Origin of the sequence: Chryseobacterium sp. Tr-659 (assembly GCF_011752975.1) — a bacterium.
In the GTDB taxonomy this organism is placed as follows: domain Bacteria; phylum Bacteroidota; class Bacteroidia; order Flavobacteriales; family Weeksellaceae; genus Chryseobacterium.
The window spans coordinates 1-57,671 of sequence record NZ_VWWP01000014.1; the positions used below are offsets into that span (position 1 = coordinate 1).

General features: G+C 36.6%; 44 protein-coding genes and 3 pseudogenes (1 of these 47 running past the window's edge). 13 read left to right on the forward strand and 34 right to left on the reverse strand.

Annotation, left to right across the window (positions count from 1 at the left end):
• Positions 1-900: 900 nt before the first annotated feature.
• From F3J23_RS20710 to F3J23_RS20720, 3 genes are all read right to left on the reverse strand, one after another.
• Positions 901-1,563, reverse strand: a complete 663-nt coding sequence (locus F3J23_RS20710) for a copper homeostasis protein CutC (protein WP_167033328.1) — start codon at positions 1,561-1,563, stop codon at positions 901-903.
• Positions 1,564-1,578: 15 nt separating this feature from the next.
• A complete protein-coding gene (locus F3J23_RS20715) occupies positions 1,579-2,139 on the reverse strand; it encodes a hypothetical protein (RefSeq protein WP_167033330.1) in 561 nt (186 codons plus the stop codon).
• A gap of 124 nt (positions 2,140-2,263) precedes the next feature.
• Positions 2,264-3,265, reverse strand: coding sequence for an isoaspartyl peptidase/L-asparaginase family protein (locus tag F3J23_RS20720; protein ID WP_167033332.1), 1,002 nt, complete (start codon positions 3,263-3,265; stop codon positions 2,264-2,266).
• A 45-nt stretch (positions 3,266-3,310) separates the two neighbouring features.
• Here F3J23_RS20720 and F3J23_RS20725 point away from each other — a divergent pair, with 45 nt between their 5' ends.
• The 4 genes from F3J23_RS20725 to F3J23_RS20740 all read left to right on the forward strand — a co-directional run bounded on the left by F3J23_RS20725 (position 3,311) and on the right by F3J23_RS20740 (position 7,134).
• The gene (locus F3J23_RS20725) at positions 3,311-3,979 is read left to right on the forward strand and encodes a Crp/Fnr family transcriptional regulator (RefSeq protein WP_167033334.1); all 669 of its coding nucleotides are present in this window, start codon (positions 3,311-3,313) and stop codon (positions 3,977-3,979) included.
• A 230-nt stretch (positions 3,980-4,209) separates the two neighbouring features.
• The gene (locus F3J23_RS20730; protein ID WP_167033336.1) at positions 4,210-4,569 is read left to right on the forward strand and encodes a DUF3302 domain-containing protein; all 360 of its coding nucleotides are present in this window, start codon (positions 4,210-4,212) and stop codon (positions 4,567-4,569) included.
• A gap of 5 nt (positions 4,570-4,574) precedes the next feature.
• The gene (locus F3J23_RS20735; RefSeq protein ID WP_167033338.1) at positions 4,575-5,732 is read left to right on the forward strand and encodes an HlyD family secretion protein; all 1,158 of its coding nucleotides are present in this window, start codon (positions 4,575-4,577) and stop codon (positions 5,730-5,732) included.
• Position 5,733: 1 nt separating this feature from the next.
• Positions 5,734-7,134 (forward strand): TolC family protein, encoded by a 1,401-nt coding sequence (locus F3J23_RS20740; protein ID WP_167033340.1) that lies wholly within the window; start codon positions 5,734-5,736, stop codon positions 7,132-7,134.
• A 140-nt stretch (positions 7,135-7,274) separates the two neighbouring features.
• On the opposite strand, the gene F3J23_RS20745 is transcribed toward F3J23_RS20740, so the two are convergent.
• Positions 7,275-7,760, reverse strand: coding sequence for a DUF6691 family protein (locus tag F3J23_RS20745; RefSeq protein ID WP_167033342.1), 486 nt, complete (start codon positions 7,758-7,760; stop codon positions 7,275-7,277).
• Between the two features lie 27 nt (positions 7,761-7,787).
• Positions 7,788-8,351, reverse strand: coding sequence for a YeeE/YedE family protein (locus tag F3J23_RS20750; protein WP_167033344.1), 564 nt, complete (start codon positions 8,349-8,351; stop codon positions 7,788-7,790).
• Positions 8,352-8,655: 304 nt separating this feature from the next.
• On the opposite strand from F3J23_RS20750, the gene F3J23_RS20755 reads away from it, so the two are divergent.
• Positions 8,656-9,675 (forward strand): serine hydrolase domain-containing protein, encoded by a 1,020-nt coding sequence (locus tag F3J23_RS20755; RefSeq protein ID WP_167033346.1) that lies wholly within the window; start codon positions 8,656-8,658, stop codon positions 9,673-9,675.
• Positions 9,676-9,792: 117 nt separating this feature from the next.
• On the opposite strand, the gene F3J23_RS20760 is transcribed toward F3J23_RS20755, so the two are convergent.
• Both F3J23_RS20760 and F3J23_RS20765 read right to left on the reverse strand, forming a co-directional pair.
• Positions 9,793-10,431, reverse strand: coding sequence for a Crp/Fnr family transcriptional regulator (locus F3J23_RS20760; protein WP_167033348.1), 639 nt, complete (start codon positions 10,429-10,431; stop codon positions 9,793-9,795).
• Positions 10,432-10,450: 19 nt separating this feature from the next.
• Positions 10,451-12,700, reverse strand: coding sequence for a family 20 glycosylhydrolase (locus F3J23_RS20765; protein ID WP_167033350.1), 2,250 nt, complete (start codon positions 12,698-12,700; stop codon positions 10,451-10,453).
• Between the two features lie 232 nt (positions 12,701-12,932).
• Here F3J23_RS20765 and F3J23_RS20770 point away from each other — a divergent pair, with 232 nt between their 5' ends.
• The gene (locus tag F3J23_RS20770) at positions 12,933-13,754 is read left to right on the forward strand and encodes a DUF4197 domain-containing protein (protein WP_167033352.1); all 822 of its coding nucleotides are present in this window, start codon (positions 12,933-12,935) and stop codon (positions 13,752-13,754) included.
• Between the two features lie 105 nt (positions 13,755-13,859).
• Here F3J23_RS20770 and F3J23_RS20775 read toward each other — a convergent pair whose 3' ends face one another.
• Positions 13,860-14,513, reverse strand: a complete 654-nt coding sequence (locus tag F3J23_RS20775; protein WP_002980639.1) for a CoA transferase subunit B — start codon at positions 14,511-14,513, stop codon at positions 13,860-13,862.
• A gap of 122 nt (positions 14,514-14,635) precedes the next feature.
• On the opposite strand from F3J23_RS20775, the gene F3J23_RS20780 reads away from it, so the two are divergent.
• A complete protein-coding gene (locus F3J23_RS20780; RefSeq protein ID WP_167033354.1) occupies positions 14,636-16,438 on the forward strand; it encodes an ABC transporter ATP-binding protein in 1,803 nt (600 codons plus the stop codon).
• A gap of 49 nt (positions 16,439-16,487) precedes the next feature.
• Here the strand turns inward: F3J23_RS20780 and F3J23_RS20785 are convergent, their stop codons facing one another.
• Positions 16,488-17,189, reverse strand: coding sequence for a CoA transferase subunit A (locus F3J23_RS20785; protein ID WP_167033356.1), 702 nt, complete (start codon positions 17,187-17,189; stop codon positions 16,488-16,490).
• 345 nt (positions 17,190-17,534) lie between these two features.
• Positions 17,535-20,273 carry a fibronectin type III domain-containing protein gene (locus F3J23_RS20790; RefSeq protein WP_167033358.1) on the reverse strand — a complete coding sequence of 913 codons (2,739 nt, stop codon included), beginning with the start codon at positions 20,271-20,273 and terminating at the stop codon, positions 17,535-17,537.
• Positions 20,274-20,567: 294 nt separating this feature from the next.
• Here F3J23_RS20790 and rplS point away from each other — a divergent pair, with 294 nt between their 5' ends.
• On the forward strand, positions 20,568-20,924 hold the full coding sequence (gene rplS / locus F3J23_RS20795) for a 50S ribosomal protein L19 (protein WP_167033360.1): 357 nt from the start codon (positions 20,568-20,570) through the stop codon (positions 20,922-20,924).
• 93 nt (positions 20,925-21,017) lie between these two features.
• On the opposite strand, the gene F3J23_RS20800 is transcribed toward rplS, so the two are convergent.
• The gene (locus F3J23_RS20800) at positions 21,018-21,476 is read right to left on the reverse strand and encodes an SRPBCC family protein (protein WP_167033362.1); all 459 of its coding nucleotides are present in this window, start codon (positions 21,474-21,476) and stop codon (positions 21,018-21,020) included.
• Between the two features lie 260 nt (positions 21,477-21,736).
• A complete protein-coding gene (locus F3J23_RS20805; protein WP_167033364.1) occupies positions 21,737-22,519 on the reverse strand; it encodes an AraC family transcriptional regulator in 783 nt (260 codons plus the stop codon).
• Positions 22,520-22,595: 76 nt separating this feature from the next.
• On the opposite strand from F3J23_RS20805, the gene F3J23_RS20810 reads away from it, so the two are divergent.
• Positions 22,596-23,738 carry an MFS transporter gene (locus F3J23_RS20810; protein ID WP_167033366.1) on the forward strand — a complete coding sequence of 381 codons (1,143 nt, stop codon included), beginning with the start codon at positions 22,596-22,598 and terminating at the stop codon, positions 23,736-23,738.
• 43 nt (positions 23,739-23,781) lie between these two features.
• On the opposite strand, the gene F3J23_RS20815 is transcribed toward F3J23_RS20810, so the two are convergent.
• From F3J23_RS20815 to rpsA, 4 genes are all read right to left on the reverse strand, one after another.
• Positions 23,782-24,777: an alpha/beta fold hydrolase gene (locus F3J23_RS20815; RefSeq protein WP_167033368.1), complete on the reverse strand. Its 996-nt coding sequence runs from the start codon at positions 24,775-24,777 to the stop codon at positions 23,782-23,784.
• Positions 24,778-24,861: 84 nt separating this feature from the next.
• Complete coding sequence (locus F3J23_RS20820) at positions 24,862-25,848, reverse strand: EamA family transporter (protein ID WP_167033370.1); 987 nt, start codon at positions 25,846-25,848, stop codon at positions 24,862-24,864.
• Between the two features lie 127 nt (positions 25,849-25,975).
• A complete protein-coding gene (locus F3J23_RS20825; RefSeq protein ID WP_228455395.1) occupies positions 25,976-28,600 on the reverse strand; it encodes a T9SS-dependent M36 family metallopeptidase in 2,625 nt (874 codons plus the stop codon).
• A gap of 412 nt (positions 28,601-29,012) precedes the next feature.
• Positions 29,013-30,803, reverse strand: a complete 1,791-nt coding sequence (gene rpsA / locus F3J23_RS20830) for a 30S ribosomal protein S1 (protein ID WP_167033374.1) — start codon at positions 30,801-30,803, stop codon at positions 29,013-29,015.
• Positions 30,804-31,360: 557 nt separating this feature from the next.
• Between rpsA and F3J23_RS20835 the strand changes: the two genes are divergently transcribed.
• Entirely contained in the window at positions 31,361-32,668 is a 1,308-nt protein-coding gene (locus tag F3J23_RS20835; protein WP_167033376.1) for a DEAD/DEAH box helicase, read from the forward strand.
• Positions 32,669-32,786: 118 nt separating this feature from the next.
• On the opposite strand, the gene F3J23_RS20840 is transcribed toward F3J23_RS20835, so the two are convergent.
• Positions 32,787-33,680, reverse strand: a complete 894-nt coding sequence (locus F3J23_RS20840; RefSeq protein ID WP_167033378.1) for an SMP-30/gluconolactonase/LRE family protein — start codon at positions 33,678-33,680, stop codon at positions 32,787-32,789.
• A gap of 256 nt (positions 33,681-33,936) precedes the next feature.
• Here F3J23_RS20840 and ccoG point away from each other — a divergent pair, with 256 nt between their 5' ends.
• The gene (ccoG, locus tag F3J23_RS20845; RefSeq protein WP_167033380.1) at positions 33,937-35,379 is read left to right on the forward strand and encodes a cytochrome c oxidase accessory protein CcoG; all 1,443 of its coding nucleotides are present in this window, start codon (positions 33,937-33,939) and stop codon (positions 35,377-35,379) included.
• 175 nt (positions 35,380-35,554) lie between these two features.
• Here ccoG and F3J23_RS20850 read toward each other — a convergent pair whose 3' ends face one another.
• A complete protein-coding gene (locus F3J23_RS20850; protein ID WP_167033382.1) occupies positions 35,555-36,436 on the reverse strand; it encodes an AraC family transcriptional regulator in 882 nt (293 codons plus the stop codon).
• A gap of 93 nt (positions 36,437-36,529) precedes the next feature.
• Complete coding sequence (locus F3J23_RS20855) at positions 36,530-39,205, reverse strand: reprolysin-like metallopeptidase (RefSeq protein ID WP_167033384.1); 2,676 nt, start codon at positions 39,203-39,205, stop codon at positions 36,530-36,532.
• Positions 39,206-39,530: 325 nt separating this feature from the next.
• Between F3J23_RS20855 and F3J23_RS20860 the strand changes: the two genes are divergently transcribed.
• Positions 39,531-39,875, forward strand: a complete 345-nt coding sequence (locus F3J23_RS20860) for a MerR family transcriptional regulator (protein ID WP_002980674.1) — start codon at positions 39,531-39,533, stop codon at positions 39,873-39,875.
• Between the two features lie 267 nt (positions 39,876-40,142).
• Here F3J23_RS20860 and F3J23_RS20865 read toward each other — a convergent pair whose 3' ends face one another.
• From F3J23_RS20865 to F3J23_RS20925, 13 genes and pseudogenes are all read right to left on the reverse strand, one after another.
• Complete coding sequence (locus tag F3J23_RS20865; protein WP_167033386.1) at positions 40,143-40,568, reverse strand: hypothetical protein; 426 nt, start codon at positions 40,566-40,568, stop codon at positions 40,143-40,145.
• Between the two features lie 165 nt (positions 40,569-40,733).
• Positions 40,734-41,546, reverse strand: a pseudogene (locus F3J23_RS20870) (RHS repeat-associated core domain-containing protein); the annotation flags it as partial.
• Between the two features lie 454 nt (positions 41,547-42,000).
• Complete coding sequence (locus tag F3J23_RS20875) at positions 42,001-42,288, reverse strand: hypothetical protein (RefSeq protein WP_167033390.1); 288 nt, start codon at positions 42,286-42,288, stop codon at positions 42,001-42,003.
• 8 nt (positions 42,289-42,296) lie between these two features.
• Positions 42,297-42,836, reverse strand: a complete 540-nt coding sequence (locus F3J23_RS20880) for a hypothetical protein (RefSeq protein ID WP_167033392.1) — start codon at positions 42,834-42,836, stop codon at positions 42,297-42,299.
• A 102-nt stretch (positions 42,837-42,938) separates the two neighbouring features.
• Positions 42,939-43,286, reverse strand: a complete 348-nt coding sequence (locus F3J23_RS20885) for an enoyl-CoA hydratase (protein WP_167033394.1) — start codon at positions 43,284-43,286, stop codon at positions 42,939-42,941.
• A gap of 2 nt (positions 43,287-43,288) precedes the next feature.
• Positions 43,289-44,323: pseudogene (locus tag F3J23_RS20890) on the reverse strand (RHS repeat-associated core domain-containing protein); the annotation flags it as partial.
• Between the two features lie 328 nt (positions 44,324-44,651).
• Entirely contained in the window at positions 44,652-44,840 is a 189-nt protein-coding gene (locus F3J23_RS21575) for a hypothetical protein (protein ID WP_185156488.1), read from the reverse strand.
• Between the two features lie 209 nt (positions 44,841-45,049).
• Entirely contained in the window at positions 45,050-45,277 is a 228-nt protein-coding gene (locus tag F3J23_RS20900) for a hypothetical protein (protein WP_167033397.1), read from the reverse strand.
• Positions 45,278-45,280: 3 nt separating this feature from the next.
• Positions 45,281-46,174, reverse strand: a pseudogene (locus tag F3J23_RS20905) (RHS repeat-associated core domain-containing protein); the annotation flags it as partial.
• A gap of 155 nt (positions 46,175-46,329) precedes the next feature.
• Complete coding sequence (locus tag F3J23_RS20910; RefSeq protein WP_167033401.1) at positions 46,330-46,872, reverse strand: hypothetical protein; 543 nt, start codon at positions 46,870-46,872, stop codon at positions 46,330-46,332.
• 7 nt (positions 46,873-46,879) lie between these two features.
• A complete protein-coding gene (locus F3J23_RS20915) occupies positions 46,880-50,575 on the reverse strand; it encodes a DUF6443 domain-containing protein (RefSeq protein WP_167033403.1) in 3,696 nt (1,231 codons plus the stop codon).
• A 9-nt stretch (positions 50,576-50,584) separates the two neighbouring features.
• On the reverse strand, positions 50,585-53,467 hold the full coding sequence (locus F3J23_RS20920; RefSeq protein WP_167033405.1) for a hypothetical protein: 2,883 nt from the start codon (positions 53,465-53,467) through the stop codon (positions 50,585-50,587).
• A gap of 4 nt (positions 53,468-53,471) precedes the next feature.
• Positions 53,472-55,076 carry a T9SS type A sorting domain-containing protein gene (locus F3J23_RS20925; protein ID WP_167033407.1) on the reverse strand — a complete coding sequence of 535 codons (1,605 nt, stop codon included), beginning with the start codon at positions 55,074-55,076 and terminating at the stop codon, positions 53,472-53,474.
• A 401-nt stretch (positions 55,077-55,477) separates the two neighbouring features.
• Here F3J23_RS20925 and F3J23_RS20930 point away from each other — a divergent pair, with 401 nt between their 5' ends.
• Complete coding sequence (locus F3J23_RS20930) at positions 55,478-56,725, forward strand: helix-hairpin-helix domain-containing protein (RefSeq protein ID WP_228455396.1); 1,248 nt, start codon at positions 55,478-55,480, stop codon at positions 56,723-56,725.
• Between the two features lie 61 nt (positions 56,726-56,786).
• Here F3J23_RS20930 and rluF read toward each other — a convergent pair whose 3' ends face one another.
• Complete coding sequence (rluF, locus tag F3J23_RS20935) at positions 56,787-57,509, reverse strand: 23S rRNA pseudouridine(2604) synthase RluF (protein ID WP_167033411.1); 723 nt, start codon at positions 57,507-57,509, stop codon at positions 56,787-56,789.
• Positions 57,509-57,671: the 3' portion of a hypothetical protein gene (locus F3J23_RS20940; RefSeq protein WP_167033413.1), read on the reverse strand. It continues 44 nt past the right edge of the window; 163 of the gene's 207 nt are visible here — the last part of the coding sequence; its start codon lies beyond the right edge, outside the window; the stop codon is at positions 57,509-57,511. Before F3J23_RS20940 ends, rluF begins: the two co-directional genes overlap by 1 nt.

The window sequence follows — 57,671 nt, forward strand, 5'->3', positions numbered from 1 at the left end:
TTATTTACCACACTTCATCAGCGACAGAGTCGCTTTTCTTTGCAACCTTAAAATAAAACGATCAATTAAGAAAGCTTTGCGTTTATTTTTCAATTTTAAAAGCCATAATCCTATGCATTTTTACTGCAACTTTTATTTTTGTTAAATGTAAAGCATTTTATTTTTGGAACGCAAAGCTTTATTTTTACAATAATATATTTTGAGGCAGCTAAGAATGAATCGATTTTCAATCGATTAGATAAAGCTCTTGTTTTATTTACCACACTTCATCAGCGACAGAGTCGCTTTTCTTTGCAACCTTAAAATAAAACGATCAATTAAGAAAGCTTTGCGTTTATTTTTCAATTTTAAACGCCATAATCCTATGCATTTTTACTGCAACTTTTATTTTTGTTAAATGTAAAGTACTTTATTTCTGGAACGCAAACCTTTATTTTTATAATAATATATTTTGAGGCAGCTAAGAATGAATCGATTTTCAATCAATTAGATAAAGCTCTTGCTTTATTTACCACACTTCATCAGCGACAGAGTCGCTTTTCTTTGCAACCTTAAAATAAAACGATCAATTAAGAAAGCTTTGCGTTTATTTTTCAATTTTAAAAGCCATAATCCTATGCATTTTTACTGCAACTTTTATTTTTGTTAAATGTAAAGCACTTTATTTCTGGAACGCAAAGCTTTATTTTTATAATAATATATTTTGAGACAGCTAAGAATGAATCGATTTTCAATCGATTAGATAAAGCTCTTGCCTTATTTACCACACTTCATCAGCGACAGAGTCGCCTTTCTTTGCAACCTTAAAATAAAACGATCAATTAAGAAAGCTTTGCGTTTATTTTTCAATTTTAAAAGCTATACTCCAGCAGCTTACAGTTCCTCGAAATGACAAATTCGTTATGTATTCTTCAATGCAAGTACCTCAGCCGGATTTGCAAAAGCTCCCCCATCTGTAATTGCTGAAGAATGAAAATAATTCGCTTTTGTAAATGCTCTTAATGCTTCAATATTCGAGGAACGAAGTCCGCCCCCTACAAGAATTTCTATTCTTCCGTCAGAAAGCTCAACTAAAGTTTTCAGATTTTCTTTTCCTTCTGATACATTAGGTTTCTGGCCGGAAGTGAGAATAGTTTTAAAACCGCATTCTATTACGTTTTCCAAAGAATCTTCCAGGTTTTTTGCTCTATCGAAAGCACGGTGAAAAGTACATTGAAGTGGTGCAGCCAATTCTACCAAAGCTTTATTCTGCTCTATATTCACTTCATCATTTTCATCCAGAATTCCAAATACGAAACCATCTACATTCAATGATTTCAATTGAATAAGATCATTTTTCATCTGTTCAAATTCTTTTTCCGAGTAGGTAAAGTCTCCTCCTCTCGGACGAATCATTACAACAATAGGAATATTGATTTGTTCTCGAAGTTCCTTTGTTATTTCAAAACCGGGAGTCGTTCCTCCTTCACTTAATCCATCACATAATTCAATTCTATCTGCTCCGTTTTCAAAAGCTATCATTGCCGATTCCGGATTAAAACACGCTATCTCTATTTTTGACATTTTTATTGTATATGCTTAATTCAACTTGGGTTCTTCCTGCAAAACATCTGCAATTAAAAAAGATCCGTTTTCTTTTATTACTTTAATTTTTACAGGATATTCAGCTTTAACCTTCTGGTCCGTAAGAATGACATTAAAAAGAAGATTATTTCCTTCCTCAGAAATTAACTGGCATTTTGTTACTTTTACTTCATACCAATCTTGTCCGGTGATTAGAAATCCTACACCAATTCCTGCTTTATTTGTATCAAATTTACCTTTCCATTTATCCCGGAACTCTTGTTCAGTAAGGCTCCCATCTACATCAAGATCAACATTCATAGCATCTGTTTTATAATCAAAATACTCTTTTGTAGTCATTTTCTTCATATTCTCCCCTTCACTTCCAAGATCATCTTTAAAATACTTCTCAATATTTTTTTCCAGCCATTTTTTGGCTTCTTCAGAAGTATTTGATGTAGTATTCAAAACTATTTTTTCTTTTGACTGTAGTGGCTCTACAGTAGTTTTAGTCTCCTTCTTCTCTTCCTTGCATGCTATAATCATGAATAAGGAAGCGATAATCGTTCTTTTCATATCTTGTTTTGGTGTATAGTTTTTTCCTAAAGCCAATAAGGCTAAGGTTTCCTGTAAAATGGGCTTTCTTCTAAAGCTCAGAAAATTAGCCCGTTTCTATTGATTGATTTGGATTACAATCCACTTATTTTAAAGCAAATTCAGGTGTTTCAAGGCGGTTGCCCTTCTGATCGTGTACTGCAAAATTGAATCCGTCCTGAATACAGTAAGAGCCATACTCTCCTTTTTTATTAATTGCAATAAACCCAACCTGAATATCTTTCAGATTTTTGTTTCTTCTCTGATTGATCTTTACAATCCTGTCCACAGCTTCCTTACAGGCTTCCTGCGGATTTCGGCCTTGCCTCATGAGCTCAACCACTAAATGTGTTCCTACGGTTCGGATCACTTCTTCCCCATGTCCTGTTGCTGTAGCGGCACCTACTTCATTGTCTACGAATAAACCGGCTCCGATAATCGGGGAATCTCCCACCCTTCCATGCATTTTAAATGCCATTCCGCTTGTGGTACATGCTCCGGAGAGATTTCCCTGTGCATCTAAAGCGATCATTCCTATGGTATCGTGATTTTCAATATTCGCGACAGGTTTATACTGGCTGGTTTTCAGCCATTCTTTCCATTCTTTTTCTGATTCCGGGGTAAGAAGATTTTCTTTTTTAAAGCCTTGTGAAAGGGCAAACTGCAGTGCGCCATCTCCCACCAGCATTACGTGAGGTGTTTTTTCCATTACAGCTCTGGCAACAGAAATCGGATTTTTGATATGCTCCAGACAGGCTACTGAACCGATATTATAATTATCATCCATGATACAGGCATCCAGAGTTACTCTACCATCTCGATCCGGCCGGCCGCCATATCCCACACTTCTTTCCTTAGGATCTAATTCTACGATACGAACACCTTTTTCAACTGCATCTAAAGCTTTTCCTCCTTTTCCGAGAATAGTCCACGCTTCTTCGTTCGCTTTCAATCCGAAATTCCAGGTAGAAAGGACTATCGGTTTGTTGATGGCTTTAACGGGAGTATTTTCCGGTAATTCTGCAGCCATCAGATCCAACGGGTTTACGGCAAGCGCAGCTGTTGCTATTCCCAGCTTTTTTATAAAACTTCTTCGGTTATTGTTCATGGTATCTCAAATTATTAATACTTAACAAATCTAAAAAAAACTTCCATGAAATCCTTAGCACAGCACAAGGAAATCCGTGTATTATTTTTATTTATCTTTACCGCTGTAATGGATTCATTTAAAACATTCAGGAATATTGCTTTTTTTCAGGAATTATCTGATGAAGAAATCAATATTCTTGTCAGCATCAGTACTCCAAGACTTCTTCGTAAAAAAGAGAAGCTGGCAGAGCCTGGTCAGTCTTTTAATCATCTATTCATCATGTCTCATGGATTACTGAGATTTTTCTTTGACGATGAAAACGGAACTGAAAGCAACCTTTTTTTACCTTCAGAAAAAGAAGCCTCCATTATGGAAACTCCGGAATCCTACTCTGAAGAAACGGAAAGAAAATATACTATAGAAGCGGTTATTGAGAGTCATATTTTTCTGTTCAATAAAAGTGAGTTTGAAGAACTTGCATTTCAACATAGGGGTATTTATAATGTATACCTGAAATCTCTGAAGATGATCATCAATATCGCAAAAACACGCATAGAGCAATTTTGTTCTACGTCTCCGCATTCGCGCTATGAAGAGTTTCTGGAGAAAAGGCCATTCACTTCCCAGAACGCAAACAGAAAATATATTGCCAATTTTCTGGGTATTACTCCTAATTCACTTTCCAGGATGACCGCCCGTATTCATAAAAAAAGGAACGACAGAAAAAAATAACTTAGGAATACTTTTTCTCACTTTATTCATTCTATTTTTGCTTACTCAAAATACGATTACACAAACAATTAAAAAAGCAAAATGAGAAAATATCACCTAAAAAAAACAACTGTTATTGAGTAAGCTTTAATCTTCCCTTAAGATTCAAAGTAATCGGCCGTAGGATTTTTAATCATCCGGTTATCCCCCTTGTTTTACATTTAACATCATTTTACCCTATACAATTATTTATGCAAAGAATATCAATACTTCTCTGCCTGTTATTATCATGCAATTTTGTTCAAGCATCCACAGGCAATTTAGAAGATACTATAGCAAATGCTGCATCCTGGTTAATTTTACTTGTTTTACCGATTGCAGGAATTTACCTTTTCTGGAAAGTTCACATTTATCCGGAAAAAGTAGCTGAGAAAAAGAATCATCCTCAGCTGAAAGCCATAAAAAGTATGTGCCTCCTTTCCCTTGTTTTTGGAGGCCTTTTATGGCCAATTGCCTTAATCTGGGCCAACTATGATTATGGCAATGAAAACGATCAGAAAAAAGACACAAACCTTATTGAAGAAAAAGAAATTATAACGCCCGAAAATTAACAGAAATGCTGGAATTACTTATCGCAATATATGCCGGAATATGCTGGCTTCTCATTAAAAAATTAAAATTGATCCCCTGGACTTTTACCACACAGGTTGTAGTGTATTCACTGCCAATCTTTGGATCTATTGCTTTAATATTAAGTTTAAATTTTTATTGTCCTATTACTTCAGACGTAAAAGTAGGAAACAGAAGTGTGGATATTACCACACAGGTTTTAGGAAAGGTAAAAAAGGTATATGTAAGTACTAATCAGGAAGTAAAGAAGGGAGATACTTTATTCGTGTTAGACAGAGAGCCTTATCTTCAGGAGATCAAATCTCTGGAAGCTAAACTCAGCAATATGAAGGCTACTGTAAGTTCTTATAATACGGATATTTCCGCATCCAGAAAAAATATTGCAGGTTTACAGTCTCAGCTGGATCTTGCCAATAAAAGAGTGGCACAGTATCAGGAGCTGGTGGAGGCTGGTGCTGCCAATAAATTTGATCTTGAACAAGCAATCACTAATGTTCGTGATCTGCAGTCCCGAATCAGCGCAGCACAATCACAGCAGCAATCATTGGAAACTAAATCCAATGCATCTTATGGTGGTGAAAATTCATCTGTATCTGAGATTCAGGCTAAATTAGAACAGGCTAAATGGAACCTTTCACAAACTGTTGTTCTTGCACCTACAGATGGAGTTATCCCAAACGTACAACTCAATGAAGGTGCTATCATGGCTCCTTTTAAATCTGCGTTTGTTTTGATTCAAAAACAACAATCTGTTATCGGCTTTTTTGCTCAGAATGAACTGGAAACGGTAAAGAATGGTGATGAGGTAGAACTTGCCCTTAAGACAGAACCTGGAAAAGTGGTTAAAGCCAGACTTGAATATGTTATTGATGCTACCAGCCAGGGAATTATGAATAACGCAGGAGGAATGCTTGGAGGGAACGGATCTGTTGCCGGACTTCCCGATACCGCGAGACAGCTTCCGGAAACGGATGGAAAACTTATTGCCAAATTCGTGTTGGAAGATGGCCAGAAACAGCTGACCGTTGGAGCAAGGGGAACTGCTGTTATTTATTCGGATCACATCAAACCATTACATCTTATCCGAAAAGTGATGGTCCGTATTAATAGTAAAATCAATTATCTGATCCTTAAACTTCATTAAAATGTATAAAAAATTAATTGTACTGGGAGTGCTTTCTGTGAGCTTAAGTTCATGTATCGGATATAAAGAGCCTACTCAAGAAAATATGGATCAGCTCAAGAAAAAAAGTGAAATTGCAGCTCATATTGAAATTCCAGACGACTGGATATTCGACAGAAAAGCAAATTCAAGATCTCTTTCCTATGACTGGATTACGGATCTTAAAACACCTCAGCTGGATACACTGATTGATGAAGGGATGTTATATAATGCGGATCTCATCATTGCTAAAGAGAAACTTAATCAGATTGAATTGGCTATGGAGATTGCAGGAACTCATCTTTACCCAAGTGTAAGTGCAGTTGCCAACACTTCAAATAATCTGATAAGTGATGCTCAAATCCGACGTCTTGCTTTAAAAGCGAGTTGGGAAATAGATCTTTGGGGCAAAAATAAATCGGCACAAATGGCTGCTACAAGTAATTATTTTTCGGCCAAGCACCAGAATACGTTGCTGCATCAGTCTATTGCAGGGATGATTGCAAAAGCTTATTTCCTGAATATTGCGGGAAACATTCAGGAGGATATGATTCAAAATTATATTCAGAAATCCAAGGATCTTGAAAAACTATATATCGTTCAGAAAAAAGTGGGAACTGCTAATGCTTTAGATATTTCCAATATATCTGCGGAAATCATTTCACTGGAAGGATATCTGGAAAAGGTTAGAAATGCCAATGTACAATCGAGAAGATCATTAGAGCTCCTTACGGGAAAATATCCGGAAGGGAAACTGGCTACACAGAATTTTTTTGTTCCGGTAAAAAATGATATTCCTGAATCTTTTCCTCTTCAGCTTCTGGAGAACAGATCAGATATACAGGCTGGTCAGTTTCAGATAGAAAAAGCATTTTATGAGGTACAGCAGGCGAAAGCCTCCAGACTTCCTTCATTGAATATAAGTTCTTCATTTGGAACTGCCGGAAGTAACGTAGAGTCTATCAATTCTCTGTTTTCTAATCCTTTATTAAGAGTAGGAAGCGGATTGGTTTCTCCGATATTCAACAACGGAAAACTAAAAAAGAATGTGGAAATAAAAAACTCTGAGCAAAAACAGGTGGTTGAAGAGTATTCGAAAGCCGTTTTGAATGCCCTGAATGAGGTAGAATCATCGTTAGCAAATCTTCATTCGATTGAAAAGCAGCTGACGTATAACATTAAAGCTGTTAATGAACTTAAAAATAATATTAATCTTACCCAAAAGCAAATCAAAGTAGGTACAAATAACAGTTTTGTGCTTATCCGAAAGCAAAGGGATCTTCTTAAAAATGAAATGAACCTCATCAATCTGGAGCTTCAGTACAGAATAGAACGAATCAATCTGTATATGGCTCTGGGAGCGGAGAATTTCATTTACTCATAATTATACTTCGAAAGACTGCAGAGATCATCTGTAGTCTTTTTTTATAACCACTCTGTCCAAAATTCTCTGAATCTTTACCACATCAGGCACAAGAGAATATGAGTTCCTTTGATGGAATATTCGGAATAATTATTAATTTTTTAATGGGGTAATTTATCCCTGAAATAGCCATATACCCATGTTCCGGCAACAGCACTCAAAAGGGTTATGGATACGGCTAAAGCTCCTGTTCCTATTTGTGCAAAAAGCGGTCCCGGGCAGGCTCCTGTTATGGCCCAGCCAAAACCAAATATCAATCCGCCGTAGATTTGCCCCTTATTAAACTTTTTAGGGATGAATGTAATAGATTCACCATAAATTGTTTTGATGTTGAATTTTTTAATCAATCCAACAGAGATCATTCCTACCAAAACAGCACTTCCGATGATTCCATACATATGAAAAGACTGGAACCGGAACATTTCCTGTATCCTAAACCAGCTTATTACCTCAGCTTTGACGAAAATAATTCCAAAAATAATTCCTGCTGCAAGGTATTTAAGGTTATGATACCATGGATGATCAAGGCTGCTTTCATTGATACAAACGGAATCCTGATGACGGATATCTTCTTTTTCTTTTATCATTTTTTCAAATTCATTTTAAAGTTTTACTTACAGCGAAAGAATGATGGGTAAAATAAGGTTAGCCATTAAAAAGCCGCCTATCATAAAACACATGGTTGCCACTAAAGATGGCCACTGCAGATTGGAAAGCCCCATGATGGCATGTCCGCTTGTACATCCTCCTGCATATCTTGTTCCGAAGCCCACTAAAAAACCACCTACAACCATCACTATAAATCCTCTCAGTGTAAATAAGCTTTCAAAATTCATCAACTGTATTGGGACGAGGTTGCTATAGTCTGTAATCCCGTATCCGGCCAGTTCGGTTTTCAGATTGGAATTAACTTCAATTTCCGCAGGATTAAGCAGAAAATGGGCAGCAATTATTCCTCCCAAAAAAATTCCCAGTACGAAAAATAAATTCCAGGCTTCTTTTTTCCAGTTGTATTTGAAAAAATTTACATTTGCCGGTAAGCAGGCAGCACAGATGTGCCTTAATGAGGAACTTATTCCAAAGGATTTATTTCCCATGATCAACAGAGCGGGAACGGTAAGCCCGATCAATGGACCTGCAACATACCATGGCCACGGTTGCTTTATTATCTCCAACATATCTTCTTTTTTATTTTGAATTATCTAAGATCAATGATTCCTGATTCTCCGGCTGAGGTGATATAATAAGCTCCCCGCACCAGGCAGCCTGTATAAATCTGTTCTATTTTCATATTACTTATTTTTTCCCTTTTGGGGTATATTAAAAGAGTAAATTGTTTTCTGATGCAAATCTCCCGCTTTCTTTTTTCCTCTACTGCTACTTTTGTTACATAAGGCATATTGAAAAGATTTAACATGAAATGATTCTCTTGTAACTTTTTCATCTATACCTCTGACCTATTAAATATTAAGCTTTACAGCCATGATCAGAATAGTATTTATTTTCAGTTGTACTCTGTTAACCTTATTTTCCTGTAAGAAATCGGAAAAGGATATTGTGATCGATTATTATAATAAAGGAAGGTTTAACGGAGTTCTTCTTATTGTAAAAGAAGGAAAAGTGGTTTGTGATACGGCATTGGGCTTTAAAAATTTTGAAAAGAAAATCCCTTTAACGAAAAATACGCCCTTCTGTATTGCTTCTATTTCCAAACCTTTTACTGCTTTAGGAATTATGCTTCTCCAGCAAGAGCATCTGCTTTCATATGATGATAGAGCAAGCCGTTATGTTCCGGATCTCCCGGCCTATGCGCAACATATTACTGTACGGCAGCTGCTTACCCATACTTCCGGTCTGGCAGATTATGAAAACGTCCTGATTCAGAACCGTAAGATTACCAATGATGATGTTCTCAACTTCCTGAAAAAGCAATCGGGATTAAGATTTCCTTCCGGAAACCGATTTGAATACAGTAACAGCGGTTACACGATATTGGGACGTATTATAGAAACTTTATCCGGACAATCATATGGCAAATTCATGCAAAGCAGAGTCTTCATCCCTTTAAAAATGGAACATTCCTTTGTGTACGATTCCGAAACTGTTCCTCCTTCCGATAGGGCTGAAGGTTATGATATGAATAAAAAGCCGGATGATTATTATCTGCTGACTATTGGTGACGGCAGTATTTATTCTACGACATGGGATCTCTACAAATTTGATCAGGCATTAAAAAAACATCAATTATTGAATGAGGAGAATTCTAAAATAATGTATGAATTGCCCATTTTAAAAGATGGTAAAAGAAGTGAATATGCTTTCGGATGGTATGTTTCTGAGGGTACAACAATGCATACGGGAGGAATTGACGGTTTCAGATGTGTTATGTGGCGGGATCTGAGGGATAACAGCTGTATTATTGCATTAACAAACCAGGGAGATGCTTTTCCAGTATATCAATTTCTGAACGCGGAAAAAAAGGCATTATTGAGGAATAAATAGATTGCTTCATCTTTAGTTCGCGATGATTATCTTAACCACACGTAAAAATTCTTTGAGTTTTCGCCACCTCTCCAAAGAGCGGAATGTGAGTGTTTATTATTTACGTGTAGGAAAATACTACTTATCTGTAGTTTTCAGGAGAACGATCTTATTTCTGCCGAGTTTCAGTCTTCCTTCTTCTTCTAGTTGTTTGAGAAGTCTGGACACTACAACCCTGGCAGTTCCTAATTCATTGGCAAGTTGTTCATGAGTAGTATTGATGGTATCGGAGTGCGTAAACTCCGATTTTTTTTGAAGAAGATTCAGGAGTCTTTCATCCACTTTTTTGAAAGCAATAGCATTAATGATATCCAGTAGTTCTTCAAACCGTTTATGATAAAGCCGGAAAATATAATCCAGCCACTCGGGATGTTCTTTGATAAATAAAGAGACTTTATCTACCGGAAGAAAAAGGATTTCCGCATCTTCTTCTACTTCGGCTTTTACGATACTTTTCTCATTATGCATTCCGCCCAGAAAGGACATGATGCAGCTTTCTCCTGCTTTGATGTAATACAACAGTATTTCTCTTCCGTCTTCTTCGGTTCTGATCACTCTGATCATTCCTTTCATCACAATAGGAATGGAACGGATAGAGGCGTTTTCATCCAGGATAATATCACCTTCACTGTAATTTTTCGTTATTCCATTTTGGTATAGCTTTTCTACAAGGTCCGGTGAGAAAGCAAATTCTGAAGCAAGGATGGTATTCTGCATGTTGTAAAGTTCTGCATTGCTAATTTACGCCAATTTCATCAACAAATAGCCATGCTTTTGAGTCTGCTCCGGGATTTCCTGCCGGAATGATTCCTGCATTTTCAATTATCACTTTAAGGTATTTTGTGTTTTGGGATCCTACATTCACTGTAATTTTTCCTTTCGCATTCTGGATATCCTCTTTTCCAAGCTCTTTAATCAACTTAAAATTTTTGTTATCATCTGAAACGAAAATCTTTGCTGATTTTGCAAGATGAATCCAACTTCCCTTATTTTCCAGCGTATTGAAATAAACCTCTGAGAAACCTGTTTTGTTTCCGAAATCTATCACAGCTACTACATCTTTTCCCTGAAATCCTAACCAGGTTTTTCCCAATTGTCTTGAGTTTCCGATAATCCCGTCCACTAGTGTAAAAGCTCCCCCGAAAGAATAGTTTTCACTTGGCTGCTGCTCCAGGCTGATCTTTTTCCCTGTTGTTTTTGAAACGGTGAATTCCTGTGTAGAGACTGCACTTTTCAGCTGCCCATCTTCAAAATAAGCAGATTTAATTGTTAAAGAATTTGGAATTGAAACCGGATTCTGATAGGTTTTAGAATTTATGGTAGGGACTGTTCCGTCTAATGTATATCTGATTCCGTTTGAGTTTTGAGAGGTTGAAAGTTCGTAGGCAATTCCGTTGTTCGCTGGAATTACTTTTCCGGAAATATTATAAATACTTTTCGCGTAGTTTACATTCATTTGATCCAAAACTTTGAATTGACTGATCACCCTGTTTTCAAATTCTTTATAATTTTTAGGGTCTGATGTTCCCCACCCCACTTCAGAAAGAGCCATCAGTCTTGGGAAAATCATATATTGTACATGTTTAAAATCCAGAATATATTCAGTCCATAAATTGGCCTGAACTCCCATGATATATTTTGCCTGTTCTGCATTCAGTTCGGAAGGAATAGGATTATAAGAGTATACTTTATCCAGCGGTGTAAATCCTCCGAAAGCATTCGGCTCCGACTGAGGGTCACCCTGATAATGATCGAAATAGCAATATGCTCCTGGAGTCATGACAGCAAAATGTTTTGACTTTGCCGCCTCAATCCCTCCGTTTACGCCTGTCCAGCTCATTACAGCTGCATTGGGAGCCAACCCTCCTTCGAGGATCTCGTCCCAGCCGATGATTTTGCGTCCTTTACTGTTCACATATTTTTCAATTCTATGGATAAAATAGCTCTGCAGACCGTGTTCATCTTTTAAATTATTCTTTTTAATCAATTCCTGACAATGTGCACATTCTTTCCATCTGGTTTTCGGGCATTCATCACCGCCGATATGGATATATTGGGACGGAAACAACTTTATTACCTCATCCAGAACATTTTCCAGAAATTTGAATGTTTCATCTTTCGGGCAGAAAACATCATCGAAAACACCCCATTTCGTTGCTGCTTCAAAAGGTCCTTTTGTACAGGCAAGTTCAGGATAAGCGGACAATGCTGCTAATGCATGCCCCGGCATTTCTATCTCCGGAACAACCGTAATATGTCTGTCCTGAGCGTACTTTACCACCTCCTTAATTTGCTCCTGCGTATAAAAGTAAGGTCCATAAGGCTTTCCGTCGAAAGTATTGTCAACATAAGCCCCAATCATAGATTCTTTACGTTTTGAACCGATTTGTGTCAGTTTCGGATATTTTTTAATTTCTATTCTCCATCCCTGGTCATCGGTCAAATGCCAATGAAATGTATTCAATTTATACATTGCGAGATAATCGATATACTGCTTAACTTCTTCTACTGTAAAGAAATGACGGCAAACATCCAAATGCATTCCTCGCCATGCAAATTTTGGCTGATCTTCAATTTTCATCGCCGGAATGTTCTTGCTGTCTTTATATTGTTCAATGATTTGAATTAATGTCTGAAGTGCAAGAAAATACCCTTGTCTGGTATACGACTGAATGTGAATTTGTTTCGGAGAAATTTCAAGGATATAAGATTCTTCTTTTCCCTCCGAAATTTTTGGCAGCTGTGAATAGATCAGCTGGGCATCTATTTTTTTTGAGGTCTTAAACTTTGTAATTGATGGCAAACGCTTTTTGAAATATTCTGTTTCCTGTTTAGGAAGGCTCTCGTCCAATTTAAAGTTTTCAGGGATTATAAACTCCCCTGTTAAGGCTTCAACTTTTTGAGGATAAGGAATCAAATTCAATTTATTCTGAGCTAAAATTATATTTGAAAGTAATACTAAAAATACAAAAAAGGTTCGTACCATTGGATGCGGTTAAGGTTTTAGCTAAGATAATTATTTTTCAAAAACTGATGACTTATTTTAAGCATAAAGTTACATTAGTTATATTTTCGCAAAGTTTAGGAGTAATTCTCTTTCGCGGTAAGATAACCATATTCCTCGAAGTATTTCTATATTCATTTTAAAACTATGGTTTGCTTTTTGATAAGTATAGACGACTTAAAAAAAATAACGTTTAAATTTGTAAAAAAATACGATGAAAAAAAATATTTTTCTGGCAGCCGGACTTTTCTTTTCTATTTCAACCCAGGCACAGCTTCTGGATATGATAAAATCTACTGTTAAAGATAAAACAGGAGTAGATCTGAACGTTCCGGTGAAAACTAATGGTACTGCAGCACCAAAGACAACAACTACAACCGCTCCTTCAACTGCTGCCAATAGCTCGCCGGTAAATCTTGGAAATCTTACATCAACACAAATTTCTTCAGGACTAAAGGAGGCATTAAATATCGGAGTTACGGATGGTGTAAAAAAACTGGCTGTTACAGATGGATTTTTCAGGAATGAGGCAGTGAAAATCCTGATGCCCGAAAAGCTAAGAAAAATTGATACTACATTACGCTCCATCGGAATGGGAAGCCTTGCTGATGAAGGAGTAAAACTTTTGAACAGAGCTGCTGAAGATGCCGTAACCGAAGCTGCTCCTATTTTCACTAAAGCTATTACTTCTATGACCATCACTGATGCTAAAAATATTTTATTAGGCAGTGATAATGCAGCAACAAGCTATCTTCAGACCAAAACCCAAAGCCAGTTATTCAGTGCTTTTCAGCCTAAAGTAAAGGCTTCATTAGGAAAAGTAGGTGCTGATGCGGTATGGAAAAACCTGATCTCAAAGTATAATACATTTACAGGCCAGGCTGTCACAACAGATCTTAATGAATATGTAACCACAGAAACCATCAACGGTGTTTTCAAAATGGTTGCAGATAAAGAGAGCGGGATCAGAAACACTCCGGCTATGAGGACTACCAATATTCTGCAGAAGGTTTTCGGAGCACAGGATAATAAATAAGAGTTATATATCAGCTTACAAACCAGCTGTTAAATATATCACCTATACAAGTTTCGGCCTCACTTTGTGAGGCCGAAACTTGTATATTGTAATCAGATTAAAATCTTAGAATTGCATTTCAGGAATTTCTCCTTCTATAATGAGATCAGCTTCTGTAGCTTTGATGATATCTTCTACTGAAACTCCCGGTGCTCTTTCCACCAGTTTGAATCCTGCCGGAGTTACATCCAGAACAGCTAATTCAGTAACCACTTTTTTCACACAATTTACACCTGTTAAAGGAAGTGTACATTTTTTAAGGATTTTGCTTTCCCCTGCTTTGTTTACATGCATCATGGCTACGATAATATTTTCGGCAGAAGCTACCAAGTCCATGGCTCCTCCCATTCCTTTTACCATTTTTCCGGGAATTTTCCAGTTGGCGATATCTCCGTTTTCTGAAACTTCCATAGCCCCCAGGATAGTAAGGTCTACTTTCTGACCACGGATCATTCCGAAGCTGAAAGCAGAATCGAAGAATGAACCTCCTTCTAAAATAGTAATGGTTTGTTTTCCGGCATTGATGATATCGGCATCTTCTTCACCTTCAAAAGGGAAAGGTCCCATCCCCAAAACTCCGTTCTCACTCTGGAATTCTACGGAAATACCTTCCGGAACATAGTTGGCAACCAAAGTAGGAATCCCAATTCCCAGGTTTACATAATAACGATCTTTCAGTTCTTTTGAAATTCTTTTGGCAATTTGTTCTTTTGTAAGCATAATAAAAACTTAGACTGCAATTTAATTATTTTCAGTTGAATACAAAAGGGCTTTGTTCTGCTTAATAATTAACACTGTTAGTTAAAATAATATCTGTAATTTAGCTTAATTATTTTAACAGAATGAAAATACTTTTTAGATATCTTAAACCTTATCAGTGGTTAATTGTTATTTCTTTACTTTTAGCGACTATTAATCAGGTTTTTTCTTTATTTGCACCGGCTATTACAGGAAATATACTGGACCAGCTGGTAACTCATCCTAATTTCTTTGACAAGGAAAAACTCTTACCCAGAAATCTGCATGAATATTTATACGGAAGCCCGGTTTATCATGGTGCTTTTTATTTTTTAGGATTGCTAATCGGAACAGCAATGGTAAGCAGAATAGCCAAAGCTTTTCAGGATTATGTAGTAAGTGTGATTACGCAGAAGTTCGGAGCCAAAATATTTACAGATGGTCTGAAACATTCAATGGCACTCCCTTATCAGGAATTTGAAGATCAAAGAAGTGGTGAAACCTTATCCATCTTAACGAAAGTAAGGGAAGACACAGTTAAATTCATCACGAATTTCATCAATATTTTCTTTGGAATTTTAGTCAGTATTATATTTGTTTCCGTGTACGCAATCCGCCTGCACTGGTCGATTATGCCGGTATATATCTGCGGGATATTTCTGATTGCGTTTGTCACCAATTTATTGAGCAAGAGAATCAAAACCATTCAGAAGAACATCGTTTCTGAAACAACGGCTTTAGCAGGAAGCACAACTGAAAGTTTAAGAAATATAGAAATTGTAAAAAGTTTAGGATTAACCAACCAGGAAGTTATCCGTCTCAATAATAATACGTATAAGATCTTAGGACTGGAGCTCAGAAAGGTTAAAAGTATCCGTTCATTAAGTTTCATTCAGGGAACTATGGTTAATTTTCTTCAACAGATGATTACTCTTACCCTTTTATATTTAATCTTTAAGAATATTGTAACTCCGGGGCAATATCTGTCTCTTATGTTTTACGGGTTTTTTATTTTCGGGCCCATGCAGGAGATCGGGAATATTATTATTTCTTACCGTGAAGCAGAAGCATCTCTCCTTAATTTCGATCGCTTAATGAAAAAAGAAGTGGAAGAAAAGCCGCTTCATCCGAAACAGATCGGGGCTATTGAAGAGCTGGAGTTTAAACATGTTTCTTTTAAACATCAATCAGCTCAGTATAAGGCTTTGAACAATATTTCTTTTGATCTTAAAAATGGAGAAACCATTGCTTTTGTGGGACCGAGCGGTTCTGGAAAAAGTACATTGGTAAAATTACTGGTAGGGCTTTACAGACCTCAGGAAGGTAATATTTTTTATAATGGTATCAATGGAAAAGAATTTGATTTTGATGAACTGAGGAACCAGATTGGCTTTGTAACTCAGGATACTCAGCTTTTTGCCGGAACCATCAAAGAAAATCTTCTTTTTGTAAACCCTCATGCCACGGAACAGGAATTAGCTCTTGCTTTACAGAAATCGAGCTGTACAGCATTGCTTGAAAGAGCTGAAAAAGGAATAGAAACCGTAATCGGTGAAGGAGGATTAAAACTGAGTGGTGGTGAAAAGCAGAGAATTGCCATTGCGCGGGCACTTTTAAGAAAACCTCACCTGCTTATTTTTGATGAAGCTACCTCTGCGCTGGACAGTATTACTGAGGAAGAGATCACTTCCACCATCAAAGACATTTCTAAAGAAAGAGAACAGATTACGGTTCTGATTGCCCACCGTTTAAGCACAATCATGCATGCGGATAAAATATACGTCCTTGAACGCGGACAAGTTATAGAAACAGGATCCCACGATAATTTAATTTCTGAAAAAGGATTATACTATGCGATGTGGCGGCAACAGATCGGGGAAAGAAAAACACTTACTCCCCAAACATAAAAATAAAGCGCTGAATGTATTTTCAGCGCTTTTATTTTATTATTTGAACTTATTCTTTAGTTCTTACTGTTCTCTGCTCAATTCTCTTTTCGAATTTGTCTCCCTGGAAAATTCTCTGGATCATGATTCCCGGAATATGGATCTCATTTGGATCTAACTGCCCCGGTTCAACCAATTCTTCTACTTCGGCAATCGTGATTTTTGCTGCACCTGCCATGGGATGGTTAAAATTTCTTGCAGATCCTTTAAAAATAAGATTCCCTGCATGATCACCTTTCCAGGCTTTTACAATAGAAAAATCTGCATCATAAGCATGTTCAAGAATATGTGGTTTTCCTTTGAATTCTTTTACTTCTTTTCCTTCTGCTATTTCAGTTCCGTATCCTGCCGGAGTATAAAAAGCAGGAATTCCAGCCTGTGCCGCCCTGCATTTTTCAGCTAAAGTCCCTTGTGGTGTAAGCTCTACGTCTAATTCGCCTGAAAGCATTTGTCTTTCAAATTCTGCATTTTCTCCTACATAAGAAGAGATCATCTTTTTGATCTGTCTTTTATGAAGCAGTAAACCCAATCCGAAATCATCTACTCCCGCATTGTTAGAAATACAGGTAAGATCTTTCACATCGCTTTCTACTAAAGCATTAATTGAATTTTCAGGAATACCGCAAAGTCCAAATCCGCCAAGCATCAGTGTCATTCCATCTTTAATTCCTTCGATGGCTTCCTTTGCATTTTTTACTCTTTTATCTATCATGAAATATTAGATTTTTCTGTTGGCTAAATTTAATAAATTTTCTCAAATATCCGATGCCCGGAAATAATCTGAAAAATTCTGTTATTTCTTATTGTGACTATTTTTAATATTTAAATCGATAACATCAAACATATATTAAAAAAACAAACGATCCGGTTCATTTTTTACTATACTTCTCATCTTTTACATTCAGAAATATGAATTAGTAACACGAGCTTCCACAGATCAGCATGCAAATCTGAGAGAATTTTATACCACGCTGATTTTGCGGATTATGTAGGTTAATTATACTAAAGCAGGCTGCCATTTCTGACAGCCTGCTTATTCTTATTAGGTATTTACTTCTTACTGGATGATCAGTTTTAGAGTAAATAATTTTCTACCGTGTACTTTTACAAAGTATACTCCTTTCGGAAGGTTTTCGTTAACCAGAGAGAAACGCTGATTATTGATATTTTTTGATACATAAAGTAATTCTCCGGAAGCCGAGATCAATTCTATCTTCTCAATCGGATAATCACTCTTAATAAATGTAGGCTGCCCTGGTTTCGTAGGGTTGGGATACAGAACTACATTTTTCTCTGTACTTCTTGTTTCCTCGGTTCCTAGAGTTGGCGCAGCCACCTGGAATTGTACTCTGTTTGAAACTTCCGTATAAGAGTCGTTCGTAAACATTACCATGTAATAATTTCCTGGTGTGGCAGGTACTGCAGTTCCCTGTATTGTTTTTGTCCCCTGAGTTACTCCGTCAAAGTATGTATAGGAAACAAAGTTATCATCCGGTGTCTGAACATTTTGCGGATAAATTCCCAGCCAGTCTTTGATAATTCCCGGAGAATCCGTCCATGAAGCTGTGATATTTTCACCTAAAGTGTATACCGGTTTGTTGATCCACAGATCTGTAACGATATCTCCTACTTTAAAGAACACCTTCTCTCCTATTCCATTATATCCGTCTTCAAGCAGATACTGGGCATAATAGTATCCTTTCGGAAGTCCTGTGAAATTAAGTGTTCCTGAAGCAGCGGTTACATAGCTCCATTTTATAGAAGCGGTAGTTCCCGGGGTCTGCCCCATTTTATAGATTCCGATCCAGTCTTTCTGTAAATTAGGTCCGTCTGTAAAATTGATCACAACCGTTCCTCCTACCGGATAGGTATCAGCAGTAGCCTGCAACTGTACTTTTGGTCCTACATAGAAATTTTTCCTTGGAGTAATTTCCGTATATCCTCCATTAGCAAAAAATCCTGCAAAATATTGTCCTTTATTCGCTAAACCGCTGTTGAAAGTAACCGTTCCTGCTACCTGTCCATTTGTGTAAATATACCCTTGGGATGTTGCAGTAGAAGGAGTCTGGCCTTTTTTATAGATCCCAACCCAATCCTGTTGATTTCCAGGACCTCCTGTGAAAGTTGCAGTGATAGGCTCATTTAAGGTATATTCAGTTTTATCTAAAGTAAATGTAGGGTTCGAAACCACACTTCCTGTAATTTCAAACTGTTTTACATCACTCCAGTCGCTCCATTCCAGGTTTCTGTCTCTATATCTTGTTTTCACGTAATAGATCCCGTTTGGAATTGAGTTTGATGCTAAAGTAGCTTTTGTAATATCTACTCCATCATTCAGGTTCTTTGTCTTATCCGGTGTTCCGTTTCCGTCTTTTCCGAACCAGTTTTCAAAATCTCGGTAAAATTCTTTTTCAATAACTGAGAAGTTGGATGTTTTACTGATAAGAAACTGTGTAGTATTTAAAAGCTCTCCGTTTGAAGAGGAAAATGCGCTTCCATCTAATGTTAAAGGCAGTGTAATTGGCCCTGAGAATGTGTTTGTGATAGATGGTTTTGCCGGCTTAGGCTGATTTTTATATTTGTGGAAAGAATCTACCAATACGTTATTTTTCTTATTGTACACACCTCCAATGGAATAGCATTCAATATCTACTTTTCCAGTTGGCACATCTACTTCCACAATCTGGTAAGTCCAGTCTGTAAGTGTTTTCTGAACATCATCAAAGTCCTGTTCATTAGACATTCCCCAATACTGGTCCCAAGCTGTTCCTCCAGAGATAATCTGATATGTTGGTGAATTTTTTAACTGACCTCTGTGATACAAGTGATGGTGTGCACCCACATGCATTAAATATTTATCAGAAGTTACAAGAAGCGGAACCGCATTGTCTCTCACCCATGTAGAAATATCCCCTACATACTGCTCAGCCTGATAAGGTCTGTGGCTTAAAGAAATGATCCAGTCTACCGTAGAATCATTATTGGCTTCATTCAAAATCTGAGACAGCCAGGTCTGCTGTGCTGTTCCTGTATGTTCTGAACTCAAACTTATAAACAAAACGTTACCGGCCTGCTGGGCATAATAATTTTCATTTCCAGAAGTGATATTTTTATATTTAATTTCATCAATATAAAAATGGGCATAGTAAGAGTTCATTCCCAGAGTTCCGTATGTCTCATGGTTTCCTACCGTCGTTTGGATGGGCAGATATGGAGATAATTTAATATTCTTTTTAAAATGAACATTCTCATAATGATCCAGTGTTCCAACATCTACCTGATCTCCGACCATAAATGTAAGAGCAATATTATCTGACGGATCTGTACTGGCTCCGAACTTTTCTTTTAATTTCTTATAAGCATTTAAAGTAAGAGTGTCATATCTGGGCTCTGCCTTAATCTGGTTGTCTCCCATGATCAGGAAACGGATCTTACCATTTGCCGTTACCGCCTGCCCTGGCAAAGGAAGTGTTCTGAAGTTGTAAACAGCAGACTCATTTGCACCGGTTTTTATTTTATAATAATATTTGGTGTTAGGCTGCAGATTGGTAATCTTAGCTGTGTGATAATAATAATTGTTGTTGTAGCCTGTATCCGAAAAGATATTGGTAGTTCCGGTTACAGTAACATTCAGATTCGTTGGTGAATCTCCATAGATTACGGTTGTTTCATTATCGGAAGCAGTCTTCCAATTGACGATCATGGAATTCGGAGTCGGGTTTTGCAGATATGGAAACAAAACCTGCCCGAAAGCCATCTGGACCGCGAAACAAAAAAAGAAGAAATAATGTTTCATAATAGTTAAACTTTAAAGTGGTGTAAAGGGTTTTAATTTGTAAATCAGGAATTTAAAAATTTGTTGTTTTCATTTTTATTTCGGGCAAAAGTATGCTTCCCATATAAACTCTGCCTGATGGAATTTTAAAGAAACTGTTAATTTTTTAACAAAACCGGAATGAAAAAATTATAGTTTTTACTACATTAATTATTTGGTATATTCAAAAAGTATTTTGTACATTTGCAACCTGTTATTCAACCTCTGACGAAAAACGTGTAAGTTGCTTAGCTTTAACATTTTATTTTATTAATAATGGATTTATTAAAGTACGTACAAGACAAGTACATTGCTAAAAAAGAATTCCCTGAATTCAAAGCAGGTGATACAATTACTGTGTATTACGAAATTAAAGAAGGACAAAAGACAAGAACTCAGTTCTTCAAAGGAACAGTTATCCAATTGAGAGGTGCTGGTTCTACAAAAACTTTCACTATCAGAAAAATGAGTGGTGATGTAGGTGTAGAAAGAGTATTCCCTATCAACATGCCTGCACTTCAAAAAATCGAGGTTGACAGAAGAGGTAGAGTTAGAAGAGCTAGAATCTATTACTTCAGAGACCTTAGAGGTAAAAAAGCGAGAATCAAAGACGCTGCTTACAAGAAGAAATAATTCAGACAACAATAAATGCAAAAAGAGGCTGTTTACATGTAAACAGCTTCTTTTTTTGTGATATGCAGCCAAGCTACAATATCATTATCAATACTATTTTTTGTATGGGCTTCCTTTTCCTGTTTCCAGAAACAGTTTCAGACTATTCATAAATTGCAGCCAGCCATCAGAACAAATATCATAACATTCAACATCCGGAGATAAACCAATATGGGTAACCTGTAACTGCGTAAGGTTTTCTTTCTGCTCTATATTCCAGATTATAGTTGTACCAATCCATTCCGTCTGGTTATTTAATTCCGGCAAGGCAATCAACGAATCTTCAACGTCCCAGATCACTTTTGAGTGGTCTACCAGTTCCTTCACTCGCATAGTTTTGTAGATATTATCTCCAAATCTAATTGTAAATACAGCTCCTACCTTTGCTGCTGTTCCCTCAAACATTTCAGTCCACCAAAGAGGAATCTGCTGAGTAACCGCATTGTATGCTTTATCTGCTGCTGTGCTCACTTCAATGGCATGAGTATAATGATCTGCATTCGTTTTATTCATGGTTTTCATAAAATGATTGTATTAGGTACTACAATTTTAGGAAAACTTCCAGGCAATAGACTTTGCATAAGATAAGAAATACTTATGGAAATTTGAGAGCTTGCAGGATTTGATAGAAATATAAGATTTCGGAAGTAAAAATCGTCTTAAGTTTTGCTGTTTACTCCTTGTCAAGGTTTAAAACCTTGACAAGGAGTAAATTATCTACATAGGAAAGGAAATATTCACTTTATCAGAATATGTATTAATTGTAGAAAATACTACTCCTGTTTCATCAGATACTGTAAAGGTGTAGATGCGGTATGTTTTTTAAAAAACTCAATGAAAGCACTATCCGAGGAGAATTCTAATCTATGAGATACCTCTCCGATTGAATTCCCTTCCACCAAAAGTTCTATGGATCTCTGAAGACGCCATTGCTGCCGCCATTCCTGATAAGACAGCCCGGTTTCTTTTTTAAAAATACGGCTGATTGTTTTCTCAACAGCTCCCGTTTCTTTAGCCAGATCTTTTAGCATGGGAGGCATTGATAATCGTTGAGTCCAATCTTCTACTACCTTTTTAAAGCGTCTGTCTTTCGGCATTCTCAGTTCCAGTTTTTCTTTCGGAGCTTTACTTATTTCATCCCAGAATACCTTTAAAAGATTCTCCTGATCATTTTCAGGAACAGCCCATTCCCAAAAGCATATCCGTTCTACAATTTCTTTTAATAAGGGATTTACATGTAAAACTTTAAGACTCGACCTGATGAATTTTTCCGCATAAGCTGCATCAAAATAGATGGATCTGTATGCTACCATATTCCGGAAATTCACCCGATGGATTTCATGAGCCGGAATCCAGAGCATTCTGAATGGCGGAAGAACAAATTGTCTGTCCGAAGTCGTTACAGTCATACATCCTGAGGGCGCATACAGTAGCTGGGCCTTCGTTTTATGTTCATGAAATCCCGAATCATGCATTATCATATCAGAGGCAATTCCAATTACTTTTTTTTTCAAAGAATCTGCATCAAATTCTTCATTTTGTCTGAGCACAGCCATGTCCTATTTCTGATATTTTTTGTTTTTATATCATTATAAATATACATTGAATTTTTCGAAACTTTGCAGAAAAAAAATGATAAAGACAAACCCGCTCTGGCTGCTCATTCTGCTTATCATGCTTCCACAATTCGTAGAAACCATTTACAGTCCTGTTTTGCCAATGGTACAGGAACAGTTCGGAGTGAAAGAAGAATCAGCTACATTGACGATCAGTTTATATTTTATAGCCTTTGCTTTAGGAGTAGCATTTTGGGGGGTGCAATGCGACAGGATCGGAAGAAAAAAATCATTGGAATATGGGCTCATCACTTATGGAATTGGAACTTTAACAGCTATTTTTGCACCCAATTTTACAGTACTCCTTACCGCCAGAATTATTTCTGCATTTGGAATTGCCGTGGGATCAATTGTTACTCAAACGATTCTAAGAGATATGTATGACAAAGACAATATCAGCAAGGCATTTTCATGGATAGGTATCGGTTTATCCATTAGCCCTGTAATAGGAATGATTACAGGTTCTTTATTAGCTACTTCTACAAGACACCAGGGAGTGTTCATCATTTTGTGTTTACTATCGGTTTTGTTTTTTGTGCTTTCAGGAAAAAAAATAACTGAAACTCATCATTCAAAAAAAGAAATTACCCTTCATACTCTGGCGGCTCTGTTAAAAAGAATGGTCAGAGATCCTCAGATTATCAAATCATGTTTGTTAATTATGAGCTTTAATGTTTTGCTGTTTTCCTATTACTCGCTGGCACCGTTTATTTTTAAAGAGTATCATTATTCTTCATATGCTTTTGGGTATAGCAGTATTATACTCGCCACCGGAACTTTTATGGGAGCAAAGCTTAACAGATATCTTTTAATAAAAAATATACCATCTGAAAATTTAGTTCAGACAGGAATAGTAACTGCATGTATAGCAGCTGTCTTTGTATGGATTTTAACCGGTAAAGGAATCTGCTTTTTAATTCCTTACTTTTTTATTGTTATGGCCTTCAGTATTGCAATTCCTAATATATTGAGTACGGCATTGATCAATTATAAGACCGAAACCGGAAGTGCCGGAGCTTTGCTGGGTCTTATTTATTACATTCTGATAGGTTTAGGATTAGTGAGCATTGGACTGATACAAAACCTTGGGGTGTCGTGTGTAATATTTTCAGGAATCGGGGTTGTTGTTTTACTATTGTTTAATCAAAAAAATAAGTAGTAAAAGGGAAAATTGAAACATCAGGTCAAACGAAAATTCTATTTTATTTTATGAAATCATATAACGCATCAAAAAATTTAGAATAAACCTCTATATGGGGAAGATGTCCTACGTTTTCAATTTCTATCAGCTTCGAACCGGGAATTTCCCGTTGGGTTTTCTTCCCGAGTTCCTGATATTGTCCCATTTGAGACTGAAACTCTTTTGGAGCTCTGTCCTTTCCTATAGCTGTTCGGTCTCTTGTACCAATGATAAGTAAGGTAGGTACCTTGATATTTTTAAATTCATAACACACTGGTTGATTATAGATCATATCTGAAGTTAAAGCAGCATCCCAGGCTACATGTGGATAATCTTTATGAAGTGTCCAGCCGGCAATCAGATCCAGCCAGGGCTGATATTCTTCTTTCCATTTATTATCATAATAGAATTTCAACTGATAGTTTTTATAGGTATCTGCGGTATTTTTAAGCTCAGACTGATAAGCCTGATCAATGGTCTGGTAAGCTGCAAAGGTCTTATAATCTTCCAGCCCGATCGGATTTTCGAGGATCAGTTTCTGAATCCTTTCCGGATATAGTAATGCAAATCTTGTAGCAACCATTCCCCCCATAGAATGCCCCAATACTATGACTTTATCAATCTTAAGTTCATCTAAAACAGCTTTTGTATTGTCTGCAAGCTGGGAGAAAGAAAACTGGTAATTATGAGGTTTGGAAGATTTCCCAAATCCGATCTGATCAGGAATGATCACTCTAAATCCTTTTGCAGACAGGTCTTTTGCCGTTCTTTCCCAATAAGCCCCGTTAAAATTCTTTCCATGAAGAAGCATTATTGTATTCCCATTTGGCTTTTGGGGCTGTACATCCATATAGGCCATTTTCAGATTGTTATCCTGAGATTTTAGCGTAAGGAAATGAACCTCGTAGGGATATTTGTAATCTGTCAGCATAGCATCCAAAGGTTTAATCTGTGAAGACATAAAACCGGATACCATCACCAATGCCAATCTGCTTATTATATTTCTAAAATATTTCATGAAACTTTTTTAAGTATTAAAATTAAAAAAAACCGCTCCAAAGGAACGGCTTTCAACTGTTATTTTTATTTAAAATATTATTAATTACGACAATTCTGCCATTGAAATTTCTTTTTCTTTTTTTGAAGGCAGGTTCATTAAAACAATTGCAAAAAGAATCAGAGCGATTCCTGCCCATTGAATTAAAAAAACTTTCTCTCCCAGCAATACGAAAGCCATGGTTACGGAAACAGGAAGCTCCAGAGAGGAAACGATACTTCCTAATCCCAGACCAGCATTGGGGAAACCGATATTAAACAGAATCGGTGGAATAATGGTTCCAAACAAAGCAAGAACAGCTCCATAAGTCCAGAATATTGAATAATTAAATGAATGAATATGCTCCGTATTTTCTGTAAAGTTTAAGTAGATTGATTTTAAACTGTCAAAATGCATTGGTCCTATTTGTGCAAAGAATAAGAAGGCAAAGACTACTAGAGAACCTCCCGTCAGCATAATGATACTCTTCCTGAACACCGGCAGATGGGTAGCCAGCGTATTGGAGGTAAACATAGTGAGTGTATAAGAAGCTGCTGCCATCAATCCCCAGAAAACACCGTGCCAGTCCAGTTCTATTTCCATATTGATCAAATTGGTAGCCAGAACAGTTCCCAGCAATACGATTACCACGGAAATCACTTTTCTTGCATTAGGCAGCTTTTTGGTAAGAATACTTTCTACCACTACACTAAACCATACCGACTGCATCAGCAATACAATCGCGATAGAAACGTTGATATACTGAACCGCGATATAGTAAAACAAACTTGTTCCTCCCAAAGAAGTACCTGCCAGCATCAGCATTCTGACTTCTTTAGAGCTTGGTACTGATAATTTTTGTTTTGAGGTTAGGGTTTGAATAAAATTAAGGATCAAAAGTCCTGTCAAACCTAATACGAATTGGGAGGTAGTTACTTCTGAAGTTGTGAAGCCATCATGATAGGCCATTTTTACAAAAGTGGCCAACATACCGTATATACTAGCTCCAATTCCTACAAATAAAACACCTTTTAGTATATTTTTCTTCTTCATAATTTTTTTAACAGCCTGCAAAGGTACAACATATAAATTAAAGTACCCTGCAATGTTACCATGATAGATAAATAAAATCGCCACAAGCAAGCTTGTGGCGATCTTTATAACGGATTATAAGAGTCTGTTATTTTTTTACAATTACTTTTGAAGCCGCTTCGAAACCAAGTCCTTTTACTTTTACCATATAGGTTCCGTTTACCAGTTTGCTTGTAGAAATTGCTTTTTTAGCATCAGGCGAAACTTTATCTTCTGAAGAAACCAGCTTACCAGACATGTCATAAAGTTCTACGCTTACTTTTCCGAGGGTATTACTTGGGAAGTTGATATAGAATTCATCTTTCGCCGGGTTCGGATAGATGGAAACTTTATTGTCTTTAGCAGATTTCACTTCATTGGTAGCCAATAAACACTCTGCCGGCACATTAAAGTCCTGAACCTGGTCATTAATATTATTCTTAGCTCCCGCAGACGCTCCTGTTCCTAAACCTCTTCTTGCGAAAACTCCCCAGATCATACATTTATCTGCCCCCTGAGTAGTTGCCAGGTCAGCTGCCAATATTGCGTCTCTTCCTTCAATAAAGCTAGGATTACAAGCCTGAAGTTTCAATGCATTGGTTACCAATTGCAATACTTTCGTACTTCCGTTTGGCGTAGCGGACAATACGTCTGAAGAGTAGCCGTATTTTTCAACATATTTCCAGTGAAGATCCCATAGCATGGTAGCCCATACAAAACCAATAGAGTGTACATCCGGTACTATTGCGGAGCCGTTATTATACTGCATTCCGTTTGTATTTCCATAAGTATAGCCATTCACGGTAAGATCCGGTGAATATTTTGCAGGTCTGATACCGCCGCCATTTGTTGCCTGTCCTATTGCATAAGTACCAACTCCTCTTGCTACACTGGCATTGTCTCCAGGTTTATTGGTTAACATTAGGGCAAAGAAATCTGACCATCCTTCTCCCATCTGCTCTTTGCTTACGTTAGCATTCAGACATGCATATCCAGTTCCCGTCATTCTGTTTGAGATACCATGTCCGTACTCATGCGTTACAATTCCGTTATCAAAACTTCCGTCTGGTGTTGTGTCTGCTTTTAATGTTACATTCACCGTTGTACTTGCTGCCAGCTGAGTTTTTATATACTCCCCTTCAGCATTGGTAATTAATATGGAAGGAATTGTAATAGCAGGATCTGTTCCTGCCATATTCCCTATTGTAGAACCATTGGCTGTGTTATTATAAACAATAGCAGCTTTGGCTCCGGCATCCTGAAGATTTTTTACTTTAATAGCAAAAGAACAGGTTCCTCTTTCAACCAAACCAATTTTTTCTACCAATGATGCTGCGGGTAAAGCTGTACATCCATCCAAAACAGATGATAACTGTACATTACCAGAAATCCCGTTTACAGGCAGCGGACTCCCAAATTGTGCTACTCCTGCTCCCGGAGTACGGGAAACAGCAGCTGTAGGCGCGTTATAAAATAATACTCTTCCTATAGGAGACCAAAGATACATCTGCATTTTACCGTTGTATCCTTCCTGAGCTGCAGAGAAATTGGCGTTATTTAAACCACTTCCATCCTGAGCTTCTGCATAAACCGAGTCATCATCTATTCCTCCTTTTCCAAAGTTATTCTGCTGAAAGTTTCTTGCTGTTTCTGTAAATCCGAACTGATAAAATACATCATGAATTCTATTATTCAGATAGAAAAGGTTCGTAATAGCAGCATTTCTATTATTCGCAGGTGTTTCATTAATAATGAAAGGGAAGTCAAAATTTCTGGTTGCTCCCCCATCCGCAGGTGCTCCTGTAAGATAATCAGGCGGCGTTAAAGCAGTTCCTGCAACATCTTCATAAGCAAATACATTATTTCCTCTGGTTATTGTATAATGATTGTCCCCATCGGAGTGCCATCCTTCTGGGGATGCATTAAGAATCCATGGATTATTGATTATTGATCTTGTTCCAAAAGTAGGTGATTCTATAGGTAAAGGGAATACATTATATGAGGCATTATCCGGAGCGAAAAATGTAAAATTGTTCTTAGCTAAATTATTTTGCGGACCTATTAAAGTATTTTCAAAATGATCTGCATGATTATGCTCAGCATCTGAGCCGAATGCATCAGAATGGAAATTACAAGATAACGTCAGGTTATTTTTTACCAGAATCTTTCCATTATTGGCATCTACCAAAATATTCCAGTAATTAGGAGTTTTAGGCTCCGTTAAAGTATATTCATAAGCAAGACGCAGATTTCCTGTTTCATCATTTACATAGACCAGTCTTTGATTAGCAGATGAAGCTGCTTTTGCTTTATTTTTTTCAAGGTATCCGAGAATGGTAAAATTGGCAATATCAGAATTCTTCAACTCTTCCGCAATCTTTTGAAGCGCAGCATTTTTGTTGATAGCACCTGTACCGGAAGTAGACGAAGTATAATCTTTTACAAAATTGTCTGTGTAATAAACGATTTTATGATCCTTTATCAATGCTGTTCCTACGGAGCTGTATATGGGCAATCCATTATACGTCTGTAAAAATTTCACAACATCACCATTTAAAGATTTTGACTGATCCACATTATCCACAATAATATTGTTAAGATCAGACTTCTTATATTCCCTTATTTTATTTTGAGAAATATAATCCTTAATCAATGTTTCATTATCTTGTCCAAACAACACTGCCGGAAATGCAGAAAATACGGCAAACAAAAGAGGTAGAGTTCTATTTTTCATATCCATTATTAAAGGCGCTAATCTACAAATATTTAACAAATAAATAATGTTATAAATAAATAAAACACAATAATAAAATAATTAAATTAACTTATACATATTAAATAATAATTAAGCATTTCTCAATATAGAGAAATCAACTTACACCATATAGCTGTAATAACTTACTATATAAGCGCTTACCTCACTCGAGAGAAGCCTTTACCCTCCAAAAGGTGTCTTATTATACAGGTTATCTTTGTAAAACAGCATTTGAATTTTAATAATTTTTTAATAATTCTTTTGGATAAATTCTTTGTTTTGCAATCTCAATTTATATTTACGATTTTCTAAAATGTATTAAGCCTTCTTAAATAAAAGACAAAAAAAAGCCGCTCAACGAGCGGCTCCTTATTTATAAATGGTTTAAAGATTATTTACCTTCTTCCATTTTTCTTTTCAACTCTGCTAATGCATCGATGTCTCCAAGAGTAGATCTTTCTTCGTTGTTAGAAGAAGAAGTTACGTTTCTAGAAGAAGCTTCTTTTACGTTTTTCTTCTCTTCGTCTCTGAAGATCCCTGTGTGAGAAACTACAACTCTCTTGAATTCTTTGTTGAATTCAATTACTTTGAATTGAGCATCTTCACCTTTTTTGATTTTAGATCCATCTTCTTTCTCTAATAATCTTGAAGGGCAGAAAGCCTCAACCTCAGCATCTTCGAATTGTACAGAAGCTCCTTTATCGTGAACTTCTACAGCTTTACCAGCGTGGATAGTTCCTTCAGCATATTTAGTTTCGAATTTATCCCATGGGTTTTCAGTCAATTGCTTGTGACCTAGAGATAATCTTCTAGCTTGGATATCTAATTCAAGAACTACAACGTCTAATTTATCACCTACTGCACAGAACTCAGATGGGTGCTTGATTTTCTTAGTCCAAGAAAGATCAGAGATGTAGATTAATCCGTCGATACCTTCTTCTAACTCTACGAATACACCAAAGTTAGTGAAGTTTCTTACAGTTCCTACATGCTGAGATCCTACCGGATACTTAGCTTCGATGTTTTCCCATGGATCTTTAGATAATTGCTTGATACCAAGAGAAATTTTTCTTTCTTCTCTGTCTAAAGTTAATACTTCAGCTTCAACTTCATCACCTACTTTTACGAAATCTCCAGCAGATCTTAAGTGAGTAGACCAAGACATTTCAGAAACGTGGATTAATCCTTCAACACCTGGAGCGATTTCTACGAATGCACCATAGTCAGCAAGAACTACTACTTTTCCTTTTACTTTGTCACCAACTTTTAAGTCAGCAGAAAGAGCATCCCAAGGATGAGCTTCTAATTGCTTCATACCTAATTGGATTCTTGTTTTCTCATCATCGAAATCAAGGATTACAACTTTTACAGTTTGTCCGTCCTCAAGGATTTCAGATGGGTGGTTCACTCTAGACCAAGAAAGGTCTGTAATGTGGATCAATCCATCAACACCTCCTAAGTCAATGAATACACCGTAAGAAGTGATATTCTTAACAGTACCTTCAAGAACCTGACCTTTTTCAAGCTGAGCGATGATTTCTTTTTTCTGACCTTCGATATCTGCTTCGATCAATGCTTTGTGAGATACAACTACGTTTTTGAACTCAGGGTTGATTTTCACAACTTTGAACTCCATAGTTTTTCCTACGAACTGATCGTAATCTTTAATTGGCTTAACGTCAATTTGAGAACCAGGTAAGAATGCTTCGATTCCGTGAACGTCAACGATCATACCACCTTTAGTTCTAGATTTAACAAAACCGTTAACGATTTCACCAGTTTCGTGAAGTTCGTTTACTTTATCCCAAGCTTTAAGCGTTCTAGCTTTTCTGTGAGATAATTGTAACTGACCAGTTTTGTCTTCTCTCTTGTCAACCATTACTTCTACCTCATCACCTACACTTAGGCCTTGGTTGTAACGGAATTCGTTAAGAGAAATAACACCTTCAGATTTGAAGTTGATGTCTACGATAGCTTCTTTATCAGTTAATCTTACAACTTTACCAATTAGAACGTCGTTATCGTCTAAGTTGTTTAATGATCCGTTGTAGATCTCTTCTAAATCGCTTTTTTCTTTTCTAGCATCAGCATCAAGACCAGATTCGAAAGAATCCCAGTCAAATTGTTCAGGTGCTACGTTTTGGTTTAATAATAATTCTGCTGAATTTGTCTCTTTTGACATAATTCTAAATAAATTTGTATTCCTTCTCTTTCAACGGTCTTAACAAATGTGATTGAAAAATACGGAAGTTATTAATATTTAATATTTTACTTTCTCAGACCTTTACCACAAAAAGTGGGTGCAAAGATACGTTTTTTATTTGAGACAAACAATAGCTGCATATTTACAATCACACCTTATAAGTAATTGATTATCAATATTTATAGATTAAGGTTTAGCGAATAGTGAATTTTGCTATGCCAGTGAATTGTCAATTATTCAGGGGGCGGATTGAAAATCTGTAATCCCTATATTACAAGACTTCATGAACTTCGTTCATAGACTTCCAACCTATGCTCAGCCTGAAAATGTATAACTCAACAACATAGTATTAAACTTGTCATGCCGGGCGAAGGCGAAGCATCTCTACAATTCAACACAAAGATTCTTGATTACGCCATGCTCCGTTCAGAATGACAGCAAGCAACCTCCTCTCACGCTCGAACTCTCCCACTCTCCCACTCTAAAACCCTAAAACTCCCCAGCTCTTTCACTCATAAATTCACTACCTTTGCACCATGGAACTACAATCAATTTATCAGAAACTGCAGATTCAGGACATGAATCAGATGCAGAAATCTACTTATAAAGCTTCTGAAAACAATACAGACATTGTCTTACTCTCTCCTACAGGATCCGGAAAGACCCTTGCTTTTTTATTTCCGGTTCTGAGAAATCTTAAAAAAGATGTTCAGGGAGTACAGGCATTGATATTGGTTCCGGCCAGAGAGCTGGCTTTGCAGATTGAACAGGTTTTTAAAGCAATGGGAACGGATTTCAAGGTTTCGGTTTGCTATGGCGGACACGACAAAAAGATTGAAGTTAATAATTTAATTGAAGCTCCGGCAGTTCTGATCGGAACTCCGGGAAGAGTTACCTATCATGTAAGAAATAATAATTTTGATCCGAAAACCATCAAAACATTAGTTCTTGACGAATTCGACAAAGCTCTGGAATTGGGTTTTCATGATGATATGGAATTTATTTCCAATTCTTTAAAAGGAGTTTCTCAAAGAATTTTGACCTCTGCTACGGCTATGGATGAAATTCCTGCATTTACCGGTCTAAAAGACGAGAAAGTAATCAGTTTTCTTAAAGAAAGCGAAGTAAAACCGGATATTCAGCTTAGAAAGGTAATGACTATTCCTGAGGAAAAACTGGACACTCTTTTCAATCTGGTTTGTAAAATCGGAAATAAGAGAACCCTGATATTCTGTAATCACCGTGATGCCGTTGACCGTATTTCTGAGCTTCTCCATCAAATGGGAATCGATAGAGAAACCTTTCATGGCGGAATGGAGCAGGATGAAAGGGAACGTGCCCTGTTGAAATTCAGAAATGATTCGGCAAGAATCCTGATCACCACTGATCTGGCAGCCCGCGGACTGGATATTCCGGAAGTGGAATCTATTGTTCATTATCAGCTACCTCCAAAAGAAGATGCCTTTATTCACCGAAACGGACGTACCGCAAGAATGAATGCCAAAGGTTTTGTATACCTGATTATGACGGAAGAAGAGAATTTCCCATTCATTAAAAGCAATACTCAGGAAGAAAGTGTGGCCGGATTTACCAAAGTCCCGCAAAAAACACCTTTCCAAACCATCTATATCAGTGCAGGAAAAAAAGATAAAGTAAATAAAGTGGATATTGTAGGTTACTTGTTAAAGAAAGGGGAACTCCAGAAAGAAGACGTAGGAATTATTGAGGTAAAAGATACCACATCATATGTTGCAGTTTCCAGAAATAAAGTAAATACCCTTTTAAGAAAGCTCCAGAATGAAAAGCTGAAAGGAAAAAAGGTGAAAATGGAGGTTGCTTATTAGATTGAGCAATGTATGTATATGTCATTGCGAACCATAAGTGAAGCAATCTCAAAATAAACAATCATATCCGATGATAAGAGATTGCTTCGCTGCTTTGCTCCTCGCAATGACACAAACACTACTTTATTCCTCTTACCCGTGTTGGGAAAGTATACACAGATTTTGAAGCTGTAATGAATAAAACATCATGATTTTTCCCTCCAAACGTAACATTGGATGTCCATTTTTCAGGAATGGTAATGTGATAAATCTTCTTTCCTTCTCTATTAAAAACATGTACTCCGTTTCCGGTAAGATAGAGATTCCCGTGTTTATCTAATGTCATTCCGTCTGAACCCATTTCACAGAATAGCTTTTTCTCAGACAATCTGCCTTCTCCCAGTATATCATAAACATAGGTTTTACCGGCATCAATATCCGAAAGATATAGTTTTTTAAGTTTCTCACTGCCTGTAATCCCATTCGGTTGCGTAAAAGTTTCCAGCTTAATGATCTTTCCTTCTTTATTTCTGTAATAAAGGCTTTTATGAGGCAGTTCCTGTTTAAAATTGGTCCAGTAATCTCTTTCATATAAAGGATCTGTGAAGTACATTCCTCCGAAGACATCATTCCATACATCATTAGGGCCGTTCAGTCTCTTTCCTTCAAATCCTTTAAGCAAAACCTCAACTTTTTTATCTTTCGAAATTTTCCATATTTCACCATGGTCGTCGGAACAGGTTATCAGATAACCGTCTTTATCAAAATGAGTTCCGTTAGCTCTCCCCGTCTTATCTAAAAACTCTATAATTTTATTACTTTTCCAGTCCCAATAATAGATTTTATCATTAGGCTGATCGGTAAAATAAACATTTCCTTCCTGATCCGTGGATGGCCCTTCTGTGAAACTGAATTGGTCTGAAATCATTTCCGGTTTTACTCCTTCATAAAACATTTTAGTATAATTTACGGGTTGGCAGTTTATCAATGCCAAAACCAAACCAATCATCCCTATTTTAAAGATATTCTTCATACTTCATTTTTATGCGTGCAATGTACGACTTACTTTATTGGATTCAAAAACATCTCCTATTTTAAACATCTTTCAACGCCTATATAAAATGTCCCAATTGTACTATTTTTGAAGTAGATCATGTTAGTAGTTGAGTGATATAATCCGGAGCTTTGCAGTAACGGAATCGATGACATTTTTCATGATAAAAAAACCATAGGAAAAAGCATCGATTTGCGTGAGAAATATTACCAAAATACTTTTATAGCATACAATAATGAGTGCAGAATCCAACAATATCAAATCTTTAGAAATTGAAAATGAAGATTTCAGAAACTCAGTAGGAACCATGGATGAAACAGGGAAAAGAAAATGGATTTTTCCCAGAAAACCTAAAGGAAAATACACCAATTACAGAAATTATACCAGTTATTTTCTTCTTGCTTTATTTTTCGGATTACCTTTTGTAAAAATCAATAACAATCCTTTTCTGTTGATCAATGTCATCGATCGGAGATTCTTTATTCTTGGACAGCCTTTTTATCTTCAGGACTTCTTTATTCTTGCTTTGGGAGCTGTAACTTCTGTAATTTTTGTCATGTTGTTTACCGTAGTTTTCGGAAGAATATTCTGTGGCTGGCTATGTCCGCAAACCCTTTTTATGGAAATGGTTTTCCGCAAAATTGAATATTGGATTGAAGGCGACAGAAATAAACAAATGAAACTCGACAGACAGGAATGGGATGCTGAAAAAATACGAAAAAGGTTAACAAAATGGTCTGTTTTCTTATTGATTTCATTGATCATCTCTCATTTCATGTTCATGTATATTGTAGGCTATCAAGAGGTTTTCCGTATCATGAGCGAAGGTCCTGCCGGAAATTCATTAAAGTTTACCGTGATGATATTTTTTACGATGACTTTTTATTTTGTATTTGCATGGCTTCGTGAACAGGTCTGTACTCTGGTATGCCCGTATGGAAGACTTCAGGGTGTATTAATCGACAAACAGACAATCAATGTATATTACGATTTTAAGAGAGGAGAAGGCCGTGGAAAATGGAGAAATAATGAAGACAGAAAAGCAGCCGGAAAGGGTGACTGTATAGATTGCAACCAATGTGTAGTGGTATGCCCTACGGGGATTGACATCAGAAACGGGCAACAGCTGGAATGTGTGAACTGTACGGCATGTATTGATGCCTGTGATGAAGTAATGGAAAAGGTAGGTCTGCCTAAAGGACTGGTTCGTTATGCTACTGAAGCCGAAATTGAAAACCGCGAAAAGTTCAGGTTTACACCAAGAATGAAAGCTACAACTGTTATTTTGGCGCTACTTATCGGGTTCCTTGGGTTCCTGATGTACGACCGTGGTTCTATGGAAGCTAAGTTTATTAAACCAGCAGGTTCTACCTTCTTCGTTAAGGATGGTAAAATCACCAATACTTTTATTTATACTCTTCTGAATAAATCTAATGAGAAAAAAGTACTGACCATTAGAGTCATCAATCCAGCCCATGCGGAAATCACCTATTTCGGTTCTGAAAAAATCATCTTAAAGGGCGATCAGATTCTGAAGGGAAACATCAACATTTCCTTTCCTGAAGATGAAATTAAGTTTTCAAAACAGAATATGGTCATCGGGGTCTTTGATGAAAAAGGGAAACTGGTGGATTCTTTTGAGACCACTTTTGAAGGACCATTTAAACTGGCGTTGTAGGATGAAAATACCTTATGAAACAGTGATAAGGATTTATTAATATCAATAGTGAATTTTGCTTCGCGAGTGAATAGTCAATTTTAATAGAGGCTAAGATGTCGGAAAAACAACACTAAGGATTCTCAGAAGTTATTATTCAACAAGAAAAACAGCAACCTATAAAACTTTAAACTCATTAAGCCTTATATTTCCTCATAAACTGAGTAGGGGTCATTCCGGAGCTTTTCCGGAATACTCTTACAAAGTAGGAATATTCTTCATAGCCAAGTCTAAAAGCTATTTCAACAAGACTTTCATCCAGATACATCAACATTCTTTTGGCTTCCAGCACTACTCTTTCTGTAATGACATCGGTAGCTGTTTTCTGAACGACCGTCTGTACAATTCTGTTTAAATGTTTTGACGAAATCCCAAGCAAGGAAGCATAATAAGCAATTGACTTCTGTTGTGTAAAATGCTGTTCAATAAGGTTTTCAAAATCCTGATAATGCTTAAAATAAGAAAGCCCTGCAGAAGATGCCAGTGTGTCAAAATCTCTGGAAAACAACCGGGTAGAATTAATAAAAATCTGAGACATTAATGACAGAATAAGCCCTTCTTTCATAATACTTTTAGCCTGATGCTCTTTTCTCAATTCCTGAAACAGACTTATATTTTTTTTCAATTCCAAAGAATCCAGCTGGAGTTTTCTGGGAAAAGATACAGAGCCGAAGAAAGGAAAATTTCTCAGTTTCTGATTCACATAATGCATCTCATAGAATTCCTGTGAACAAAAGAAAATATATCCTTCAATATCTTCTGAAAGCTCCCAGCTGTGGATCTGCCCGGGCGACAAAAAGAAAAGGCTGCCTTCTGAAACTTCATACTTCTGAAAGTCTATTTCATGAACGCCTGTTCCCTGTATGAAAAGAACGGCTGCATAAAAATCATGTCTGTGTGGTTTCTCTATATGACGATGCCCTACCACCAAGTGATTCTTCATGGTATTGAAGTAAAAATCAGAAGTATTTTTACCCGCCTGAAAAAGTTCGATATGAAGAACAGAGATCGGATTCATCAGCTATATTTAATAAAACTTTAGGAATCCACAAATTTAGACAAAAAAAGGACCGGTAAATACCGATCCTTCTTATCTGCTAAATTTTATATTTTATTTTATAACCAACTTGCTGTTGTAAACTCCTTTTGAGGAACTGATGCTTATCACATACACCCCTTTAGGCACATTTACATTGAACTCTTTGGTATTATTACCTTCACTTTGATAGGCTGAAGTATAAATAAGTCTTCCGCTTGAATCAAACATTGTTACTTTAACGTTTCCTTTTATGTTCTGAGATTTGATAAAGAAATTACCATCACTAGGATTAGGATAAATCTTAATGTCATCTGCTAATGGAGAAGAAGCCTCCTTGGTTCCTAAAGACTGTGTTTCCTGAGTACATACTTCAAGAGACCAGCCTGTAATACTGCCTGCAGTTCCGGTTTTATTATCTGATGCAAATAACTTCCATACTCCCTGTGCTGTATGCCCTTTAAATATCTCTAAGGATTCATCAGGCTTTGCACCCCCCTGTACCGGAGAAGCACATGCAGCTACTGCACTGGCATCACTGAATGAAGCTGTAATACCTGATGCATTGGCACATCTACGATTCCATAGAATAGCTGAAGATCCAACCGGACTTTCAATTCCCACGGTTAAATGGCTTATATTAGCGTGAGCAATGGTAGGAGTGACTTTAATTTTAGTGATTGTTCCGCTATTATTTATCAACAATGGAACGTTTACTCTAGGTGCAGATATACTTCCTCCTTCACGCGCGTCAGTAATTGCAACCGGAGCACCTTCATAAGTGTACGTATTACATGTCTCTCCTGTAACATTATAATCTATTACAAAACTTGGACTTACAGCATAATAAACATTTCCAACAGCTTCTATCAGGATATAGGCATTGGATGAAGTAGAACCAGCAGGAATGCTTACCTGCTCACTACCATCATTAGGTGTATTGGCAGCAATGATAGTAAAAGTCTGCCCACCATCTGTAGATAATTTAATATTGACATTGGCTGTGTTGACCGGAGCTTGATTAGTATTAGCAACATTCCAGGTTACGTTAAATGTACCCGCTGAACTTAAAGACTGCCCAAATGCAGGAGATGTTACCTGAAAAGGACCGGCTCCGGCATTAACGCTTACAACCATATTATCTTTATTAGACTGTGGGTCAAGAGGATTATTATTTCTAACAGTAACTGTAAAATTAAGATCTCTTGTTATACTTGAAACAGATTCCCATCGTGTTGACAAAACCCCTCCCAATACTTTATTAAAATCAGGAAAATATCTTACGGATGAACTTCTTGGTGCTATAGACCTGAATAAAGGTCCTGTTGGTTTTGTAGGATAAGCAGCGGATATAGCTCCTGATCCAAGCTGAGCACTAGCCGCCAGATCAGCCTGTTCCCACGTATAGGTATAGGAAGAATTATTATTGTCAGTAGTCACCCCTTTTAACACAAATGGAGTGGATATAGGAATTATATAGTCTGCTCCTGCATCAATATTAGGGGCCGGATTTGCAAATGGTGTATTGACTCCACAGGAAATCCCATTTACTTTGGTTTTTATCTGTGCAATACTATTCGCATTGTAATAATCATTAACATTAAACTGAACATCATTAGCTCCTCCTGTTATCCCTGCATAAGACATAATAGTAGAACCACTACCAGGCTCTACTGTCTGATCAGCCTGGCTAGCATACATTGTATAGGTATGCCCGGCACCTAACTGGTGCCCCATTTCGTGGGCTACATAATCTACATCAAAAGTATCACCTTCAGGGAAATTAGATGCAGTCCATCCGCGGGCTTTATAGCCTGGATAACATATAACCCCTACACCTGCTGATCCATTTCCTCCTTTTCTATCGACCAAATGCCCCATGTCATAATCTTCACTGGAAATAACGGCTGATATATTATTATTAGCTTCACTAGGCCCCCCATTTGTATAAGGATCTGCATTCTGATCCAAATAAATAATAGTCTCATTATTTGCGATGAGATTAAAGTGTAATGACAAATCTTTTTCAAAAACACTATTCAATCGGGTTAAAGTAGTATTCATAGCAGCTAATATCACAGCTTTTTTCTGGGCATCTGTAGCCGAAGCAGGAGTAGCAGCAGCTGTTAGGTGATATTGAGCATATTCTCCTGTACAAGAAAGTGCTAATCTGAAAACATTAAAACCTGCTGTTTTTTTATCGGCAGCATTGTTTTTTTTTTCGGAGGCACTTTTCCCCATCACATCTATTGTGGAACATTCAAAAGGTTCTTTATCCTGCCCTCTTCTAGCGTTGGAATCAAAAACAGCATAAACGGTTCTGTCCTCTGTGTAGGGTTCAATAAACTCGGTAATTCCGGAACGGGTAATCATTGAAGAAAATCCTACAGGGGAAAGGCTGAATCTTAAATAAACGGACGGATCTTCAATCCCGGTTCCCACATAAGATTTAATATCCGGAAATTTGGCCTGTAATTCAGGAGCCATGTTTGAATATTCCCAAACCTGAAACCTTTCAAATTGGCCATTGGCTGTGGGAAGTGAAATAACCACTCCTTTATCATTGGAAAAACGAACCGGCGCATTTTTTAAGTTCTGCCTTAGCTGATCGGTATTTAGCGCATAAAGTCCCGAAAATTCAAGTTTTTCCTGTGATTTTTTTACTTTCTGAGACCGGAGCTCAGTTCTTGTCCACTGTGAAAATCCTAAGAAAGGAATTAACAGTGTGAAAATTAAGAAATAATGTTTCATAATCATTGTTCGTTTTGTGTTTTGCTAAAATACATAAAAAAAAATCAATAAATCCTAAAAACACCTCACTAATCATCAATTAAATTATTAATTTAATAAAAAACACAACAATAAATTAATAAAATATTAAGAAATAAAATAATTAATGTAAAATATTCTATGATTATTATTTATATTTGATTTAATTAAAGACTCATCATATATTTCACTAAAAAAAGAATCACACAAAGTACTCTTCCGGAGATGCAATCCAGTGTATAGTTTTTATCATATATTTGGTTGAAACTTTAAAAAATCTTTATCTTTGAGGTTTAGGAGCCGTACAATGAAAATAAATTTACCTGACAAGCTGTATTATTCTATAGGAGAAGTTGCTAAAGCATTCGATGTAAACACTTCATTAATACGGTATTGGGAGCAGGAATTCCCTATCATCAAACCTAAAAAGAACCGAAAAGGGAACCGATACTTCACTCCTGAAGACATTAAAAATCTTCAAATGATCTATCACCTGGTAAAAGAAAAGGGGTATACTTTAGACGGGGCCCGTGTAGCATTGACTACCAACAGCAAAATTTCCGAAACCATTACTCTTATTGACCGCTTGGAATTTGTAAAAGCCGAACTTATTAAACTTAAAGAATCTTTGGGAGAAAAAGATAGTGAGTAAATCGGATAAAATATAAATAGAATCCACTGCAATAGCAGTGGATTTTTTATTGTTTTTACACTGGCACAGGGCCAGCAGGAAGGATGTAATTTATTACCGATATGTTTAAATCATTATGCTTGCTTTTATCCTTAGATTCTCAATTATTTTCAGTTGGAAATTTAAAATCAAAAAAAGCTTTTGAAAAATCTTCATCAAAAACAAAATTGGAAAAGTCTATTATTTAGATTGGTAACAAAATAGGGTAGCTGAAAAAGCATAATCATATTACCGAGTATGTTGTCTAAACATATTTGAAATTTGCCACTCATTTTTATTATCTTTTCTTCTTAAATAAAAAACAAAACCTTCTTCTCTATCTGCTGTTAAAAAAGTTAAACACGCCAAATTTTGATTAAGAACAAAATTTTTAATCGATAAATATTTATTATTTTGTGGTTTTAAAATGACCATATTAACAGTTCTTGGTGAAGTATCAAAAGTTTTAGTGTCTGTTACAAGTACTTTGTTCTCATCATAAATAGTAATTGTTTTTTCATTATAAAAAGATTCCAAACTATTTAGTATGCCATTATTGCTCACAAATTGTTTTACAAATATTTCTTTTTCTTTATCTTTTTGTAGTGAAGCACATGAAGTGAAAAAAGATAAAATAGAAAATAAAACTATTGAAAAGAGGACTCTATTTTTCATAGTTGCTATTTATTAAATATTTTAATTAATAATTGAAAATTCTTGTTAACATAGTTGGTTATATTTCCCTTACTGTTTCCATTATAACTTCCCATTCTACCACCAAAAGCTATATGTTCGAAAAAGTTTCCTACATCTCCGTATTGGGTACTTAAGCCCGTACTGTCATACCCTTACCTTTCTTTTTACATCATCTCCCCAATGTGCGGTTTCATGAGCAACAACACTGGACATATAAAGTAAATTTGTTAAGCCTGCAATAGTGCTAGTACTTCTATCGGCTTTCTCAAACCATTGAGCAAGTGGAGTATCTATTGCTGCGGTATTTAGAGTATTACTTTCGGTTATTCCATTATGTAGATATTCTGCATCACCTAAAGTCAAATCCATAACTTTTAACTCCATTCCTTGTCCATACTGAAAGATTTTTGATAATTCTTCTATTGAAAAACCACTTGCAGAGCTTAAGGCTTTCATAAAATTAGTATCTCCTACCATTTTCGGCAAAACATTCTTCACAAAATCATAAAAAACTGGATAGTTTTCTTTATAATACGCTTCCTGTCCTTTCGGAAACTGGAAAGTGGGACTTCCTCCACTCCCTCCATCTCCAAAATAATTTTGTAAAATACCAAAACTACCAGAAGTATAAAATGATAAAGAATTATTTAAATAACTTCTCCCTGAGCCTGCCGCATCATACAAAGTATTCATAGCATCATCCCATGACATTACTCCCCCACTATCATTCTTATAGACACCTTCTCGACCTTCGTCATGAGCCTTCCAATCATACATCATTCTTCCATCAGGATCTACTAATGAAGCAGGATTGTTCATTACATACACATAAGGGCTTGCTGCATGGTATCCTTCTGACAGCTGATCCATCCCGTTCCATCTTCCTAAATCTGGCATATACTGTCTCCAGCCGTAATCCAGATTTCCGTTGCTCTGCAATTCTTTGCTGTTGTAAAGATATTTAAATTTATTGCTGGTTAAAACAACCTTTTATAAAGGCGTGATAATCATTCTTTCCAAAAAATAAAACCTCACAAAAGTGAGGTTTTAGCTTATTTATTCTTATTCTGCTTTGGCTACCTTGAAATTATTTAAAAATTCAATTCCTTCTTCAATTCTTAAAAATATAAGATTAACATTATATTTTATACCAAAATTTAGAACAAAAGTTTCCAAACGGAGAAAATGTATTTCCATATGGTTTAATCCAAAAGGATAGTAATTGTTGGTATTTGTAACTTCAAGAGCTCCTTCGCTCCTTTTTGCAAAACTTATCCCCGCATTTCCAGGATGATCTTTATATTGATAAATATATTAGTTTCTCTAGAGAAAGATAGTAAAGGCCACTGCTTTTGCAGCAGCTTTCTGTTTTATTCACGGACACGAACGAGACGTTCGCGACAGCAGGAAACTATCCTATAATTTCTTGCACATAATTATCAGATCTATAAAAATTGCTTAATTTTTGACCACAAAATGGGCAATAATTTATGACCATTCTCATCGTTTTTTCATCGTTCACACTAATTTCATATCCTGAAGTAATAATAAACCCTTTTTCATTGATCTCAGAATCTAGTAAAAGCATTTTTTTTCTAAAATCACCAATATATTTTACAATTCTAAAATTGAGACCTGCTTTATTTTCTGGTCTATTAAAAAAAGTAAATCTCTCGCAACAAAATTTTTTATTTTCCATATTTTATTTTATTTTATTTTGTACGGAACATGTGGTACCGCTATTTTATTTAGAGCATTGACCACATCTTTTCCTGTGAATAGGTACTCACTAAAAGTACCTACAATTCCCACATGCTGTCCATGCGGATTAATTGATAATTTTTGAGTATGTTCCAAAATATATAGCCCGTACCTACTAATTTGATACTGATTGATTGTTTCACCATTTTTAATGCAGCTGGTTGCATATTCAATATTATCTGTTAAAAACAAAAATTCACTTCCAACTTCAGATCCCCCAGTTCCTCTATACAATGTAACAAGTGGATCAAATTCATCAACTGAAGAAAGTATTCTAGATATATTATTTCCAGTTTCCTCTGCCGCCGCTACCGCTTTAGCTGCCCTAGTAATTCTTCCATATCCACCAAACATATTATATCCGCCGCCACCAAAATCCTGCATTATTTCTATATGTGAGCTATTCATTAGCCTAAAAGACCTGTCCAAGCTAGACTCTCCTTCGTCATAGAAAGGGTTATCACGATGTGCACGATATTCAACCATGGGATTATTGGTACAGGCGAGGTACGTGCACCAGCAGGAACTTCTTTTATTTGTAAACACGAGCGAGATGCTTGCACCAACGTAAGATAGATAATTAGTACTCTAACTTATTATATTATCACTTTCATTAATGTCATCTTCTAAATATCCAATAACTTTATCATAGTTCTCACTTAAATAGAACATTCCAAAATAATTTCTCCCTTTAATAGTCACTCCTTTTAATAATATTCCAGAATCATTTCTCAACCCAATAAGTAGCTGATGCATTTGCTTTGCAAGTTTATGATTTTTTTTATTAATAGCCATTCCCTCTCTAATACTATATACACCAATCATATTTTCCCTATAAAATCTTCCATCATTTAATTTTATATGATAGTCATTAATTTCTCCTGATAGATTGATATTTTTCTTTATTAAGTTAAAAATATCTTCTTTTGTTTTCATTTTTATGGTTTTATGTATTCAACATTAGCTCTTATTACAGGTCCAAAAATTAACCATTCATTCTCTTGCATTTTCATTCCTGTTTCGGATACATTAGGGATCGCATTAACTCCAATTTTAAATCTTTTTGATAATATCACGCCTTCTGATTTTCCGCTAACTCCCCTTGCAAAATATCTTGCCGTTTCTTTATTTGTTGTCCAAGACGTCCAAACTGAAATATTATCACTCATTGCATGATCATCCATATCCCAATGTGCTCTATGAATATTTTCAGGCCTTAATCCATTAGGTATAGCAATTCCAAACAATGCTTCATTATACATGTTAGCCTGTACTTCGGAATGAGAAGACGATGACACTCCTCTATATAGTAGTATTCCATTTTTATTATTATCGCCCTTAGAAATTTCTCCAGATATATCAATAGCACCCGTAATAGGCTTTGAATTTGCAGAAAAACCACTATCTCCAGTAAGCATTAAAGGTATACTCCACAGACCTACTCTTGAAAGCCCTAGTACGATCGCATCAAAATTTAATGAAGAGAGTATGCCTCTAAATGTTACGTTTCCTATCTCTAGAGCAGGAATTCTAGAAATAGCAGCTCCTGGTACAATTGTAGTAATACCAGCACCTTTATCTCCTCCAACTAATCCTCTAAAAAAATTCCCTATTCTCTTAAAAACTCCAGGCTTGTCTTTATCATCACCTCCTCCTTTACTGTTAAGATAGCTTCTCTTTGCCTGAAAATTCTCTAATCCCCGATAATTAGTTGCTCCCTGAGATTTGGTGGATGATCCTAAAAATCCATAGCTACTTCCTGAAGTATCTGAAATATTACCTGAATCGTCAATCCATCTTCCATCAGGATCTACTAATGAAGCAGGATTGTTCATTACATACACATAAGGGCTTGCTCCATGGTATCCTTCTGCCAGCTGATCCATCCCGTTCCATCTTCCTAAATCCGGCATATATTGTCTCCAGCCGTAATCTAAATTTCCGTTGCTCTGCAATTCTTTGCTGTTGTAAAGATATTTAAATTTATTGCTGGTTAAAACAACCTTTTATAAAGGGGTGATAATCATTCTTTCCAAAAAATAAAACCTCACAAAAGTGAGGTTTTAGCTTATTTATTCTTATTCTGCTTTGGCTACCTTGAAATTATTTAAAAATTCAATTCCTAAAAATATAACATTAATATTATATTTTATACCAAAATTTAAAGCAAAAGTTTCCAAACGGAGAAAATGTATTTCCATATGGTTTAATCCAAAAGGATAGTAATTGTTGGTATTTGTAACTTCAAGAGCTCCTTCGCTCCTTTTTGCAAAACTTATCCCCGCATTTCCAGGATGATCTTTATATTGATAAATATATTGGTTTCTCTAGAGAAAGATAATAAAAGCATTGTTCTGCATAATCTCCACCATAAACTCCTCCTAATATTCCTCCCGCAATACCTCCGATTGCTGCACCAATAGCAGCTCCTGGTGCGGCTCCTACTCCTAAAAAAGCGGAACCAATAGCTCCTCCAATGGGAGCTAACAACTTTGCTCCGAATCATGCTCCTACTGCAGCTCCTGCCATTCCTCCAGCTACACCAACCGAAGCGACCTAAGCTCTCACGCCAAACTTTCCACCATCTTGATACATGCTATATCCTATTTGTCCAGCACTGATTGCATATCCTACGTATCCAGCACCTTTGGCATATTTTCCGAGCATTGCAGTATTTCTTACGTAATCGCCTCTTAGTCCTAATTTAGATTTAATTTACAGCTTACCCCAATCTTTTCTGCTTCTTTAATAAATTCATTAGCTAAATCTAAGTTTTCAATTTCGATAATTACCTCCTTATCATCCAAAAGATAATCAACATTTAATTTAGACTCTTTTAATGATTTTCCAAGTAAATCAATTTGGAGTTTTGTAAGTGATACTTTTTGAAGCCCCTCATTCCAACCTTCTAATATTATTTTTGCCATATTTTAGTCTACTTTTATAGTTATTGGAGATGGAACTTGACCTATATATTTGCCCGTTGTTCTCTTTCCTCCTTGAATAATTACCTCTGTCACATTATGCTGTTTTCCTAGGTCTTTAGCAATATTCCATAAAGCCTCTCTACCAACTTTTCCTCCGGAAGAACCTTGCAAATGTAATTGGTTTAAATACAACTTACCATCTTTGACTGCAAAGTCGGTTATTCCCTCTACTATTTCTTCTTTAATCTTAGACGAAAATATCATTACATCTCCTTCAACAACACCTATTTTTACTAGATTATTTGCAGCTGCATTTAGAGTCTTTCTTTCCAATCCCTCGGCAGCTGCTTCAGGATTAATAAAGATCATAGCAGCCATACCTATATTTTCTCTTTCTTCAGCATAGGGGCCCACACCCATATTTCCAATTGCTGAATAAGGATCTGTGCTGTTAAACAACAAAGCACTAACAATTTGCCAGGTACTAATTTCCTTTGAAAACTGTTCTTCTGAAATTTTTTCTGCAGGGCCAACGTCTACTTTAGTTCTATTCCAACCAAATAAATTTTTAATAAAATTTACTGTTTTCTTAAAAAAACCGGGCTTATCTTCACCTCCTCCTTCATTACTAAGATAACTTCTCTTTGCCTGAAAATTCTCTAATCCCCGATAATTGGTTGCTCCCTGAGATTTGGTGGATGATCCTAAAAATCCATAGCTACTTCCTGAAGTATCTACAATATTTCCGGAATCACTTATCCATCTTCCATCAGGATCTACTAATGAAGCAGGATTGTTCATTACATATGCATAAGGGCTTGCTGCATGGTATTCTTCTGACAGCTGATCCATCCCGTTCCATCTTCCTAAATCTGGCATATACTGCCTCCAGCCGTAATCTAAATTTCCGTTGCTCTAGCATGTTTAAGTTTTAAAGCCACGAAAATGCAGTGTTTTAATCACTATTGGCCCAAAGTCAGGAGACTTCGCGTAACGAGTTCATATTGCTGCATTTGTAGATTTGAAACATTATCAAATATTTCTGAAATACATTATAAATCAGATGAATTGGGAAGCTTTTGTATAAACTCTTTTATTTTAATATCCTTCAGCCCATTATGTTGCATATAATGTTCAATTTTTAATGCTTTACTATAGTCTTTATAAGATATTTTATATCTTAATATATCAAAAGAAAATTTTGATATCTCCAATCTTAATTTTTCCATTTCCAAAGGATGAACTTCAGTATCTTTTTCAAGCATTTCTGCAAAATCTATCAATTTTTGGCATATATAATAAATTTCATCCTTAAGGAAGACAGGAGGAAGCCCAAGTAAAAAATTTATCCGGGAAAGAATAATTTTTTTTAGAGAATATTCTTTTATTCCATAATAATACCTTAATTTATTTGTATTTATATCAGTATTTAACATTAAAAACTTCACTACTTCTCTAGGATCTACCTGATTTGAATAAAAATCTTTCAATTCTCTGATACTTGTCCACCCTGCTCTGTGTAATGATAAATCTGCTTGATTTAAATAAGCAAATAAAAATACACACAGGTTATATTCTAATTTTATTCTTTTCATATTTTTATTAAAAAGGCCACCACCAGCGTTTAACATATTTTGGGTTCAAAGTCGTTATGTCCAATTGCATACGTCCTTCCACGATAATTCTTCCAGCATTTCCAGTTCCACCAATATAAGGATTAGAGGTTACTCCCCATTTAGGGACCGTAAATTCTATATAGCCACCACCACGATAACCTCCTGCTGCCTGTCCTAGTCTTACTTTCGATGGACTTACAAAAGGTGCTATTTCAACATCTACTCCAAATGGTTTTGGTGACGAAACATTGATAGAACCACTTTTCTTGATAGCCTTAACAGCTGAAGTAGATGTATGATGCCGTACTGTTACAAAGTCCTCTAACAAACCTGACGCCAGATTTTTTTCTGCTTGTATTTCTGAAGTTGCCAACGCTGGCTTCTTCAATGCTACAGCGGCTAAAATTCCGGCTCCCATCGCAAGATACCTATTTTCAGGCTTCCAGCTACTCATAATCTGGCCCCCAATGTCAAAGATACCTAAAAAGTCACCAACACCCCCAATCATTTGAGCCCGACCTGGTTGTCTCCACGCTGCTTGTAACTGTTGTTTCTCAAACCATTCAGTCTGAACATGAATTATCTTTCTTCTGGTAAAAATAAACTCCTGTATTTCATTAGGAGTGGCTCCTTTGGCTCCATCTCTCCAGGTTGATGCATAAAGACTTCCGCCAACATCTCCACCTGTTGCTCCCCATGCATTCCATGAGCCCAAATAAGCCCAGAAATCTGATTTATTATTACCGTCTTTCCATGCAGATAATGCACTTAATAACGTTCGTGAGCTGTATCCGTTTCTCAGATAACTTAAGGCATTCTGAAGGTCACTTCCCGTAAATTCAAAACCATCTGAAGTAGGTCTCACATCTCTACCGTCCGGATCTATAAAAGAAACCGGATTGTTCATCACATAGGCATAAGGACTTGTCGGATGATAAGCCTCAGACAGTTGATCCATCCCAAACCATCTTCCTAAATCTGGCATATACTGTCTCCAGCCGTAATCCAGATTTCCGTTGCTCTGCAATTCCTTGCTGTTGTAAAGATATTTAAATTTATTGTTGGTTGTATCTCCTGTATTATAACCTGCATGCTTTAGCCCTAACGGGTAATAGTTATTCTCTTCTAATATTGTTGTGCCGCCATTCTGGCTTTTGGTATAAGACAATCTGATATTCCCTAAATGATCAGCATATTGATAAACGTACCTGTTATTAATAAAATCAAAATACCCTTCTTCATTGCCCAATATTTTGGTGGTTAAGGTTCCTGCTGAACTTTCATACTGGAACCCGTCCAAATAATCTGTAATCTTCCCGTTATTATTGGTCTGTACCTTAGTTCCGTCAGCCAGATAGGTATAAGAGCTATTTTTTGAAGCATCTGTATGGGCGAAAAAAGAAGGTAAATCAAGATAGTTATACGTGATTTTTATTATGCCTCTATCGGGCTGGCTGGTCATATTTCCATTTCCGTCATATCCAATGGTCTGTCCCTGGCCTGCCCCCAAAGGATAACCGCTTAATGCGTTCCCGCTTCCACTTTCTTTCATGTAAGACAGGCGGTTTCCGTCGTAAGTATAGGTAAGGTCATCCATTACTTCAGCAGTTCCGTTAACCGCAGCACCGGTTCTGTTGAGGGTGTTTATATTCCCGTTAAGGTCATAATCTGTTATTTCGCTGTACTCTTTAGAGTAAGGATTGGTATCCATCTGGAAAAAGCCTGCTCTCAGACGGTTAACGCCATCATACACGTAGCCATATCTTCTTAACGGCTCATTGGCTCCATAGGCTGTCTTCCAGTCAACTTCCGCAATACCTCCGTTGTATTTGGGCTTTACTTTAAGATTCGCATAGGTATTGTTGGGTGTTTCCGCTCCTTCTACGCTATTGTATTTTATTTTGTAGGCAAAAAGCTTATTGTTTACCCCTGAGAAATCATTAGGATTAATTCCCGTAAGCCATCCCCTGATATTGTAAGTGTAGTCTATACTTTGCAGGTTATTCCCCACTTTTTTATTGATTATTTGCCCCAGATCATTGTAAGTATATTCTGAAAGCAATTCTTCCGGGTTGGCATTAATCTGCTGGTAATGTTTAGACAGATAATTTTTTGGATTATATATATACCTGTCTTTTACACTTAGCTCCGTAGAGGAAGTATTTCGGGAATGCGAGGTATAGGTTTCCAGGGCTTTTCCTGAAAAGTCCACAAGAGTTTCAGTTTTTGTAAAACCACCCAAATGATTTTTACCATAGGTGCCTATAATTCTTCCCAACGTATCATACCAGATAAAAGAAGATGACCAGTTATCATTTTCTATATTTTTCACATAGCTCGCCGTAGGATAAGTTTTAATACTTCTTACGGAAGACCATCCGTTGGATGTTATTGTTACAGGCGCAGCACTCAATGTCGGCTGGTTCTGTACCTGAGCGGGCAGAGCCGGAGCACCTGCCGGGTATCCATCATAATAGTTGACACTCAGAATGGTCATACTTCCGGTAGGGAAAGCATTCTTGGTGTAATAGACATCAATACCGTTCAGGGTAAAGGGAACTGTACTGGTGCTTTCATTATTTTCAGGATAAGCCCTCATATTATTAAGCGCTGTCTGCATAGATTCTCTTGTGGCCGTATTGGCAAAAAATCCGGAATATACCACCCTCCCGAAAGCATCATATTTTGTGAACATCCAGCCTTTTTTTCCAAAGTTATTGGTAGTGGTTCTCAGGTTCCCATCCTGCGAAAGTACCGGTCTGTTCTGTTTATCATAGACTATAAATTCCCATTCTTTTCCGGGAAGCTTTTTTTCTGCGAGCCTGTTGTATTGATCATATTTATATTGATAGCACAATGCGTCCAGTACTGCAGGTAAAACAGGAGAAACAGAAGCTTTAGGAGGAATTATGAAAGATAGGTTGCCGAATTCGTCATACACGTAATAGGTATCCAGATTTTCTGTACCGCCTTCGGGCTTTTTATTAATTTGTCTTACCAGGATTTTTTGCCCTGCATTATTGGTATATGTATGAATTTCATTATCTTCTTCATCTGATGTAATCAGCTTAAATAATGCTCCTGCTTTATAATAGCCTCCTGCAGTAAAATTATTATCAGGTGTAGGACTTACAGATACGTCGTTAATTTGCGTAGAAGGATTCCATACTGTAACGGCACTGAATCTTTTTACAATGCCGGCAGCATTGAATTCATAGTTCATCTTTTCGGTATGATTTCCCGAAAGCTGCCAATCTGTTCCCGGAGCTGCTGATTTTTCTGTCCTGGCCAAAGGGGATTTTTCAACCTGAACTTCAGCATAGGCATTGGGTACTCCGTAATAAGTGTTGACCGCATTACCTGTTGCTCCCGGAATAAAAGCTCCATTTTGAGAGTCTACAGGCAATGGTAGATAAGATTTTGTCTGCCTTCCGTTATTATCATACACAGAGGGCACAACTATATCTTTTCCGCTTGGGGAAGCCTTTATTCCAATGTTTTGTACAGGTCGTCCCAACCCGTCAAGATACTGTATACTTTGGATCTGTTGAGCATTGTTATTGGTAGTTGTTACCGGTTCAAGATAGACCCTGCTGTAAATATAGTTTTCTGATGATGTTAAACTCTGGGAATAGAATAAAACAGCCATCAGGACATTTATAAATATTAATAATTTTTTCATAATTGAGTTTTATGGTTGTGGCTTTAAATTATAACGGTAATCTTTTAGAATGTTTCCGTTGACATCAATGACATATTGGAGTCTGTTATTCATATCGTACCGATACACCTCTCTCATTCCATCAGGACCTGTTTTAGAAGTAACGCCTACTAAAGGATCATATGTAGAAGTGGTGATACTAAAACTCTTCAGTGCCGGATTTGTTCTGAAAGTATCCAGAGCTTCAATTAATGTTTTTTCTGAAGACTCATTGATGTCAAGATTAGATTTCGCTACTATATCATCTGCAAGGCTGCCAATGTTTGCAAGGCTGGCACCAGAGATTTTTGCAATAGGAAACGTCTTATTGTATCCCCATATAATTACGGCAGGAAGTCCCAAACCTGATCCTTCATCAGCAACAGCTGTAAATTGTGTAACATTTCCTTTAGCATCATAAGCATCATATCGTACTGTTGTTTTAATACTGTTGTCATTTGGATTCTGGGATACCACCGATGTGGGATAGAGACTGTTATTGGCAAATTTTAACGAAGATGAAGAAATCATTTTATTATTTTTTTTCACGATGGTATTTACGGCAATCCCTTTCATATTAGCATTATAAATATGATTGTATTCACTATTTTGTCCATCGGGATAGGTCATAAAACTTTCTTCAATACCCCCGTCCGGTGAAGTTGTTTTTATTTTAGACAAAAGAAAACGTTCCGCTGTATTGGTAAATTCAGACTCATTAGTGGTTTCCATAGTCTGCCCTCCAGCATAATTTCTTTCAGTTTCTTTTACATATTTGATGACTCCTGAACGCATATAGCCAATACTTGTCTGCACTATAGATGCACCATCCTGATCCTGAAGTTCATATTCGTAGTCTGTACTGTTTAGTTTTTGGCCACCGGCATTATAAATCTCTTTCTTCTCTATTAATCCACCTTTGGTAATATTATAATAATGTTTTAAGAAGGATGTTTCATTAGGATTCTCCGGTGCAGTATAAGGGGTATCAGGATAATCATCCGGAGTCTTATAATAAAAATGGGTATATCCCTCATTATTTCCTCTGGTGATCTTTATGTTTTTGTATACAACATATTCAGAAAAACCTACATCGTTCCCATATCTTTCATTTTTAACTTTGTAACCACTCGGATTTCCTGAATTGGTAAACTGATTATATGAATAGCCAACCGTTGATATGGGAACACTATCTGAAGCTGAAGTATAACTCTTAACCTCTTTTACCCGAAGATCTGGTGCATATCCAACATTATTATATGGCCCTGGCGAAGTTGATAACTCATAAGGGGAAAAATATCCTTTCAGATCCTGACCTCCATTAATCTGTATGGTATGATTACCCGGATATAAATCAACAGAACCATATAAAGTATACTCCGTTGGTGATTTTATCACATTGCAGGAAGTTATGGCCACAGAGTTATTGTCTATTGCTACCTCTGCTGTCAAATCAGCAGGATCTCCCCCCGGAATTAATATACGTCTTGGCTCTGCATGAAAAACAAAATACATTTTTTTCTTCTGGGAAGGAGTTCCGGAAATATTCCATACTATAGTATTATTTTGCCATGTACTATAATTAAAAGTATTCTGCGCCTGTAATTGTTGAATATATGGATCTGTAAAATCTTTTAACCGATCTTTGTATTCGGGAGTATTTTTATCATAAAAAAATTCATTGGGCTCAAAACTATATTCTAAGGCACCGCCTGTAGGATAAATTATTTTCTTTAATACTCCTATAACCCTTTCCTTTGGATAAATTGTACTGGCATCCTGATTAAGACTGCAAATTAACTGATCCGGCCAGGTAGCATTATCAGCGAGTGCAGTTGTGCTATACTCAAGAGTTGTGACTTCTAAAGGATTACCATTGAGATTTTCCAAATTTCTTTTCCTGATCTTGGTAAGTACTCTTTTTTTTTCGTTTCGATTAGAAAAGACTGTAAATGTATAATCAAGAGCATATCGGTCTATTATTTTACCATAAGAATTTTCAGTAGTAATCTCTGAAATACTATAAGGATCATTCATTGTTTCTTCCAGGGAAGGATCAAACGCGTAATCTATTTTAATATTGCCAAAATCCGGACTATTGATTTTTTTGAGTTTACAGCTTTGATAAAGGAGAGTGGAGGTCCCATTAATATGTCTTTCATCTTTTTGATATTCATATGTCAGTAACTCCATTCCGGCTGGGTTCTTTATACTGCTTAGAAAGAATGCCGATTTGTATAAATACCCATATACAGAATAAAGATTCTGGCTATAATCATTGAAAATATATTTATACCCCTTATCATCTGTTATGGTAAAAGAAATAATATTAAAATCACCACCAGTTGAGCCTTTCGTGAATTCTATAAGCACATTATTTGCTGATTGTTGAACCACAGAATAAACACCCTGCTTGGATCTGCTGAATTTAAACTTGCCGCCAATTCCTGTAGGAAGGGTATAATAATAAATGTCATCAGGGGTTTTCCAGCTATTGGGATCTGAAGGGTTTATATTACCAAACTTATCGTCTATTTCGCCAACTATAGTCCTGGAAATAACGCCTCCTGAAAGCAGAGTCCATCCAGCTCCTGTTTCGCCCGTATAGTCTCCATTATTGATACTATTTGGATTATAGGATAAAAGCAAATTATTCGAAATATTTGCATCTGATGTAGAAATTCCTGCTATAGGTATTTTAATATCCGGTATGCCTGTTGCTGTTGCCACAGGCGATTCCTGATAAACAGATAAGGTTGATATTGATGGAACCGGATTAGGCAGATCTCCATAATTAAGCTGCTGCTGAGCATAAGAGCTTGTAGCAATTCCCAGCTTTATTAAAAGTAAAAGTGTTATCGTATTTTTCTTCATTTTTCTATTTCTTAATCAGTTTAGCATTTGCCGTTTTATTCGTATCTGTCTTTATCGTAATCAGATAAGCTCCCTGAATGAGCGACTGGGTATTAATCTTAGTCACCTTATTCTTCGTTTTCAGGTTCTGGATCTGTCTTCCACTCATATCATACAGCAGAATATCTGCCTCTTTGAAATCAAATCCGATTTCTACATACGCATAATCGGATACAGGGTTTGGATAGATCTTGATGTCGTATTTTTCAATTAGCTGATCCACTTGTTTGTCTCCAAGTTTTACAATCTTCCAGTTTTCTTTACCTAACTCTTCTGCACTCGTTCCTGCTAAAATGATGGAGCCATCACGGTTTAATTTTAAATCGGAAAGTCTTTCTTCTTTTTTTCTGGATTCTCCGGCGATGTGTTTTCTCCACTGTTCGTTTCCGTTTTGGTCTAAATAGAGCATCCAGAAAGTCTCATCATCTTTCTCTATTCTTCCTTCTGCCTGGGTATAACCTCCCAACAGAATGCCTTTTGACCTCCGGCTTCCATCTTCCAGCTCCCCGCTGATCACATTCATTCCCATCAGGACATCTCGGTTTTTGAAGTTGTAGGATTTCTGCCACTGTTCTTCTCCTCTTTCGTTTAAGGAAATCAGCCAAAGGTCTGTGCCTTCTTCTATTCCTACTGTTTTATTGCCGGATCTTTCGGATCTGGATTCTCCTCCAACAAGGTAACCTGTTGAAGTTAATGCCAGCGTTCTTAGATGGTCATCTCCTTTGCCTCCGAAATTCTTTTCCCATCCTACTTTACCATTTTTATCTAGTTTGATGATCCAGTAATCACCTTCCCCGAAATTGCTGCTGGATTTGGAATGAGAGACAAGCTTTGCACTGCTTCCAGCATCCTGCTCCCCGCTTCCCGCCTTCACCTCAGAGCTTCTGGAATAAACTCCCACTAAGGCTCCGCCATCTTTTGTAGGAATCATCTTTTCGACTTCATCCAACCCTTTTCCGCCTAAAATTAATTGGGAGAGTTCTTTTCCATTTTTGTCGAGTCTTGTGATCCAGACATCTTTGGATCCATAGCCTTTTGAAGCATTTTGTACATTACCGGCTACAAAGAATCCTAAATCCGTGGTTTGAATAACAGCTCTGGCTTCTTCATCGGAAGGGGTTCCTAATGTTTTCTGCCATAATTCATCGCCGAATTCATTGATTCTGATCAGCCAGATATCGGAACCGCCTTTGGATTCTTCTTTTTTATCTAATCCTTTTCCGGAGTAAGAGGTTCCGGCTAATAGAAATCCGCCATCCTGAGTGGTAACGGTGGCTGACAGGTAATCATGGTTAGATCCTGAGAAATATTTTTCCCAGGCCTGGTCTCCCTGCTGGTTGAGTTTAACTAAATGGAAATCGTAACCGTTGTTTGGTTTAGTTCCAGCCTCCTGCTTCCCTCTTGATTGTATGGCGCTTCCTGTGATAAGATACTGCTGATCGATAGTAGTGGTGACCTGTGAAAGGAAATCCTGGGTAGAGGATTTGATATCTTTCTGCCAGACCACTTCCTGGGCAGAAATGCCCAAAACCGTGCATAATGTAAATGCACCGAGGTAGATTTTTTTCATTCCCGTGTTTATTTTGAGTTAATAATTATCAGTATTTTAAAACTTTGCGAATTTAACATTTTTTAAGACATGAAAATCAATTCACTAGGATTTAATTGATGTTATGCTGTATAACCTGATTTCATAGATCATCAATGATATTCTTCTGATGCAAAAGTAACGATGTACTACGACAGAACCTGTCGTATTTTATAATCTGTTATTAATTGTTCAAAAAATTATCTTCTCGTTAATTACGAAAAGATATTCTATAAAAAATGAGAAATGTATCCACTTATTAAGCGATAGAAGAAAATCAATATTCAATCTTAACTAATTGAATATCAACTATTGTTACACATTGTCTTTATTAATATGTTTACTGCATGATGAGAAATAGCTATTACCGAAAACTTTCATTGATGGTCGCCATATTAACCATCCTGCTGGTCTATCATAAATATACAAGCCGGGAAAAGGAGCCCTTCCCTGATGTAAGGTTCATTGTGAATTCTTCAACATCCACTGCTTTATCAGATTTTGATCCTAATATTCTGAACAGGGAACAGTGGCAGCAACTCGGTTTTTCTGAAAGACAAGCCACTACTATCCTGAAGTATAAAAACATGATAGGAGGAAAATTTATGTCAAAAGAACAGCTGAAAAAATGTTATGCAATCTCTGAAGAAAAGTTTGGAGAGATGGAATCTTTTATCCTGCTTCCGGAAGTCTCTGCGGGAAACAATTCAAAAGAAATTAATTATTTTGAAAAGAAAAAAATTATGATCAGAGGAAAATTTAATCCTGATCATTTTTCTATCAATGACTGGATAAAAATGGGATTCAGTAAAAAACAGGCGGAAGCTATTTTAAAATATAAAGAGTATTTGGGGGGAAGCTTTATCAGTAAAGAAAAGTTTAAAGAATGCTTTATTATTTCTCCGGAAAATTACGGCAAGCTTGAACCCTATCTGCTATTACCGGCAAGAACACCTGAAGAGTTCAGAAATCTGGTTAAAAACAATGCGCCAAAAACTAAAATTCAACACCAATCTTTTGACCCTAATCTGTTGAGTGCTGACGGATGGAAATCTCTCGGTTTTTCTGAGAAACAAGCCGCTACCATTATCAATTATCGTGACAGGAATTTACGGGGAAGTTTTAAAAGTCCGGAAGATTTGCAAAAATGTTTTGTGATTTCAGCTGAGAAATTTCAGGAGATGAAACCTTATATTAAATTCAGTCCCAACTCAGGAAAAAAGCACGAAACACAACAGCAAAAAACTGATTTTTCAAAAACAGACCTCAATACAATAAGCTTTAAGCAGCTTATAGAATTTGGTATGGATGAAAGAGGTGCCGGCTCAATCATTGGTTTCAGAAAGAAACTGGGAGGGTTTGTTAATAAGCAACAGATTTTAAGCACCTATAATATTGACCAGGAACTTGTTCAGAAACTGATTGCCATTGCTCCACTGGACACTTCAGGGGTTCCTAAATATACATTAGCAGATGCTCCTGAAGAATGGCTTAAAAATCACCCTTATTTTAAATATTCTGCAGACAAGATTATTTACTATCGAATTAGTAATCCTGATGATAGAAAAATATGGAAATTCCTAAAACTAAAACCTGAGTATGAGGAAAGGATGAGATGGTATATAAAATAAACGGGTTGAATAGTTCAGCGTTGAAAATGTATATGCATTCTCAAAGCTAAACTATTATATCTTAGTCAAATGTTTTGCTGGAATCTTCAAGCAGTGTATTCAGTGTATTCAGCTCATCTTCTGTAAGGTCTCTCCATTTCCCGACAGGAAGATCAAGCTTAATGTTCATAATACGAATCCTCTTTAGTTTTTTTACTTCATATCCAAGATACTCGCACATTCTTCGGATCTGTCTGTTCAGACCCTGAGTAAGAATAATTCTGAAGTTCATTTCATCGATTTTCTCCACTTCACATTTTTTAGTCACGGTATCCAGAATAGGAACTCCGTTTCTCATTTTTTCCAGGAATCTGGGAGTAATCGGTTTATCTACGCGCACGATATATTCTTTTTCGTGGTTGTTTCTTGCACGCAAAATTTTATTTACAATATCACCATCGCTGGTTAGGAGAATCAATCCTTCGCTCGGTTTATCTAATCTTCCGATCGGGAAAATTCTTTTAGGGTGATTGATATAATCTACAATATTGTTTTTTTCACGTTTTGTATCAGTAGTACATACAATACCAACGGGCTTATTGAAAACAATATAAACCGGTTTTTCCTGAGCTTCTCTGATCGGTTTTCCATCCACTTCCACAAGATCTTCATCAGATACTTTGGTTCCCAATTCGGGAATTTTACCGTTAATTTTGATTCTGCCCTCTTCCAACAGCTTATCTGCCGCTCTTCTTGAGCAGTATCCTACTTCTGATAAATATTTATTAATACGTGTCTTTTCCATTAGTCTTTTCCGTAAGCGGTATAATTTTTATTACTGAAAATTGTGATTCCGTAGCTTAAACCTATGAAAACACCATCTGCGCCATCTTTCAGTGTATGAAATTCAAAAATAACTCCTCTTCCCTGGTTTAATCTTTTTGAATAGGAAACCTGAATTCCCAAT

What these genes read in the sequence shown, in the direction of transcription:
- F3J23_RS20855 (WP_167033384.1), bottom strand. Translation starts at nt 39,205, where the DNA reads ATGAAACATTATTTCTTAATTTTCACACTGTTAATTCCTTTCTTAGGA.
- F3J23_RS20840 (WP_167033378.1), bottom strand. Translation starts at nt 33,680, where the DNA reads ATGAAGAATATCTTTAAAATAGGGATGATTGGTTTGGTTTTGGCATTG.
- F3J23_RS20775 (WP_002980639.1), bottom strand. Translation starts at nt 14,513, where the DNA reads ATGCTTACAAAAGAACAAATTGCCAAAAGAATTTCAAAAGAACTGAAA.
- F3J23_RS20835 (WP_167033376.1), top strand. Translation starts at nt 31,361, where the DNA reads ATGGAACTACAATCAATTTATCAGAAACTGCAGATTCAGGACATGAAT.
- rplS (WP_167033360.1), top strand. Translation starts at nt 20,568, where the DNA reads ATGGATTTATTAAAGTACGTACAAGACAAGTACATTGCTAAAAAAGAA.
- F3J23_RS20805 (WP_167033364.1), bottom strand. Translation starts at nt 22,519, where the DNA reads ATGGCTGTGCTCAGACAAAATGAAGAATTTGATGCAGATTCTTTGAAA.
- F3J23_RS20715 (WP_167033330.1), bottom strand. Translation starts at nt 2,139, where the DNA reads ATGAAAAGAACGATTATCGCTTCCTTATTCATGATTATAGCATGCAAG.
- F3J23_RS20920 (WP_167033405.1), bottom strand. Translation starts at nt 53,467, where the DNA reads ATGAAGAAAAATACGATAACACTTTTACTTTTAATAAAGCTGGGAATT.
- F3J23_RS20850 (WP_167033382.1), bottom strand. Translation starts at nt 36,436, where the DNA reads ATGAATCCGATCTCTGTTCTTCATATCGAACTTTTTCAGGCGGGTAAA.
- F3J23_RS20915 (WP_167033403.1), bottom strand. Translation starts at nt 50,575, where the DNA reads ATGAAAAAATTATTAATATTTATAAATGTCCTGATGGCTGTTTTATTC.
- F3J23_RS20730 (WP_167033336.1), top strand. Translation starts at nt 4,210, where the DNA reads ATGCAAAGAATATCAATACTTCTCTGCCTGTTATTATCATGCAATTTT.
- F3J23_RS20910 (WP_167033401.1), bottom strand. Translation starts at nt 46,872, where the DNA reads ATGAAAAGAATAAAATTAGAATATAACCTGTGTGTATTTTTATTTGCT.
- F3J23_RS20900 (WP_167033397.1), bottom strand. Translation starts at nt 45,277, where the DNA reads ATGGCAAAAATAATATTAGAAGGTTGGAATGAGGGGCTTCAAAAAGTA.
- F3J23_RS20725 (WP_167033334.1), top strand. Translation starts at nt 3,311, where the DNA reads ATGAAATCCTTAGCACAGCACAAGGAAATCCGTGTATTATTTTTATTT.
- rluF (WP_167033411.1), bottom strand. Translation starts at nt 57,509, where the DNA reads ATGGAAAAGACACGTATTAATAAATATTTATCAGAAGTAGGATACTGC.
- F3J23_RS20930 (WP_228455396.1), top strand. Translation starts at nt 55,478, where the DNA reads ATGGTCGCCATATTAACCATCCTGCTGGTCTATCATAAATATACAAGC.
- F3J23_RS20765 (WP_167033350.1), bottom strand. Translation starts at nt 12,700, where the DNA reads ATGGTACGAACCTTTTTTGTATTTTTAGTATTACTTTCAAATATAATT.
- F3J23_RS20790 (WP_167033358.1), bottom strand. Translation starts at nt 20,273, where the DNA reads ATGAAACATTATTTCTTCTTTTTTTGTTTCGCGGTCCAGATGGCTTTC.
- F3J23_RS20760 (WP_167033348.1), bottom strand. Translation starts at nt 10,431, where the DNA reads ATGCAGAATACCATCCTTGCTTCAGAATTTGCTTTCTCACCGGACCTT.
- F3J23_RS20815 (WP_167033368.1), bottom strand. Translation starts at nt 24,777, where the DNA reads ATGAAATATTTTAGAAATATAATAAGCAGATTGGCATTGGTGATGGTA.
- F3J23_RS20740 (WP_167033340.1), top strand. Translation starts at nt 5,734, where the DNA reads ATGTATAAAAAATTAATTGTACTGGGAGTGCTTTCTGTGAGCTTAAGT.
- F3J23_RS20785 (WP_167033356.1), bottom strand. Translation starts at nt 17,189, where the DNA reads ATGATAGATAAAAGAGTAAAAAATGCAAAGGAAGCCATCGAAGGAATT.
- F3J23_RS20825 (WP_228455395.1), bottom strand. Translation starts at nt 28,600, where the DNA reads ATGAAAAATAGAACTCTACCTCTTTTGTTTGCCGTATTTTCTGCATTT.
- F3J23_RS20865 (WP_167033386.1), bottom strand. Translation starts at nt 40,568, where the DNA reads ATGAAAAATAGAGTCCTCTTTTCAATAGTTTTATTTTCTATTTTATCT.
- F3J23_RS20925 (WP_167033407.1), bottom strand. Translation starts at nt 55,076, where the DNA reads ATGAAAAAAATCTACCTCGGTGCATTTACATTATGCACGGTTTTGGGC.
- F3J23_RS20885 (WP_167033394.1), bottom strand. Translation starts at nt 43,286, where the DNA reads ATGAAAACAAAAGAAGATATTTTTAACTTAATAAAGAAAAATATCAAT.
- F3J23_RS20875 (WP_167033390.1), bottom strand. Translation starts at nt 42,288, where the DNA reads ATGGAAAATAAAAAATTTTGTTGCGAGAGATTTACTTTTTTTAATAGA.
- F3J23_RS20750 (WP_167033344.1), bottom strand. Translation starts at nt 8,351, where the DNA reads ATGTTGGAGATAATAAAGCAACCGTGGCCATGGTATGTTGCAGGTCCA.
- F3J23_RS20800 (WP_167033362.1), bottom strand. Translation starts at nt 21,476, where the DNA reads ATGAATAAAACGAATGCAGATCATTATACTCATGCCATTGAAGTGAGC.
- F3J23_RS20810 (WP_167033366.1), top strand. Translation starts at nt 22,596, where the DNA reads ATGATAAAGACAAACCCGCTCTGGCTGCTCATTCTGCTTATCATGCTT.
- F3J23_RS20745 (WP_167033342.1), bottom strand. Translation starts at nt 7,760, where the DNA reads ATGATAAAAGAAAAAGAAGATATCCGTCATCAGGATTCCGTTTGTATC.
- F3J23_RS20820 (WP_167033370.1), bottom strand. Translation starts at nt 25,848, where the DNA reads ATGAAGAAGAAAAATATACTAAAAGGTGTTTTATTTGTAGGAATTGGA.
- F3J23_RS20710 (WP_167033328.1), bottom strand. Translation starts at nt 1,563, where the DNA reads ATGTCAAAAATAGAGATAGCGTGTTTTAATCCGGAATCGGCAATGATA.
- ccoG (WP_167033380.1), top strand. Translation starts at nt 33,937, where the DNA reads ATGAGTGCAGAATCCAACAATATCAAATCTTTAGAAATTGAAAATGAA.
- F3J23_RS20880 (WP_167033392.1), bottom strand. Translation starts at nt 42,836, where the DNA reads ATGGTTGAATATCGTGCACATCGTGATAACCCTTTCTATGACGAAGGA.
- F3J23_RS20780 (WP_167033354.1), top strand. Translation starts at nt 14,636, where the DNA reads ATGAAAATACTTTTTAGATATCTTAAACCTTATCAGTGGTTAATTGTT.
- F3J23_RS20770 (WP_167033352.1), top strand. Translation starts at nt 12,933, where the DNA reads ATGAAAAAAAATATTTTTCTGGCAGCCGGACTTTTCTTTTCTATTTCA.
- F3J23_RS20735 (WP_167033338.1), top strand. Translation starts at nt 4,575, where the DNA reads ATGCTGGAATTACTTATCGCAATATATGCCGGAATATGCTGGCTTCTC.
- rpsA (WP_167033374.1), bottom strand. Translation starts at nt 30,803, where the DNA reads ATGTCAAAAGAGACAAATTCAGCAGAATTATTATTAAACCAAAACGTA.
- F3J23_RS20860 (WP_002980674.1), top strand. Translation starts at nt 39,531, where the DNA reads ATGAAAATAAATTTACCTGACAAGCTGTATTATTCTATAGGAGAAGTT.
- F3J23_RS20755 (WP_167033346.1), top strand. Translation starts at nt 8,656, where the DNA reads ATGATCAGAATAGTATTTATTTTCAGTTGTACTCTGTTAACCTTATTT.
- F3J23_RS20720 (WP_167033332.1), bottom strand. Translation starts at nt 3,265, where the DNA reads ATGAACAATAACCGAAGAAGTTTTATAAAAAAGCTGGGAATAGCAACA.